The organism is Paenibacillus sp. FSL W8-0919, from assembly GCF_038003785.1.
Classification (GTDB): domain Bacteria; phylum Bacillota; class Bacilli; order Paenibacillales; family Paenibacillaceae; genus Paenibacillus_AQ; species Paenibacillus_AQ lactis.
Genome location: NZ_JBBOPV010000001.1, coordinates 288,357 through 346,027, shown reverse-complemented (window position 1 = coordinate 346,027; position 57,671 = coordinate 288,357). Strand labels below are relative to the sequence as shown.

Annotated in this window: 51 protein-coding genes and 1 pseudogene (2 of these 52 cut by a window edge); 37 read left to right on the top strand and 15 right to left on the bottom strand. The window is 54.0% G+C overall.

Features of this window, described 5'->3' with window-relative positions; all coding sequences use genetic code 11:
• Positions 1–375: the 3' portion of an ABC transporter permease gene (locus NST44_RS01400; protein WP_244152784.1), read on the top strand. 921 nt of this gene lie to the left of the window's left edge; 375 of the gene's 1,296 nt are visible here — the last part of the coding sequence; the start codon falls outside the window, past its left edge; it ends in the stop codon at positions 373–375.
• A 167-nt stretch (positions 376–542) separates the two neighbouring features.
• Here the strand turns inward: NST44_RS01400 and NST44_RS01395 are convergent, their stop codons facing one another.
• Positions 543–1,811, bottom strand: a complete 1,269-nt coding sequence (locus tag NST44_RS01395; RefSeq protein WP_007132429.1) for a BaiN/RdsA family NAD(P)/FAD-dependent oxidoreductase — start codon at positions 1,809–1,811, stop codon at positions 543–545.
• 211 nt (positions 1,812–2,022) lie between these two features.
• Between NST44_RS01395 and NST44_RS01390 the strand changes: the two genes are divergently transcribed.
• The 8 genes from NST44_RS01390 (at position 2,023) to NST44_RS01355 (ending at position 10,665) form a co-directional block, all read left to right on the top strand.
• Positions 2,023–3,750: an ATP-binding protein gene (locus tag NST44_RS01390; RefSeq protein WP_007132428.1), complete on the top strand. Its 1,728-nt coding sequence runs from the start codon at positions 2,023–2,025 to the stop codon at positions 3,748–3,750.
• A 322-nt stretch (positions 3,751–4,072) separates the two neighbouring features.
• A complete protein-coding gene (locus NST44_RS01385; RefSeq protein ID WP_007132426.1) occupies positions 4,073–4,507 on the top strand; it encodes a BrxA/BrxB family bacilliredoxin in 435 nt (144 codons plus the stop codon).
• A 111-nt stretch (positions 4,508–4,618) separates the two neighbouring features.
• Complete coding sequence (gene nadE, locus NST44_RS01380) at positions 4,619–5,428, top strand: ammonia-dependent NAD(+) synthetase (protein ID WP_007132425.1); 810 nt, start codon at positions 4,619–4,621, stop codon at positions 5,426–5,428.
• Positions 5,429–6,098: 670 nt separating this feature from the next.
• Positions 6,099–6,395 carry a transposase gene (locus NST44_RS01375; RefSeq protein WP_007131733.1) on the top strand — a complete coding sequence of 99 codons (297 nt, stop codon included), beginning with the start codon at positions 6,099–6,101 and terminating at the stop codon, positions 6,393–6,395.
• Between the two features lie 11 nt (positions 6,396–6,406).
• On the top strand, positions 6,407–7,267 hold the full coding sequence (locus tag NST44_RS01370; protein WP_244152709.1) for an IS3 family transposase: 861 nt from the start codon (positions 6,407–6,409) through the stop codon (positions 7,265–7,267).
• A 375-nt stretch (positions 7,268–7,642) separates the two neighbouring features.
• Complete coding sequence (acpS, locus tag NST44_RS01365) at positions 7,643–8,044, top strand: holo-ACP synthase (protein ID WP_028406117.1); 402 nt, start codon at positions 7,643–7,645, stop codon at positions 8,042–8,044.
• A 19-nt stretch (positions 8,045–8,063) separates the two neighbouring features.
• Positions 8,064–9,401 (top strand): A/G-specific adenine glycosylase, encoded by a 1,338-nt coding sequence (gene mutY / locus NST44_RS01360; RefSeq protein WP_007133069.1) that lies wholly within the window; start codon positions 8,064–8,066, stop codon positions 9,399–9,401.
• Positions 9,402–9,432: 31 nt separating this feature from the next.
• A complete protein-coding gene (locus tag NST44_RS01355; RefSeq protein WP_007133068.1) occupies positions 9,433–10,665 on the top strand; it encodes an MFS transporter in 1,233 nt (410 codons plus the stop codon).
• Between the two features lie 211 nt (positions 10,666–10,876).
• Here the strand turns inward: NST44_RS01355 and NST44_RS01350 are convergent, their stop codons facing one another.
• The gene (locus tag NST44_RS01350; protein WP_007133067.1) at positions 10,877–11,485 is read right to left on the bottom strand and encodes a superoxide dismutase; all 609 of its coding nucleotides are present in this window, start codon (positions 11,483–11,485) and stop codon (positions 10,877–10,879) included.
• Between the two features lie 284 nt (positions 11,486–11,769).
• Between NST44_RS01350 and NST44_RS01345 the strand changes: the two genes are divergently transcribed.
• From NST44_RS01345 to NST44_RS01330, 4 genes and pseudogenes are all read left to right on the top strand, one after another.
• On the top strand, positions 11,770–14,343 hold the full coding sequence (locus NST44_RS01345) for a hypothetical protein (protein ID WP_007133066.1): 2,574 nt from the start codon (positions 11,770–11,772) through the stop codon (positions 14,341–14,343).
• Between the two features lie 36 nt (positions 14,344–14,379).
• Positions 14,380–15,072 (top strand): annotated as a pseudogene (locus NST44_RS01340) (ABC transporter ATP-binding protein); the annotation flags it as partial.
• Between the two features lie 281 nt (positions 15,073–15,353).
• A complete protein-coding gene (locus NST44_RS01335; RefSeq protein WP_007133064.1) occupies positions 15,354–16,682 on the top strand; it encodes an ABC transporter permease in 1,329 nt (442 codons plus the stop codon).
• 36 nt (positions 16,683–16,718) lie between these two features.
• Positions 16,719–17,804, top strand: a complete 1,086-nt coding sequence (locus NST44_RS01330; RefSeq protein ID WP_340897438.1) for an efflux RND transporter periplasmic adaptor subunit — start codon at positions 16,719–16,721, stop codon at positions 17,802–17,804.
• A gap of 146 nt (positions 17,805–17,950) precedes the next feature.
• On the opposite strand, the gene NST44_RS01325 is transcribed toward NST44_RS01330, so the two are convergent.
• Positions 17,951–18,748 (bottom strand): nucleotidyltransferase domain-containing protein, encoded by a 798-nt coding sequence (locus NST44_RS01325; protein WP_007133061.1) that lies wholly within the window; start codon positions 18,746–18,748, stop codon positions 17,951–17,953.
• A 403-nt stretch (positions 18,749–19,151) separates the two neighbouring features.
• Between NST44_RS01325 and NST44_RS01320 the strand changes: the two genes are divergently transcribed.
• The 5 genes from NST44_RS01320 to folE all read left to right on the top strand — a co-directional run bounded on the left by NST44_RS01320 (position 19,152) and on the right by folE (position 23,652).
• Entirely contained in the window at positions 19,152–19,580 is a 429-nt protein-coding gene (locus NST44_RS01320; RefSeq protein ID WP_007133060.1) for a GNAT family N-acetyltransferase, read from the top strand.
• A gap of 385 nt (positions 19,581–19,965) precedes the next feature.
• Complete coding sequence (gene lepB / locus NST44_RS01315; protein ID WP_007133059.1) at positions 19,966–20,568, top strand: signal peptidase I; 603 nt, start codon at positions 19,966–19,968, stop codon at positions 20,566–20,568.
• A gap of 41 nt (positions 20,569–20,609) precedes the next feature.
• Positions 20,610–22,478 carry a tRNA epoxyqueuosine(34) reductase QueG gene (gene queG, locus NST44_RS01310; protein WP_007133058.1) on the top strand — a complete coding sequence of 623 codons (1,869 nt, stop codon included), beginning with the start codon at positions 20,610–20,612 and terminating at the stop codon, positions 22,476–22,478.
• Positions 22,479–22,625: 147 nt separating this feature from the next.
• Positions 22,626–22,862 (top strand): YneF family protein, encoded by a 237-nt coding sequence (locus NST44_RS01305; protein WP_007133057.1) that lies wholly within the window; start codon positions 22,626–22,628, stop codon positions 22,860–22,862.
• A gap of 196 nt (positions 22,863–23,058) precedes the next feature.
• The gene (gene folE / locus NST44_RS01300; RefSeq protein ID WP_007133056.1) at positions 23,059–23,652 is read left to right on the top strand and encodes a GTP cyclohydrolase I FolE; all 594 of its coding nucleotides are present in this window, start codon (positions 23,059–23,061) and stop codon (positions 23,650–23,652) included.
• A 176-nt stretch (positions 23,653–23,828) separates the two neighbouring features.
• Here the strand turns inward: folE and NST44_RS01295 are convergent, their stop codons facing one another.
• The 5 genes from NST44_RS01295 to NST44_RS01275 all read right to left on the bottom strand — a co-directional run bounded on the left by NST44_RS01295 (position 23,829) and on the right by NST44_RS01275 (position 28,471).
• The gene (locus tag NST44_RS01295; RefSeq protein ID WP_007133055.1) at positions 23,829–24,101 is read right to left on the bottom strand and encodes a hypothetical protein; all 273 of its coding nucleotides are present in this window, start codon (positions 24,099–24,101) and stop codon (positions 23,829–23,831) included.
• Between the two features lie 35 nt (positions 24,102–24,136).
• Positions 24,137–25,411: a lipase family protein gene (locus NST44_RS01290; RefSeq protein ID WP_007133054.1), complete on the bottom strand. Its 1,275-nt coding sequence runs from the start codon at positions 25,409–25,411 to the stop codon at positions 24,137–24,139.
• Positions 25,412–25,434: 23 nt separating this feature from the next.
• Positions 25,435–25,731, bottom strand: a complete 297-nt coding sequence (locus tag NST44_RS01285) for a hypothetical protein (protein WP_007133053.1) — start codon at positions 25,729–25,731, stop codon at positions 25,435–25,437.
• A 377-nt stretch (positions 25,732–26,108) separates the two neighbouring features.
• Positions 26,109–27,332, bottom strand: coding sequence for a Fe-Mn family superoxide dismutase (locus tag NST44_RS01280; protein ID WP_007133052.1), 1,224 nt, complete (start codon positions 27,330–27,332; stop codon positions 26,109–26,111).
• Between the two features lie 137 nt (positions 27,333–27,469).
• Positions 27,470–28,471 carry an alpha/beta fold hydrolase gene (locus NST44_RS01275; protein ID WP_007133051.1) on the bottom strand — a complete coding sequence of 334 codons (1,002 nt, stop codon included), beginning with the start codon at positions 28,469–28,471 and terminating at the stop codon, positions 27,470–27,472.
• 334 nt (positions 28,472–28,805) lie between these two features.
• Between NST44_RS01275 and NST44_RS01270 the strand changes: the two genes are divergently transcribed.
• Positions 28,806–29,546, top strand: a complete 741-nt coding sequence (locus NST44_RS01270; protein WP_007133050.1) for an IclR family transcriptional regulator — start codon at positions 28,806–28,808, stop codon at positions 29,544–29,546.
• A gap of 242 nt (positions 29,547–29,788) precedes the next feature.
• Here NST44_RS01270 and NST44_RS01265 read toward each other — a convergent pair whose 3' ends face one another.
• Together NST44_RS01265 and acnA are read right to left on the bottom strand one after the other, a co-directional pair.
• Entirely contained in the window at positions 29,789–29,950 is a 162-nt protein-coding gene (locus NST44_RS01265; RefSeq protein ID WP_007133049.1) for a hypothetical protein, read from the bottom strand.
• Positions 29,951–30,134: 184 nt separating this feature from the next.
• Entirely contained in the window at positions 30,135–32,852 is a 2,718-nt protein-coding gene (gene acnA, locus NST44_RS01260; RefSeq protein WP_007133048.1) for an aconitate hydratase AcnA, read from the bottom strand.
• Positions 32,853–33,149: 297 nt separating this feature from the next.
• Here acnA and NST44_RS01255 point away from each other — a divergent pair, with 297 nt between their 5' ends.
• The 8 genes from NST44_RS01255 (at position 33,150) to NST44_RS01220 (ending at position 40,254) form a co-directional block, all read left to right on the top strand.
• On the top strand, positions 33,150–34,172 hold the full coding sequence (locus NST44_RS01255; RefSeq protein WP_007133047.1) for an amidase domain-containing protein: 1,023 nt from the start codon (positions 33,150–33,152) through the stop codon (positions 34,170–34,172).
• Between the two features lie 46 nt (positions 34,173–34,218).
• On the top strand, positions 34,219–35,313 hold the full coding sequence (locus tag NST44_RS01250; protein WP_007133046.1) for a D-alanine--D-alanine ligase: 1,095 nt from the start codon (positions 34,219–34,221) through the stop codon (positions 35,311–35,313).
• Positions 35,314–35,410: 97 nt separating this feature from the next.
• Entirely contained in the window at positions 35,411–35,728 is a 318-nt protein-coding gene (locus tag NST44_RS01245; protein WP_007133045.1) for a hypothetical protein, read from the top strand.
• A complete protein-coding gene (gene uvsE / locus NST44_RS01240) occupies positions 35,725–36,726 on the top strand; it encodes a UV DNA damage repair endonuclease UvsE (RefSeq protein ID WP_007133044.1) in 1,002 nt (333 codons plus the stop codon). Before NST44_RS01245 ends, uvsE begins: the two co-directional genes overlap by 4 nt.
• Before the next feature lie 261 nt (positions 36,727–36,987).
• Complete coding sequence (locus NST44_RS01235; RefSeq protein WP_340897432.1) at positions 36,988–37,851, top strand: inositol monophosphatase family protein; 864 nt, start codon at positions 36,988–36,990, stop codon at positions 37,849–37,851.
• 206 nt (positions 37,852–38,057) lie between these two features.
• The gene (locus NST44_RS01230) at positions 38,058–38,351 is read left to right on the top strand and encodes a hypothetical protein (RefSeq protein WP_007133042.1); all 294 of its coding nucleotides are present in this window, start codon (positions 38,058–38,060) and stop codon (positions 38,349–38,351) included.
• 224 nt (positions 38,352–38,575) lie between these two features.
• Positions 38,576–38,908 (top strand): hypothetical protein, encoded by a 333-nt coding sequence (locus NST44_RS01225; RefSeq protein WP_007133041.1) that lies wholly within the window; start codon positions 38,576–38,578, stop codon positions 38,906–38,908.
• Between the two features lie 86 nt (positions 38,909–38,994).
• Positions 38,995–40,254 (top strand): stalk domain-containing protein, encoded by a 1,260-nt coding sequence (locus tag NST44_RS01220; protein ID WP_251535917.1) that lies wholly within the window; start codon positions 38,995–38,997, stop codon positions 40,252–40,254.
• Positions 40,255–40,395: 141 nt separating this feature from the next.
• On the opposite strand, the gene NST44_RS01215 is transcribed toward NST44_RS01220, so the two are convergent.
• The 5 genes from NST44_RS01215 to NST44_RS01195 form a co-directional block, all read right to left on the bottom strand.
• On the bottom strand, positions 40,396–41,253 hold the full coding sequence (locus NST44_RS01215; protein WP_244152808.1) for a DUF4367 domain-containing protein: 858 nt from the start codon (positions 41,251–41,253) through the stop codon (positions 40,396–40,398).
• A 76-nt stretch (positions 41,254–41,329) separates the two neighbouring features.
• The gene (locus NST44_RS01210; protein ID WP_007133038.1) at positions 41,330–41,929 is read right to left on the bottom strand and encodes an RNA polymerase sigma factor; all 600 of its coding nucleotides are present in this window, start codon (positions 41,927–41,929) and stop codon (positions 41,330–41,332) included.
• 329 nt (positions 41,930–42,258) lie between these two features.
• Positions 42,259–43,131 carry an aminoglycoside 6-adenylyltransferase gene (locus tag NST44_RS01205; protein ID WP_007133037.1) on the bottom strand — a complete coding sequence of 291 codons (873 nt, stop codon included), beginning with the start codon at positions 43,129–43,131 and terminating at the stop codon, positions 42,259–42,261.
• Between the two features lie 184 nt (positions 43,132–43,315).
• Positions 43,316–44,632, bottom strand: coding sequence for a glutamate-1-semialdehyde 2,1-aminomutase (locus NST44_RS01200; RefSeq protein WP_007133036.1), 1,317 nt, complete (start codon positions 44,630–44,632; stop codon positions 43,316–43,318).
• 86 nt (positions 44,633–44,718) lie between these two features.
• Positions 44,719–45,795, bottom strand: a complete 1,077-nt coding sequence (locus tag NST44_RS01195; RefSeq protein WP_144867580.1) for an LCP family protein — start codon at positions 45,793–45,795, stop codon at positions 44,719–44,721.
• Between the two features lie 141 nt (positions 45,796–45,936).
• Between NST44_RS01195 and bcp the strand changes: the two genes are divergently transcribed.
• The 10 genes from bcp to NST44_RS01145 all read left to right on the top strand — a co-directional run.
• Positions 45,937–46,407: a thioredoxin-dependent thiol peroxidase gene (bcp, locus tag NST44_RS01190; RefSeq protein ID WP_144867578.1), complete on the top strand. Its 471-nt coding sequence runs from the start codon at positions 45,937–45,939 to the stop codon at positions 46,405–46,407.
• A 183-nt stretch (positions 46,408–46,590) separates the two neighbouring features.
• Entirely contained in the window at positions 46,591–47,943 is a 1,353-nt protein-coding gene (locus tag NST44_RS01185; protein WP_340897426.1) for a polysaccharide deacetylase, read from the top strand.
• Positions 47,944–48,214: 271 nt separating this feature from the next.
• Positions 48,215–48,673 carry a DUF1641 domain-containing protein gene (locus NST44_RS01180; RefSeq protein WP_007133032.1) on the top strand — a complete coding sequence of 153 codons (459 nt, stop codon included), beginning with the start codon at positions 48,215–48,217 and terminating at the stop codon, positions 48,671–48,673.
• 33 nt (positions 48,674–48,706) lie between these two features.
• Positions 48,707–49,885, top strand: a complete 1,179-nt coding sequence (locus NST44_RS01175; RefSeq protein ID WP_007133031.1) for an NAD(P)/FAD-dependent oxidoreductase — start codon at positions 48,707–48,709, stop codon at positions 49,883–49,885.
• A gap of 491 nt (positions 49,886–50,376) precedes the next feature.
• Entirely contained in the window at positions 50,377–52,152 is a 1,776-nt protein-coding gene (locus tag NST44_RS01170; RefSeq protein WP_007133029.1) for a cache domain-containing sensor histidine kinase, read from the top strand.
• Positions 52,130–53,686 carry a response regulator gene (locus tag NST44_RS01165; protein ID WP_340897423.1) on the top strand — a complete coding sequence of 519 codons (1,557 nt, stop codon included), beginning with the start codon at positions 52,130–52,132 and terminating at the stop codon, positions 53,684–53,686. The genes NST44_RS01170 and NST44_RS01165 overlap by 23 nt, the downstream gene beginning before the upstream one ends.
• Before the next feature lie 154 nt (positions 53,687–53,840).
• A complete protein-coding gene (locus NST44_RS01160; RefSeq protein WP_340897422.1) occupies positions 53,841–55,160 on the top strand; it encodes an ABC transporter substrate-binding protein in 1,320 nt (439 codons plus the stop codon).
• A 29-nt stretch (positions 55,161–55,189) separates the two neighbouring features.
• Positions 55,190–56,143: a carbohydrate ABC transporter permease gene (locus NST44_RS01155; RefSeq protein ID WP_007133026.1), complete on the top strand. Its 954-nt coding sequence runs from the start codon at positions 55,190–55,192 to the stop codon at positions 56,141–56,143.
• A 29-nt stretch (positions 56,144–56,172) separates the two neighbouring features.
• Positions 56,173–57,006: a carbohydrate ABC transporter permease gene (locus NST44_RS01150; RefSeq protein WP_007133025.1), complete on the top strand. Its 834-nt coding sequence runs from the start codon at positions 56,173–56,175 to the stop codon at positions 57,004–57,006.
• A 323-nt stretch (positions 57,007–57,329) separates the two neighbouring features.
• Positions 57,330–57,671 carry the start of an AAA family ATPase gene (locus NST44_RS01145; RefSeq protein ID WP_085978431.1) on the top strand. Its footprint extends 666 nt past the window's final position, so the window shows 342 of its 1,008 coding nt (coding positions 1–342); its start codon is at positions 57,330–57,332; its stop codon lies beyond the right edge, outside the window.

Below are 57,671 nucleotides of genomic sequence, written 5' to 3'. Positions count from 1 at the left end.
CCGGCGATCTGGATGCCGCCGCATGTAGTCAAAGTGATCGTCTACATTGCCATGGTCATTCTCATATCGTATTGGCTTCATACCCGTTGGGCGCAGTTTGCCAAAGCGGATTTCATGCATATCCTTCCGTTCAACAACCGCCATTACCGGTCGGCAGGCGTGGTCGTGGTTCGGACCCTGCTGGTATTGCCGGCGTTACTATATTCGTTGGTAGCGGGCCTGACGCTCTTTCCAGGAGCGGCCGGGTGGTTGGCCGGGCTTGCATGTACGGCTGTGGCCGTCATCGTTGCACCGACCCTGACGTCCTTGCCGGTCTACAAGGAGGAACGGACTTTAAGAGAGAACGAGGAAGAAGTCGGCGACGAATCGGCATGAGTGGTTCGATCGGTACCATGAATTGCCGCTTCTTATAATAGTAGGATTTGCATTTGGAGAATGAAAATAAGCGCTGGTCAGTCCTTAAGGAGCTGACCAGCGCTTTTCCATGTTGATGGGGCAGTTAGGGCGTCGGCTTTTAGGATACGCCCGAAGGAGGGCGGTAACTATCCGGAAGCGGCCTCTGCAGCGTGCTTGCCAGCCGTGTATCCGGTGGAGAAGGCTGCCGTGATATTGTATCCCCCGGTGTAGCCGTGGATGTCTAATATTTCACCGCAGAAAAAGAGGCCCGGCATCAGCTTGGACTCCATGGTTTTCGGTTGGATCTCCTTAAGGCTTACGCCGCCTCCCGTTACGAACGCCTCCTTCAGCGATCTCGTTCCGGAAGCCCGGAACATGAATTTCTTAAGGGTGGCGGCCAGTCCGGCTACAGCGGTTTTGGAGATGCCGCTGCAGACCGTATCGCTGTCGATCCCGGCCTTGGACAGCAGCAGGGGAATCATGCGTTCAGGCAGATATCCTTTGAGCGCATTCTTAATGCTTTTCCGCGGCTCCTCCTCAAGGTATATCCTAATTTCACGTTCCATTTCCGGGGCAGATCGGTCCGGGAACATATCGATGGCCATGTCCACATTCACGATATCGAATTTCCGCTGAACCTGGCGGATAAACTGGCTGCATCGGAGGGCGATCGGACCGGATACGCCGAAGTGGGTGAACAGCATGTCGCCGCGGTGGGCAATGATCCGCTTACCCTTCGGGTTCCAGACCGACAGCTCTACATCCCTCAGCGAGAGTCCTTGCAGCTCCTTGGAGGCAATCCATGGCTCCGTAGACACGATCGGCACCTCCGTCGGGTACAGCTCGGTGATGGTATGGCCGGCTGCCTCGGCCCACGGATAGCCATCGCCGGTGGAGCCAGTTTGCGGTACCGATTGGCCGCCGGTCGCAACGATCACGCAAGAGGAGGTTATGGTCCTTCCTGATTTTAATTCTATGCCCGCCGCATGATGGTTCTCGAATAGAACCCGGTGCACGGGGCTGTTCGTCAGGATATCGGTGCCCAGCTCACGGACCTTGCCGATCAAGGCGTTGACAACGCTTGAAGCCTTATCCGTTACCGGGAACATCCGCCCGTTGTCTTCCTCCTTAAGCGGAATGCCGAGCCCTTCGAAGAAGGCCATAATATCCCGGTTATTCCAATGCTGAAAAGCGCTGTACAGAAACCGGCCGTTACCCGGAATATTGGCGATCAGTTCATCCTGTTCTTTCGCGTTGGTCACATTGCATCTGCCGCCGCCCGATATGCCGAGCTTACGGCCAAGCTTGTCCCCTTTATCCACGAGTAAAACGGAGGCTCCTCTCTCTCCGGCCGCCACGCAGGCCATAAGCCCGGACGGTCCGCCCCCGATCACAATTACATCATAATCCGGCATGTTTGCTCTTAGCTCCTTTAAGGGTATATCACTAGTAGATCATCCTTATTATATACGGTAACCGTGAATTATCCTAAGTCCTTCAGCATAGGACGAAAAGCCTTTGTTCTTCGTCATTTCAACATGAACTTACAAGATATTGTAATCTGGTGTCGCCTGTGATTTAATCAAAAATATTAGAGGCGTTGTCGAATTGAGGTGATTTAGCGTTGTGCTGAGCCTATGGAAAGATATTCTGCTGCAAGTTCTGCTGTATGGTACGCTCATCTTTCATCTGCCGCTTCTCCTCGACAGACATGTAAATTGCCTGTACAAGAAGAAACCGGATGTTGTGCTGCGATTCCGCGATCATATCGTCATCGCATGCGGAATCAGCATCATTCTATGTGTCCTGCTCTCGGCAATGAGCGATTATTATGTTCCGATTCATCTTGGAGTCGTTCCCCTGTATTTAGGCATTTTATATGGGAGCCGGTTTTCCGGGTTATGTCTTGCAGTCGTATATATAACAACCCATGGGCTGATTTACGGGTTGCCGTTGGCCTGCCTCTTGTTAAATATGCTAATCATATGCTACTCAATGCTGCCTCGGGTATCGACTCATTTCAAGAAGGGCTCGATCCTTGAAAAGATATGCTGGCTATGGAGCGCCCTTGTTCCATCCATGCTTCTCATTGTGGGCCACGAGGCCGTTGACGGAAAAGTCAATAATCATCACCTGAATCCCGATATGATTCTGGTAGCGGTTCTCTATATGCTGATCGGCATGTTCCACTCCGGATTGATTGTATACTGGATTGAAATGAACGCGGAGCGGCTCGCTTCCAATCGACATAACAGCCCTTTGATGAGCAAGGAATCCGTGAGTCCGTTTCTGGATCTCATCCCGCTGGGCATTATAGCTGTTGACCTGAAGGGCAATATCATAGCAGCCAACCACCATTTGATCACGGACTTGAGCAAAGCTGCTTATCCGCATCTGTCAAGGAGCGATATCGTCGGAAAACCGTTACACGAGGCTTTGGACGGTATGTTTCAGAAGGAGCATTTGCTAACGAGGATCGAGAAGGCCCTTCAAGGTATCGAAACGCCGGGAGAAATTGTCCGTAACGCCTCCCGAGTCTACTCGACAGGGATTTACCCCCTTATACATAATCAAACAGGCAAAATTTCGGGGGCGGTTGGGATTATTGAAGACATAACGGAACTTGATAAGCTGCGCTCCGAGTTTATCAATGTGGAGCGTCTCAGCTTAGTCGGTCAGATGGCGGCCGGCATTACGCATGAAATTCGGAATCCGATGGCAGTTGTGCGCGGATTTTTGCAGCTGATGCAGGAGAAGAGCCCGGATACCCTTGATCATTATTACCGTATTGTGATGGAAGAGCTGGACCGTGCGAACAGCATCATTAACGATTTTCTATCCTTGGCCCAGAATCGTACGGCCGAGAAGGAAGAGTGTCATCTTCACGATATCATTCACGAGCTGAGCCCGCTGTTATGGGCGGACGCCAATTTGCGCGGACAGTCCATCGAGCTCAAGCTGGGATCGATGATGCCGAAGCTTCTTTTGAATCCAAAAGAGATGAAGCAGCTGATCCTGAATTTATGCCGCAACGGAATGGAAGCGATGGGGGAGAAGGGAACGCTGACGATCGAGACCCGCCTGGAAGGCGAACAGGTCAAGCTATTCGTCAAGGATACCGGGATAGGAATTCCGGACGATGTACTGCAGCGGTTGTTCGAGCCCTTTTTTACAACGAAGAATAAAGGCACCGGGCTTGGGCTGGCACTGTGCATGAGCGTGGTCCAGCGGCACAACGGAACGATTGATGTCAAATCCAGTGAAGGACAAGGCACGGTCTTTATCATATCGCTGCCCGTCCGCTCCTCTCCGCAGACGATGATTGAACCCCAAAGCGCAGCTGCATTCGAATAATCGGATGGACGGATTGGCATCATAAGACAGAGCCAACGGTAAAGGAGGGATTCGGATGAGCAAAAACAATTCCAAGGAGCAAGAGCAGCAAAAGCGTGAAAACAAAGAGCGCCGCGGTGAGCCCATCGTGGACAAAAAGCAGGACGGGATTAATTACCCGGCCACCTAGGCTTGCATCACCTCTTTATCGGCGGGCGGCATCCTACCTTGGATGCTGCTCGTTTTGTATTTTCTTGCTTTCACTCTTCGTGATTGTATAATATAGATAGCGATGAGTTGTTATCAATCGAATAATCTTGTTTATATAAGGAGTGAAGCAGTTATGGGTATGTCTTTTGACCGATATATGCGCGACATGGTTCAGCCAATGCGCGATGAGCTCACGGTTCTGGGGATCCGCGAGCTGACAACGCCGGAGGAAGTGGAAGAGCAGTTTGAGGCAGCTAAAGGAACGGCGCTCGTTGTTGTCAATTCCGTTTGCGGCTGTGCGGCTGGTCAAGCGCGTCCAGGCGTTGCACTTGCACTGCAAAACGAGGTGAAGCCGGATCATTTGTTCACGGTATTTGCCGGGCAGGATAAGGAAGCAACGGCGAAGGCCCGTGAATATTTTGCGCCATATCCGCCATCCTCGCCTTCGATTGCTCTTTTGAAGGATGGGGAGCTGGTACATTTCATTGAGCGTCATCAAGTTGAGAACCGCTCCGCCGAGGAGATCGCAGCTGATCTGACAGACGCATTCAATCGCTACTGCCAGTAATCCGGCAGCAACAAAGCCCCCGAAGCGTTCGGCCTATTCCGAAGCCGCGGGGCTTTTGTTGTAAGTGCCGTCATTGGAGAAGAGAGAAGCCATTCTGAAAGGAGTCTTACGATGAGTCTACAGGAACAGATTATTGCCGAACTGGGCGTCAAGCCATCGATCAATGTGGAGGAAGAAGTCCGCAAGCGGGTGGATTTTCTGAAGAGCTATGTTACCAATTCTGGCACGTCGGGGCTGCTTATCGCGATTAGCGGCGGGATCGACAGCGCGGTTGCGGCAGGCCTGTGCAAGCGGGCAACCGATGAGCTTACGGAAGAGACCGGCAAGGAATATAAAACGCTGGGTGTATTTCAGCCATATGGCGAGCAGGCCGACATCTCGGACAGCTATGCGACGGCGAAGGCTTTTAATCTGAAATATACGGTTGAGACCAACATCGAGGAAGCCGTCAACGAGATTGCGCTTGAAGTGGAACATGGTTTGAAAAACATCGGAGTCAACAAGCATATCAGCATCCCCGGCAAAGGCAACGTGAAGGCCAGAGTGCGGATGGTTGTCCAGTACGCGCTTGCGTTCGAACAGAATCTGCTCGTCGTTGGGACGGATCATGCATCCGAAGCGATTACCGGCTTTTACACCAAATGGGGCGACGGCGCGGTGGATATAACGCCGCTTAGCTCCTTGAACAAGCGTCAGGTGCGCCAGCTGGCTTCCTACTTGGGCGTGCCGCAATCGATTCTGGACAAGGCGCCTACGGCAGGCCTATGGGAAGGGCAGACGGACGAGAAGGAGCTCGGCATCAGCTACGAGGATAACAGCGACTATCTGGAGGGCAAGCAGGTAGCTCCGGAGGTCCAGGAGAAGCTGGAGAGCTACTATCGCAGAACGGCGCATAAACGGAATACGATCCCGGGCATTTAATAGCCCGGAGAGAGCGAACAAGTCCCTGTTTGGGACTTGTTTTGCGTCTGGGGCCCTGGAGAGAGCAAACAAGTCCCTTTTGGGGACTTACTGCGCGCCCGTGGGCCCGGAGAGAGCGAACAAGTCCCTTTTGGGGACTTGCTGCGCGGCCTGTGGGCCTGAAAAGCGCGAACAAGTCCCTTTTCGGGACTTGTTTTGCGTCTGGGGCCCTGGAGAGAGCGAACAAGTCCCTTTTGGGGGCTTGCTGTGCGCCTGTGGGCCTGAAAAGCGCGAACAAGTCCCTTTTGGGGACTTGCAGCGCGCCAGTGGGCCTGGAGAGAGCGAACAAGTCCCTTTTGGGGACTTGTTGGGCGATTGTGGGCCCGAAAAGCGCGAACAAGTCCCTTTTGGGGACTTGCTGTGCGCCTGTGGGCCTGAAAAGAGCGAACAAGTCCCTTTTGGGGACTTGCTGCCGCCCGTGGGCCCGGAGAGAGCGAACAAGTCCCTTTTGAGGACTTGCAGCGGGCTTATGGCCCCGAAGAGAGCGAACAAGTCCCTTTTTGGGGCTTGCTGCGCGGCCTGTGGGCCTGAAAAGAGCGAACAAGTCCCTTTTTGCAGCTAGAATAAAAAGTGGACACCCCTTAGTGATAAAACGATAATGAAACAAAGCAGACGAAAGGGTGTCAAAAATATGAGTGGTAACAGGCAGCATTATAACGAGACATTTAAGCGTGAAACCGTAAAGTACGTGCAAGAACAGTCGAAGACGCTGGAGCAGATCGCCGATGAGTTGAACATTAATCCAGGCACATTACGCAACTGGGTCAAAAAGTATCGAACATTCGAGCACGAGCCTGTCAATCATGGGGAAACCTTACGTCAGCAAACCCAACTTATCGAAGATCAGAAACGCGAAATTGATGATTTGAGAGAAGAAATTGCGATCCTAAAAAAGGCCATGCACATCTTCAGCAAAGAAAAGAACTAAGGTTCCAGTTTATCGAAGATCATCGCTCCGAGTTTCGATTGGAGAAGATGTGCGTTCTCTTTCACGTGTCTCGGAGCGGTTATTACAAATGGCGTACCTCTGAAGCTTCTGAACGGGAAAAACGTAAGGCAACGCTGGCTGAACGTGTGAAATGGCACTTCTATGACTCCGATGAAACCTACGGCAGTCCCCGAATACGAAACGAGCTGGTGAAGGAAGGATGGACGGTATCGGAACGTACGGTGGGCCTCATTATGCGCGAACATGGCCTTCGTTCATGCATGGCCCGTAAGTTCCGAGTGGTTACGACCGATTCCAAGCATGATCTCCCGATTGCCCCTAACGTGTTGGAACAAAATTTCAAAGCCACAAAGCCCAACGAAAAGTGGGTCGCTGACATCACGTACATCCCCTGCCGCCAAGGGAAACTCTACCTTGCGAGCATCCTGGATCTGTACACCAAACAAATCGTCGGTTGGAAGCTAAGCGATCGGATGACCACAGACCTTACCCTCGATGCCCTAAAGATGGCGTATGCTGCTAAGAAGCCTCCGAAGGGATTGATTCACCATTCCGACCGCGGTTCGCAATATGCCGCTAAAGAGTACCGTGAACAGTTGAAGCAATTTAACATGAAGCCCAGTATGAGCCGCAAAGGAAACTGCTACGACAACGCCTGTATTGAAGCGTTTCACAGTATCCTAAAGCGAGAATTCATTTACAGCAAACCTAAGTTTAAAACAAAAGAGGAAGCCGGGCAGAAGCTGTACCGGTACCTTGAATTTTTTTACAACCGAAAACGTTCTAACAGTACGATTGGGTATATGTCCCCGGTGCGTTTTGAGCAGTGCTATTACGAGTGTATAGCTTAGCTTAGAGGTGTCTACTTTCTTGACAGAAGAGCATTTGGGGACTTGCAGCGGGCTTGTGGGCCTGAAAAGCCCGAACTAGTCCTTTTTCGGGACTTGCTGCGCAGCCTGGGCCTTTTAGCGCCCAGGGCACTAACTCTCTATTACACTCCCACATTCAATGGGCTGACCCATCAGTAGATGTACTGCTGGGTCAGCCCTGTTTTGTTTACTATCGATCCTAATTTGTGCACCCGGCCTTAAACGCTCGAACGGTAATTTTTTTCAATAAATCATATTGTGCAACGAAAATCTCGCTTTTGGGGTACAAGCACTGATACAATAGTCTGAGGCAGAATAATGGTCGGACTAGAAATCAGAGAAGGGGCGCGAGCGATTGTGATTTATGGTATCGGACATGATGTGCTGGATATGCGGAGAGTGGAAATTTTGATGACCGGCCCGCATAGCGAGAAGTTTGTGGAACGGGTGTTGACCGAAGCAGAGCGGGAGATCGCGCTCCAGAAAGGCGCCAAGCGCACCGAGTTCGTTGCCGGCCGCTTCGCGGCGAAGGAAGCGATATCGAAGTCCTTCGGCTGCGGGATCGGAAGCCTCATCGGCTTCTGGGATATTGAAGTGCTCCCGCATCCGGGCGGGCGGCCGATCGCCAGCCTGTCTCCTGAAGCGTGGAGCCGTCTGTCGATCGGCGATCCAGCCGACTACGCCATCCATTTGACCATTTCCCACCAGCCGGAGCTGGCCTCTGCGTTCGCAGTCGTGGAAAGGATCAGGCAAGGATAACAGAAGGAGATAGACTAGCATGCACACAGAGCGCAATCACGATAGATATTTCAGCAGCGAGCTGCTGGATTGGTATGACGTTAACAAAAGGGATCTGCCTTGGCGAAGATCCCGGGATCCCTATCATATATGGGTATCCGAGATTATGCTGCAGCAGACAAGGGTGGATACGGTGATTCCTTACTTCCACCGGTTTATTGAGCGCTTCCCGACCATCGAGGCGCTGGCGGATGCGCCGGAAGACGACGTGTTGAAATGCTGGGAAGGCCTCGGGTATTATTCTAGAGCCCGCAATCTGCAGAGTGCTGCCAGGCAGATTACGGAGCAGTACGGCGGGGTCATGCCGAGCGGCAAGGAGGAAGTCGCCGGTCTAAAAGGCGTCGGGCCGTATACGGCCGGCGCGATCCGCAGCATTGCGTTCAACATCCCCGCCGCAGCAGTGGACGGGAATGTGATGCGGGTGCTGTCCCGGTATTTTTTAATCGAAGATGACATTATGAAGATAAAAACACGAACCCGGATGGAGGAACTGGTGCTTACGCTCGTTCCGGAGGGGAGGGCTTCGGATTTTACCCAGGCACTAATGGAGCTCGGGGCGCTGATTTGTACGCCGAAATCCCCCAAATGCCTGGTATGTCCGGTAATGGAGCACTGTGCAGGCAGGCTTGAAGGGAAGGAAGAGTCGCTTCCCGTTAAGACGAAGGCAAAGCCTCCGCGTCCCGAGCATCGACTGGCAGCCATCGTGGAAGGAACCGGGGTGCACGAAGGGAAGATCCTGATCCGCAAACGGCCGGCGTCAGGGCTTCTTGCCGGGATGTGGGAGCTTCCGCATATTGAAGTGACTTCCGGTGCGAGCGCGGTATCAACCAAGGGAGCCACGGAGCAGTCCGGTCTGAGCGCGGTATCGACCAAGGGGGGTACGGTGGCATCAGATACGGCTTCCGTTCATTCCAAGGCAGTCGCGGAGCGGTCAGAGGTGACCACGGTGCCTTCGGAGACTGTCATGGTGCCGTCCAATGTAGCGGTGCCTTCTGAGAAGGCCGCGGTCATCCGGCTTACGGATGGCTTGCTTGCGGAAGGGGTTCCGGTACGGCCGATCGGCCATTACATGGATGCCGAGCATACGTTTAGCCATATCCAATGGAAGATGTCCGTCTACCGCTGTGTATGGCAGGAGGAGCCGGAATCACTCAGCGGGCTGCAGGCCGCTGAGAGCGCTGCTGCGTATGAAGCGGGGGAGACGAACGATTTTCGCTGGATCGATGCCGGCGATATGGAGCGATACGCCTTTCCGAACGTGTTCATCCGCATCCTTTCTTCCTATTTCTCCAAGATGGATGGTGCCGGTTCGCGATAGAGGATAAGACGAAATGGAGCTGTGATGCTGCTTGCATAGCTGGAAACATGCATTGTTATATATCGCCGGAATCGGCGTTTCGAACTTGGGGAGTTGGATTTATCTCGTTGCAATCAATTTGCTTGTCTTGAATATGACGGGATCGCCGGCCGCAGTGGCCGGCTTGTTTATCATCCGTCCGCTTGCTACGCTGCTCACCAATTCCTGGGCGGGGAGCATCATCGACCGGGCCAACAAGCGCACGCTGATGATCGTGACGGACGTGATCCGTGGCGGGCTCATCGCCTTGATCCCGTTCATGACGTCGGTGTGGGGGATTTATACGATCATGTTTTTGATCAGTGTGGCGGGCGCCTTCTTCGGGCCAACCTCAATTACGTACGTCACGAAGCTCGTCCCGGCTGAGCAGCGAAAAACCTTTAACGCCTGGTCCAGCTTTGCCTCGTCCGGCGCGGCTCTGCTGGGTCCGGCTATCTCGGGCGTCCTGATCGCATACACGGATATCCGCATCAGCATTATCATTAACGCCGTTTCCTTCTTCCTGTGCGCGCTGGCGATTTATTTCCTGCCGGATGTGGATGCACAAGGGAGCAAGGCCGGCAAACGGGCAGCCATGACCTTGAAGACGCTGGTCCAGGATTGGATTGCCGTGATTGACTTCGGGAAGGCTGCGGCTTATTTTGTGCTCATCTATATCTTGTTCCAATCGGCGATGCTGCTGGGCTTCGCCCTGGACTCGCAGGAAGCGACTTTTATCAAGCAGGTCCTTCAGCTGGGTGACGAGGATTATGGCTTGCTTGTGAGCGTTGCGGGGGCAGGGTACCTCGCAGGCTCCGCCGCGGCATCGTTCACCGTAAAATGGCTTTCGGTCCGCATGCTGATCGGAGCGGGAACGCTGCTGTCGAGTGCCGGCTATTTCGTGTTCTATGCCTCGAACGGATATGCGATGGCGGCAGCGGGATTTGTCATTTTCGGCTTCTTCTCATCGTTTGCGAATGCCGGTTGTATGACGTTTTTTCAAAACCAGGTTCCGATCGATCTCATGGGACGTTTCAGCAGCGTGACACGTTTATTGGAAGGAATCGTGCAGATTTTGCTGACGCTGCTGCTCGGCGTTGCCGCAGATCTTTGGTCCCTGCAGACGGTATGCCTCATCGGTGCCGGTGCGGCATGCGCGGTCTCAATAATCCTGCTTATTGCGGCCTATGTCCCGTCCAAGGCTCTCCACTACGAGTCCCAGCCGTCCGCCGGAGCTTCAAGCTGATCGACCAGGGAGGCAGAGGATCAGCCAATCTGCTTGAACGCACCTCGATAAAAACACTAAAAAAGTGGAGAACAGCTGCTCATTTGTGAGCCCGCCTGTACTCCACTTTTTTTTATATTCAACATAAAGAAGAGCTGCCCCGCAGCAGAATGATCTGCTTGCGAGACAGCTCCTTATTATAATCGGCTTCGCTTAGAGCGAGAACGCTGGATTACTTCGCGCTTTCGTAACGCTTGCCGACTTCTTCCCAGTTTACAACGTTCCAGAATGCGGAGATGTAATCAGGGCGTTTGTTTTGATATTTCAGGTAGTAAGCATGCTCCCAAACGTCAAGGCCGAGGAGAGGCGTTTGACCTTCCATGAGCGGGCTGTCTTGGTTCGGTGTGCTAGTTACGGCCAATTTGCCGTCTTTCACAACGAGCCATGCCCAACCGCTGCCGAAACGGGTTGTAGCTGCTTTCGTGAAGTCTTCCTTGAATTTATCGAAGCCGCCGAGCTCGTTGTTGATCGCTTCAGCCAGAGCGCCGGTAGGCTGTCCGCCGCCGTTTGGTCCGATAACTTCCCAGAACAGGGAGTGGTTAGCATGGCCGCCGCCGTTGTTGCGGACTGCCGTGCGGATGCTTTCAGGAACGGCGTCCAGATTCGAAATCAGCTCTTCAAGGGATTTGTCTTGAAGCTCTGGAGCGCTCTCCAGGGCAGCGTTCAGGTTGGTAACGTACGTGTTATGATGGCGATCGTGATGGATCTCCATCGTTTGTGCGTCGATGTGAGGCTCGAGCGCGTCGTTTGCGTAAGGAAGAGGTGGTAATTGGAATGCCATAAATGAAAACCTCCTGTAAATTAGTTTTTTGGTTATGATCAAGGCCGTCCTTGTTCAGGAAGTCCTTATCATCCGGGCACTGCAGTATGTAACATAGGCTACACTACTTATATTAAACCGTTTGGGGGGATTAAATCAACTTTTATGTTTGAAAAGTCTGAAAGTTCGTTGGAACGGCAGTCCAAACTTTCTCCGCGAATCTATCGTTATTCTAGTATAGCCATCACAATCCGTCGATTGGAATCGATCGGGGGTGCTTGGGCGGAAAGGAGCAGTTTCATAATATGAATAAAAAAAGGTACACAGCGGCAGCCATTCTGCTGGCTGCAACATTGGCGGCCGCGCCGCATGCCGATGCGGCTGCGTCTAAGACGGCGTCATCGCAGGCTGTCGGATCTGCTGCGGCCCAAAGTCCGGCTCTCGACTGGCGTGTGAAGCTTGGCGGCGGCGTCACGGCGACGCTTGAGCAAGCCGACGTATGGCAGCAGAACGGAGACAGCGTGGCCGTATTTACCCTCCAATACAAAAATGGAGGAAAAGCCGCGGCCAGGCTCGTCACGTACTTCCCCAAAGCGGTGCTTCCCGGAGGTTCGGTCAAGGCCGCCAATCCGATATCCAAAGACCTTGCGAAGAAGAAGGTCGAGCCGGGTCAAAGCCTGACCGTAACCTATTACGTCAAGACGGACACCCCTTCCTTGTCTGGCATGAAGCTTGCTATGGACGTATGGAATCCGAAGGTTAAAGGCTATTTGGAGCGTGTCGGGTCATACAGGCTGCCTTCCAATTATTCAGCCGCGGTTGCTTCAGGCGTGAATGCAAAGCTGAGCCTGAGCGGAACTCCGGTTACCGTAAAATCGGAATCGCTGGAGATCATCAAATATGACGGCAAAGTCATCGCCAGGGTAGGCATGTCGATGACGAATAACGGCAGCAGCGCATGGTCGGACCGCGGTTATGACCCGTTCCTGGTCACGAAGAGCGGCAGCTCCTTCCGGCTTCAGCGCGAGGCAGGGCCCGAGGGGACACCGATTCAGCCGAAAGAACGGAAGCTGGTCTATTACATAACAGAAGTTCCAACGTATCTAAAACCGTCGGGCTTGCGTTTTTTATGGACGGAAACCGATGAAGCCTTGAAGCTGAGCCTGCCTGTAGGCTCGTTCCGGCTGCCTGCTGCCACCGCTCCTAAATGGGACGTGCCTGCAGGTGCGGCCAAGTCCCTGACGATTAGCGGCCAGCCTGTCGAAGCGAGAATCCGTCAAGCCACGCTTCGCTCTTCCGGGGACCAGGGGATATGGAATATCGAGATGGCTTTCAAGAACAAGGGGAAGAAAACCGCCAAGATTCCGGCGTATGAGTATGCGATTAAGGCGTCGGAGGGCTCCTATCATCCTTATGCGCCGGGAGATCCGGGGAGCCTGATGCTGACGCTTCGGCCCGGGCAGGAGAAGACCGTAACGATGGAAATCTCCCTGCCGATGGAGCTCAAGCAGGACCGCTTGAAGCTGCAGATGATCGAAGCATCGGGAGATGAGCGCACACCTTCTCCGCCTGCGGGTCAGGAGGAGCCGGGGGGAAGCACAGGCTCGGATGCTCCAAGCAAAGCGAGTCTGCCTTTGGCCTACTTCAGCATACCTTATCAAACGGAACGCCAGTCCTCCATCGGGGTAGAGTATGCGCCCCAGAGTGCCGGCGGGTTTGCTTACACGCTGGAATCCATTCAGCGCCTGCCATGGCAGGATACGGATCTTATTGTAGCCAAACTGCGATTGCGCAATACCCATGAGACGAACGCCCTGCAGCTGCCTGAGCTGAAGGCGGATGTCACCGCGGACGAAAAGACCGTACTCGCAAGTCCCGAGGTCATTGCCGGGGAGCAGGGCTCCTTGATCGCGCCGGGAGCATCCACGGAGGTGTCCGTCCTGGCCAAAATTCCGTACACGAAGGATATCCGCACGCTTCGCTTCAAGCTGTTTGCCCAGCAGGAAAGCGTGAAGACACCTTTCCTTACCCTGACGACGCCGGGACATACGCAGTCGATTGAGCTGCTGGAGAAAGGGAAGCCGTATACCGTCACGACGGCCGGGAAACGGGCAGAAGCGCAGGAGAGACGGACGCTGATTTACGAAGGAGCGGATTCGGATATCATTTATTCCGAACTGACGCTGACCAGCGGGGAGGCGCGCCGGGTACAAGCGGCTTTGCTGAAAGGATATTTCCAAGGTACGGACGGGAAAATTTACGAGGCCGATACCGTGCAGCCGGAAACGCCAATTCAGCCGGGAGGCAAACAATCGGTCGTATTCTGGGCCAGAGTGCCGAAGGGGACGGCCGGAAGCCTGGGACTTGCCTTGGGCACTGCGATGTCCGGGGGCAAGCTTGCCGAGCCGGGCAAAGACGTGAGCGGCGTCCTCGGCGTGAAGAAGATGCAGCTGAATCCGGTTCGTCCGGCCGCAAGCTCCAATCTGACGGGGCTCGACTGGTATCCGTACAGCATTTCCGTGACGAAAGCGATGGGGCATTTGCAGGAGGGCAGCTCGAGCATCTCCATGAATGTGACGGTGGACGTGAAGCGAAGCGACAGCATTACCGCTGCGGATGCCGGCCACAAGCTGATTTTGACGATCAAGGACACCCTGGGACAGACGCAGGAGCGCATCCTTACGCCGGGGACGGATATCCAGGTTCCGGGCACGAGGACGCTTTCGTTTGAAATGACGGATGAGCAGTACAAAAAATTGAAAGGCGGATGGTTTACCCTGACGCTCGCGGACGAATTCCAGAATGAACGGATCACCCTCGGCACTCAAAGCTACAATGTGACGTTCTATCCGAATGTTGTGGAGCCGCCGGAAGAGTAAGAGGGAAACCAAGGACCAGGGAGAGGAAAGGCGAACATGTTGCGTTTGGAAAATGTATCGCACAGCTTCAAAAACGGCAGCGAGGTATTAAAGGTGCTTCATAATATCGAGTTCGAGGTCAAGGAAGGCGAGATGATCGCCCTTCTTGGCAGCTCGGGCTCGGGCAAATCCACGCTGCTGAACCTGATGGCCGGGCTCATGAAGCCGACGGAGGGCCATATTTATATCGCCGGCCAGGATATCGTCAAATATAGCGAGAACAAGCTTGCCGTCTTTCGGCGGAAGCATATCGGATTTATATTTCAAGCCTATGAATTGATCCCTACGCTGACGGTGCGGGAGAATGTAGAGCTTCCGCTCGTCTTTCAATCCGTCCCGAGATCGAAGCGTCGCAAGAAAGCGATGGAGCTTCTGGAGATTACGGGGATCGGCGATAAAGCCGAAATGTATCCTTCCCAGCTCTCGGGAGGGCAGCAGCAGCGGGTCAGCATCGCGCGGTCGCTGATCACGGAGCCTTCCGTTATTTTTGCGGATGAGCCGACCGGCAACCTCGACACCAAGACGGAAGAGGAGATTCTTCGCATCATGATGACGCTCAACCAATCGATGAACACGACGTTCGTTATCGTCACGCATGAAATGGAAGTGGCGGCTCAAATGAAGAAAACGATCATGCTTCGCGACGGCTACCTCGTCACCCCGGGGGAAGGATCGGGACCGGAAGCGCCGCGTCAGCCTGAAGTCATTGCACTGGCTGCTTGCGAGGAGCCAGTTGTGCATAAGCCAGAAGTCGTTGCACCCGCAGCTAGCGAGGAGCCAGCCATGCATTCGCCTGAAGTCATCGCACCCGCGGTTACCGAGGAGCCCGGGGCGCGTCAGCCTGAAGTCGTCGTACCTGCAGCTTCCGAGGAACCCGCAGCTCCCGAGCCGGCAGATGCTGCCCAAGAGCTGCAAGCCGTCCCGTCCGGGCCGGAGAAGGCAGGTGACGAAAGCTGAAATTTGTAGACAGTATGCGGCTTGCCTGGGGCCAGATCAAGCGCCGCAAAGTGGTGACGGCCCTGTGCATGACCGGGATATCGATCGGATGTGCGGCGATCATTGTAGCGATCAGCATCGGAAACGGCGCCCAAAGCTACCTGGAGAAGGAGATCATAGGCGGCTTGAAGCTGGATGAGATTACGGTAACCCCTCAAGGCTCGGGCGGCTCTTCGGATGGAGGCAGCGGGCCTGGCGCGGAGCGGGGGCTATTGACCGATGACAAGGTTCGAGTGATTGAGGGCTTTCATCATGTGAAGTCGGTCATTGCCGCCAAGCAGATGGGGTACTTCCGGTTCCTCTCTTCCGATAATTTGGTTCATGACGGCATCAATATCATGGCCGTTGATTTGACGAAGCTTAAGGAGCAGGGCAACCGTTTCGCGCAGGGCGGGCCGCTGGATCAGATGGGTGCGGTGGTGCTCAACTATGGCGCAACGTCAGGCTGGAAGGATGCCGAGACCAGCGAAAGATTGATGAACATGATGAACAGCGATCCCAACAATCCGAAAATATGGGAAGAGTTATATATGTACGACAGCGCCATTACGGATATGATGGGCAAGAGCATCCAGCCCGAGCGGATGGAAGGCGAACAGAAAGCGCTCGGCCCGCGCCTTTATATCGGGGGCGTGCTCGATGTTCCGAAGGGGCAGAATGCCGAGTTTGCCATCTACGACCGCCAGGCCTATGTATCGTTCGAAACGGCGGATTGGCTGAATGACACCTTGAATTCCAATAATGGAGCCGCCATGAAACAGCGGACGTACGATACGTTAACGGTCAAGGTGGATGATCTTCAGCACATCCAGCAGCTGGAGGAGCTCATATCGAAGCTGGCCTTGAATGCCAGCGACAACTTGGCCGCGCGCGATCAGATCGCTTCCCAGCTGAATACCTTCAAAGCGATTGCGCTCGGCGTCGGCGTCTTCATTCTGCTGCTGGCGTCCATATCGATCATTGTGGCCATGACCATGTCGACGCATCAGCGCCGCCGGCAAATCGGCATCATGAAGGTTCTCGGGGCGAATTCGGGTCAGATCCGCGTCATGTTCATCGTTGAAGCGAGCCTGCTAGGTTTCCTTGGCGGCTTGCTCGGTATCGTATTCGCTTATTTTATCGTTAATGGGCTGAATTCGTTCATTACGGCTTCCGCGGGCATGGCGGGGCTGCAGATTGAGGTGACCCCAAATACGCTGCCGATCGGCATCGCATTCGCTGTGACGACGGGGATTTTTTCAGGGATTTATCCGGCGATCAGCGCCGCCAGAACCAATGCGCTGCTCGCGATCAAGCGGGATTAGGAGACTACCGGATCGGAAAGGACGCTAATATACGGTATGAAAAAAATAATAAAATGGTTGGTTATTGCAGCGGTCATCGGCTTGGTCGGCTATTGGGGATACGGACAGGTAAAGCCTAAGGAAGCGCCGATACCCATGATGGAAGAGCCGCAGGTGATTTCATTTCCTGTCACCGAGGAGACGATCGTGACCACTGTGCAGGTCAAGGGTACCTCGGAATATGGAAAGGAAACGAATGTATACGCCCCTTTTGAGGCGAAGGTGGAATCTTGGAACGTTGCGAACGGGCAGCAGATCAAGAAAGGCGATACGCTGTTCAGTCTAGAGCAGAAGACCATTCACCAGCAGCTACAGCAGAAGGAGGCCGAGCGGAAGAAGCGGAAGCTGGAGCAGGAGCTGAAGGAGTTCACGCTCAATCAGGATTTGGACAATGCCCCGGTTGGAGCGACGGAAGCAGAGCGCCTGAAGCTGCTGGCCGATCAGGAAACCGCCAAGCTGAGCAGTGAGCTGGACGGGGTCAACGAGATGATCGAGGCTCAGACGATCGCAGAATTGAATGAGCGTCTGAAGCAATCGATATACCGGGCGCCGTCGGCGGGCATTTTTCTATTCGACAATTCGCAGAAGCAGCCGCAGTCGGTGACGGCCAATCAATATATCGGCAAAATCGTTGATCTGAACTCGCTTCGGTTCGCTGCCTATGTCGGGGAGAGCGAGGTGTTCAGCATTAAGCCGGGGATGGAGGTTGAAGTGAAAATGCCTTCCATTAAGGACATGAAGCTGAAGGGAAAAGTGGAAGAGGTGGCCAAATTCGCGGAGACGACTTCCCAGGAAAAGCAGACATCCCAGAAGCCGCAATTCAAAGTGATCATCTCCCTGCCAAAAAACGACCGTTTGATCGGCGGACTGACCTTGACCGGAGACATCGTTACCGAACGCAAAGAGAAGGCGGTTGTCGTGCCGAAGCTGGCTGTTATGACCGAAGGCGACATCTCTTATGTGATGGTCGATAAGGGCGGCGGTCATATTGAACGGCAGGATATCGAGACGGGCATGCAGACGCTGGATAAAATCGAGGTGCTGTCCGGACTGAAGCCGGGGGATACCGTGGTTCTTCAATAGGAAGAAAGACCGACTATTCATAGCAGGAAGAGCAGCAGGCGGGCGAAGAGATGATTCGCATGTGCGGCTTCTTCCACACATACCAGGAGGCTGCTCCAGGTCTAATGACCTTTGGGACAGCCTCCTCGCGTTTTTCTATTTATGCATTAACTATTTTTGATTATCGTGTCATAAATATGCTCCAAATAAGAAATAGAGATCTGCTCGGCTTCTGATCTGGCTATGAAGGTATCCGAGGCTGGCCGCAAGCGTTGGTACATGCGGATCGTGGTTTTCAACGCATGGTAGCAGCTGTTGGCGTCATGAACAGGAAGGGTTCGCTTAAGCTCCTCCAGTTCGCTCTCTGCATGCTCCTCCAGCCTTCGGACCCCTCTGGGCAAATGTCCCTCTTGCATTAGGATCAATGGGCCTAATACCGTGCCGCGAATAAAGGTGATCAGGTCGATGGCCTCAAAGATCTCCCCTCTCCCCAGCTTTGCGGCGCCGTAATGGATCCATACCCAGAAGCGATCCTCCATCCATTGCGGATCGGGAGTTGGATACGAGGGGGAGGTCGCTTGAAGGATCGAGCTGATCTCTCCCGTTCGCTCCCATATGATGAGCGGATTCTCAATCCGCGTTGTAAGCTCCGCCGAGGTGATGAATTTGAGATCGACATGGAGCGGCTGCGGGCCATATAAGCAGATAACCAAGCGGGGTTCGCCGACATGCTCTCCAGTAAAGGCCGATAGCAAGTGGCCTAGCCCTTCTGCAATTTGAATCCGTTCCTCCATGATTGAACTAAGGTAAGCAGCGTCATACACGATAACGAGGTCCAAATCGCTGTATTCATCCATCGTTCCCGTCATCATGGACCCGCCAGCAAGCAGACCCAGCAGTCGATGGTCTTGGCTGAGCTTCGCCTTGGCTTGTTCCAGGAATTGTTCGTGTAAAGGCAATTGCATTGAAACCACTCCTTAAAATAAGACCCATTCCTCAAAATGGGTATTACGCCAATCTACCACCCTCCAGGCCGGACTGTCAATTATATCCTTCAAAACAAGGAGATTCAATTCCTTGTCCATAGCATAAATCTTAATATCAAGCTAATCCTTTCCTTTGAATTTTTAACATGCTTTTAACAAATATAAGAAGTTTTATCCAAGTTGTAAAATGTAAACGCTTCAAATGAAGCGCTTTCAGAAGAAAACTCGTGAATTTAGGAGAAAGTTGTGGTTTAATGGACAAGGAAACAGGATTTTCGGGTTTTTTGTAGTAAAACATTAATGTCAGGTTTGCGTAAACGGAATACTTGTTCTTTGTAAACCGGGTAAACCGCATCATGCTAACGAAAAGGGAGATTTTGAAATGCATGTTCGTTCCTTTCAGTTGAGTGACTGTAACCCCGTAACCGAGCTATTACAGATTGCTTTATCGGAAGAATGCTACGAAAACACGATGGAGCCCTTCTCCAGGCAGCTTGCTTGGGACTCCGACCTGATCATGGTTGCGGAGGAAGACGGCGAAATTGTCGGTGTCCTAATCGGGACCATCGAGCGCAATCATGGCTGCTATTATCGCATTGCTATTCATCCTGATTACCGTAGAAGAGGGATCGGCAAAGCCCTGGTATCCGCTATGGAGCAGCGTTTCCAATCACGCAAAGTAAGCCGGATCCTGGTAGCCGGAGACGAGCATAATGCCGCAGCGATGCCGTTTTATGAAGCGATGGGCTACGGAGCCAGCAAGATTCTGCAGTCGTTTCAGAAGCTTAGCATTGTGGTGGGGCCCCGGTAAGAGCCTCTTGGCGTTCTATGCGGGCACACGGCAGCCTAAGACCTCTACAGAGATAAATCATTAAATTTTTCCATAGTGTGTGATTTCAAAAAGCCAACTTTTCAGCGCGAATGAAGGCGAAGGGCCGTCAGAAGCACAGCAGCGGCAATCGCAGGAACGCCGGAGGAGCAGCGATTTTTCGAGCATGCATGCCGGATTCGCTTAGGAATCCGCCGCCTGATCTTCTTCGTGATCAAAAGGGGACTTTTTGAATGACCTCTATATGAAGCATATCTTTCAGCCGTTGCAAATGGAGGGGAGATATGCTTTTCTATTAATGTACCCCAATTTTGAAGGTGCCGCCTGTCGAGGTTCGAAGGTGAAATCGAAGTAAAGTAGGTGTAGTATGGGACAAGTGATTCCTCCGGATTCAGCCGAGAACGGACAAAGCAGCGAGCCGCGCCAGCAGACTGGCGGAAAGAACGGCTGGGCCGCCGAGCTATGGGATTGGGTCAAGACGATCGCAATTGCCTTTGTTATTATGGTGCTTCTTAATATGTTTGTGTTTAATTTGTCGACGGTTAAGGGCGAATCCATGCAGCCAACGCTGACCGCATCGGAGCGGCTGTTTATCAATAAAGTGGTCTACCGCTTTGCAGAGCCCAAGCATGGTGATGTCATCGTGCTGAAGGACCCGAGCGACGGTCCGGATAAGAAAGAGTTTCTTGTTAAACGTATTGTCGGCGTGCCCGGGGATACAATTGAGGTGAAGAATCAGAAGCTGTATGTGAACGGTGTCCCGCAGGACGAGGAGTATACGGACGTCCCCATTGAGGATCCGGGCTTTAAACCGGTGAAGCTGGAAGAGGGACGGTATTTCGTGATGGGCGACAACCGCCACCTCGGAAAGAGCAAGGACAGCCGCATGTTCGGAAGCGTTAAGGAATCGGATATTGTGGGCAGAGCCGAATTCATATTCTGGCCGCTGTCGGAAATTAAAAAGCTGTAGCCAAAAATAAAGCTTCAACCTAACGAAAGGAGGCGCTGGAGATGACCTACACACTTGGCTCGTATGCTCCTCCGCCTTCGGTATGGGAGGAGCTCAAGCAGGAGCTTAAGACTGCTGCACCGGAGCTGGGCATCGATGATATCGGGTTCGCTTCGGCGGAGCCGTTCGTATCGTTGCGAGGCATATTACAGAACCATCGCGACAAGGGCTACGAATCGGGATTCGAGGAGCCGGATCTGGATAAGCGGGTCACGCCCGCCTTGCCGGGAACCGAGCCTGCTTCGCTAATCGCTATTGCGGTGGCGTACCCCTCCAAGATGGAAAATCCGCCGAAATCCGAACCCGGCAAGTACCGGGGGATAATGGCCCGTTCTGCTTGGGGAAGAGACTACCACCATGTGCTTCGGGAGGCGATGAGCCGGCTGGAAGCTTTTATACGGGAGCGGGTGCCGGATGCGGTGCTGGAAAGCATGGTCGACACGGGTGCGCTGGTCGACAGGGCGGTTGCGGAGCGGGCCGGAATCGGCTTCAGCGCCAAGAACTGCGCGATCATCTCTCCCAAGTTCGGGTCATGGATCTATCTTGGCGAAATGGTCACGAATATTCCGTTTCCGCCGGATCAGCCGGTTACGGAAGACTGCGGCGAATGCACCAAATGCATCGACGCCTGTCCAACGGGCGCGCTGGTCGGACCCGGACAGCTGAATGCCCAGCGGTGTGTCTCTTTCCTGACGCAGACCAAAGGGTTTCTGAGCGAAGAAGTGATGCGGAAGATCGGCAACCGTCTGTACGGCTGCGATACTTGTCAAATCGTTTGTCCGAAGAATCGGGGGAAGAACTGGACGCATCATGAGGAGCTCCAGCCCGATCCGGAAAAAGCCAAGCCGCTGCTCCTGCCGATTCTGGATATGAGCAACCGCGAATTCAAGGAGACGTTCGGCGATACGGCTGCGGCCTGGAGAGGCAGAAAGCCGATCCAGCGCAATGCCGTCATTGCCCTTGGCAATTTTAAAGACATTTCGGCAGTACCGAAGCTGAGCGAGGTGCTGCTGAAGGATCCGCGCCCTGAGCTGCGGGGAACCGCCGCATGGGCTCTGGGCCGCATTGGAGGCGAAGAAGCGTTGAACAACTTAGAGAAAAGCATGAAAACCGAAGGGGATCCCCAAGTACGGGACATGCTGCAGCAAGCCTTAGCGAAACTCAATGCCGATGCAGCGACATCGGAGAATACACGGAGCGAATCGGCTGCCCCGGTGCCGGAGGCAGCGGAGGAACAAGGCTCTGCCGGAGCGGCGGCAGGGAAAGCTTCAGCCGGGAATGCAGCCGCCGAGCCGGAGCAGCCGCGGCCTGCTATCCAGGGGGTTGAGCCGATGGCCGTTCCCGAGGGAGGGCCGGAGGTATTGTATTATGATGAGCTCCAATCCCCGATCGGTACGCTGACCGTCTGCGCGACGGAGAAGGGACTGTGCCTTATCGAATTCGGGAGCTTCCATGTGAAGGAAGCGGTCATTCAGCAGTGGTGCCGCACCTGGTCCGGCAACGGTGGCTATGAGCGGGATGAAGCCCGCCTGGCTCCGGTAACGGATCAGCTGAAGCGGTATTTTGCAGGAGAGCTGAAGGAATTCACCCTTCCGCTGGATATGCGGGGAACCTCGTTCCAGCTCCAGGTATGGGAGGCGTTGAAATCCATTCCTTATGGAACCGTATGTTCTTATAAGGACATCGCGGAATCGATCGGACGTCCGAAGGCGGTTCGGGCGGTCGGCGGGGCCAACAACAAAAATCCGGTGCCAATCGTCGTGCCGTGCCACCGCGTCGTTGGAGCGGACGGTGCGCTGATCGGCTACGCCGGCGGACCGGAAATCAAACGGACCTTGCTGGCGATCGAGGGCATTACGCTGGGCCGGTAAACGCGCGTCATTCTTCTTGGAATGCCTCGTATGGCCGCCCGCGCATATCCGGATTTTTCATTTGCTGTCCTTCATGGGACATGCTATGATAAGTTCGTGTATGTGCCATGAAATGGTAAATATTAGCATGATTAAAGGTGGTCAAGCATGAATATCGTCATTCCGATTGTTACGTTGATCGTGGGTCTGGTTGCGGGCTTCTTTATCGGGGCATTCTATCTGCGTAAGCAGCTGGAGAAGATGCAGAACGATCCGGAAATGCTGCAAAAAATGGCAAAGCAAATGGGCTACAACCTGAACAGCAAGCAGATGCAGCGCGCTCAGCAAATGATGAAAAACCAGCCGATGCCCGGCAAAGGGCAAGGCCGCAAACGCAAAGGCTAATGAATAGGAGGGCCGCCTTCGTTTATCCATTTGACGGAGGGGGCGCTTCTATTTAGTGAAGACTGCTAACAGCGGTTATATGTGGCTGTTCATTCGATCGCTTTCGGGTGCTGCCCGGCAGCGTAAGCATACGGATTGAACAAGCATAAAATACGGATACCGTTTACCTGGTTGTAGGCGGAAAGGGGGATGTACTGTGGCAGGTGTAAAGGATTATGTTAACGATAAAGTTGTAGAAAACCGGGAGCAGATCGAATACCATATCGAGCAAATTTTGAAGCTGATCGGTGAAGATCCGCAGCGTGAAGGGCTGCTGGAGACACCGGCCCGTGTCACCCGGATGTATGAGGAGATTTTCGCGGGATATTCCGTGGATCCGAAGGATGTACTGGGAGTAACCTTCGATGAACAGCATGAAGAGCTTGTCATCGTGAAGGATATCGTATATTACAGCCAGTGCGAGCATCATATGGCTCCATTCTTCGGCAAGGTTCATATCGGCTATGTGCCGAGCGGGAAGATCGCGGGACTGAGCAAGCTGGCTCGTCTGGTTGAGGCGGTTACGCGCCGTCTTCAGGTTCAGGAACGCATCACGTCGCAAATTGCGAACATTATTGTGGAGGAGCTCCAACCGAGCGGCGTAATGGTCGTTGTGGAAGGGGAGCATCTGTGCATGTGCGCCCGCGGCGTGAAGAAACCGGGAAGCAAGACGGTGACCTCTGCCGTACGGGGAACGTTCCAAAGCGATGCTGCACAGCGTTCGGAGTTTCTGTCATTAATCAAGGAATAAACCATAGTGCAGTGAACAACGGCTGGACCCGTAGATGGTCCAGCCGTTGTTGTTATTCCACCGTTTCAGGAAACGAAAGGATTATGGGGGATGCTCCGTTCTTTTAGATTCGGCAGATCCATGATTGCTCTATAGGGGATGTCTTGGCGCTTAAGGTTAAACAGCATCACGGCCGGCTATCTTGAGCCATCCACCTGCTTCATATGCTGGACGTAACGGATCAGCTCCGCTTTCTGCAGCTCCAGCTCATGAATCCGCCTGGACATCTCACTGAAGAAGAGCTCGATCTGATCGCGCAGCACATTGGCCGATTGCCCCCTCCAATCCGAGAGGCGGGCGTACATCGCCCTTGCTTCCTGTTCATCCTGCCGAAAGAGGGCAAGCAGCCTGGACAGCTCGCGTTCAGCCTGAAGCAAGTCATCCAGCTCTAGCAATATTTCCTGACTCATCAATTGATCCCTCCAGAAGACTTGTAAATGGGCTGTTATCCGCTGCGATCCGTCTGTTCGAACAGATCCGCCTTGTACTTAATGTACTGGACCATGTCGGTCGTATGCTGTATATGCCACTGGCTCAACGACATAATCGAAGCATCCAGCTGCTGCACAATCGGCTGGAGCCGTCTGCTGTGGCTGGAATACATCGTTCTGGCAAGCCGCTGACGGATCCCCTCCAGCTCGCTCTGGCTCTGCTGGGCATTGGCCCTCCACGTTTCCGCAACGCTGCGCAGCTCCGCGGGGGTCACCTCAATGGTGCCGGCTCCTGCCGATTGGCCCGCCATTGCGGCTGCTCCGGCTGCGCCCAGAAGCGAGCCGTGGATACCAGCCATCATTCCGTTCATCATCCCATGAAGCGATTGGAAGAGCCCGCTGTCCGAAGGAACTCGGGGTGAATCGACAGGCTTACCGGTTTCACCGTCATAGAGCGGGTTGGATATGTAACCATTCTCGAATTTATAGCGATCGAGCTGGTGGTAATTGGGCCCGCCGAAGGTGTTGCCGATCTTGTCCCACAGGCTGACCCCGTCGTTGGCATCCTCATAGTTGGAGTCGATGTAATAAGTCGATCCCACATGACCCTCATACCCGCCGAAGGTGCCGCTGGCAACGATATCGCCCGGGTGGGCAAAGTTAATGATCTGGGAATCAAACTCGCCGTTCTCGGCCATTCTCCGGGCTTCCGGGGAAAGGCTCCCAATGACGGAGGGGGCACTGAAGGTGACGGCGGGCAGGCCGGTATAAGCTGCCGCATACTGGGCGTTGGCGCCGCCAAGCGAGTGGCCGGTCAGCGTGAAGTTTAAGTCCGGGTGCTTCTCCTGCATTTCCCTGGCATAGTCTTCAGCCTGAAACATTTGGTTTGTGCCGAGGACATCGGCTTTTTTCATAAGGTTTCTGGATTGTTCACCGACCCAATCGTTCAGGCCTGTGATTCCCACAGCGTCCTCGAATTTGGTGATCTGCTCATCGAACGGCCTTTCGATTTCTACCTTTCTTCCAAGCTCTCCAAGGCCGATCCCAACATCATTTAGCAGGTCAGGACCGGAGGTGGATAACTCGGCTTCTCCCTCGGTTCCGCGGTAAGCGATGACAGCCTCACCGGTCTGCCGGTTCACGAACGTAACGGCATCGAATCCCGAAACGGCATGGCTCTTCGTATCCTCCAGCACTTCCCAATCGGGCAGATCCTCGATCTGTGCGCCTTCCTTTAAGTCCTTATAAGCTAACCGTGATAACGTGTTATACGTTTCATCATCGACCATGACGCTTCCTCCATAATTGAAGTTTACTTCTTCTTATTGGCTTCAATGACTTCTTTCAGCTCCGGGCTCATGACAAAGTTCTTGGTTTCAAACGTCTTGTAGTTCACCGAAATGTTGAACGTCTGATCTTTATGCCCTTTGACGTGGCCCTCGACATCGATCTCATCCGCTACATAGGAAGGCATCTTCTTCTGACCTGTAACTTCGACCTCCAGGCCGTATTGCTCCTTGAAAAATTGAATGGCGGTCTCCTTCGTCTGGGCCATGAGCTGATCCTCGCTCGCCGCAACCTCCGGATCGCCGGATTTACCGGATTTCATGCTTTGGCATCCTCCTATCATGAACGTGGCTAAAATAAAACAAATGAACAGGATCTTCCATCCGGAACGCATATCCATCCTCGTTTCATCCCTTCAGTAGACTCTTTGATCCTCATACCCATGCTAAGTTCCAGTAAAATGCTTACTGTATTATCATAGACTGGGGGACTGCAGCAAACAACGTATTAAATAACCAGAAACATGGTAATAAAGTCCTGTCGAGCCCGCGCGGCAATACCTATTTTTGAGCTTTCCAGATTAGGTAGAAGGAAGATAAAAGCCCTCCCTAAGCCTCGGTTACGAAGCAAGGAGGGCGGACTCTGATAGCAGTCTCAATTCTTACGGGGTGCCATGAAGCGGTTAGGATCGGTTCATCATTAAAACGGCTTCCATTTCAGCTTGCTTGCATGCTTGAACCGCTCGGCCACTTCGGGCCAGTACACGACGTTCCACCAATCCCTGATGTAGTCTTTACGCTTGCTTTGATGCTTCAAGTAATAGGCATGCTCCCATACATCGAGAGCGAGGAGAGGAACCACATCCCACTGGGAGAGGTTCTGATGCTTCTCGGCCTGTAATATTTCCAGACGATGGCTGCGCGGGCTCCAGACAAGGATGGCCCAGCCGCCGCCTTCCACCTTCTCAGCCGCCTCGCTAAAATGCTTCTTGAACCGTTCAAAGCTGCCAAAATCCTTCTTGATCTGCTGGGCAAGCTCTCCCTCTGGCATGCCGCCGCCCTTCGGGTTCATGATGCTCCAGAACAGGGTATGCAGGTAATGCCCGGCCCCGTGGAAGGCGAGCTCACGCTCCCAATGCTTCACAAGCTCGAAGTTGCCGCTCTTGCGCGCTTCCTCAAGCTTTTTCTCGGCTTTGTTCAACCCGTCCACATAGCTCTGGTGGTGAACATCGTGATGGACCCGCATCGTCGCTTCATCGATATGCGGCTCGAGGGCGTTGTACGGGTACGGAAGCGGAGGGAGGCGGTGGCCGCCGATCGGGACCGGCTTGCTGCCCGAATCCGCTAAGCCGTGGATCGCGGCCTCGGGCCCAGCGGAGGCTGATGAAGCCGATGAAGCTGGTTCTTCCCGATCTTCCCGTTCTTCCTGTTTTTCTCGAGGCTCCCTATTTTCCGCGGGTGGAGGGGGCGCTGCCGCTTCTTCCATGAACCGTTCCACCGCTCCTGGAGAATTCAAAGTGTCCAGAACGCCAAGGAAGTACTCCGATTCGCGGATGATATGAAGCAATACCGTCTCCGCAAGCGGCACGGTTCGAACGGCAGGGCTGTTATCCTTCATGCCTTCCAGCTGGCGGATGAATTCCCTGGACTGCTCGAAGGAGACGCGCAGCAGATGCTCGACCTGTGCGATGACCTCGGGCGATGGCGGCCCCGGATGGCGGAGAACATATTGCAGCAGGACATCGGCGGCTTTTTGCGTATGATCGAATACGACGGCCCACTGGTCCAAAACGTTCACGTAGGGCTCCTCAAGCCCCGGAACAATCGCTTTAATGACATCCGTATGCTCCATCTCCTGGAGCTTCCAGAAGGCGATCTCCTCCAGAATACGGGCCGGCAGCTTCGCGCCGTAAATATATAACATCGATTTCCCTCCCCATATAGCATTCACCATAGTCACTATATTCCGGGACGGGCTTGTATTATGTAAGGCAATATAAAAACCCCCGCTGCCGGTTCCGGCAGCAGGGGAGAAGGTCATCCACTTAAAAGGTACAGCACTTATTGGGCTTGCAGCCCTTCCCGGCCCTCGAGCTTGCCAAGGAAGGTGGAGACTCTGCGCAGATACTCTTTCGGATGCTCTCGGAAGATAAGCTCGTGGTGCGCATCCTTCACAATCCATGAATCGGAATCTTCATGGGTCTGGTTTGCGGCGATTTTCTCGGCGATCGGGTAAGGCGCCTTATCGTCCCTTGTTCCGTGGATGAACAGGATCGGGAACGGATAATCATGCTTTTTTACCTCGTTATAAGGGATTTGATCGAGACTCGTTCCATTCAGCACCGGGAAGAGCAGCTCCAGAATTTCCAAGGAAGGATGCCTTGGAAGATCAATTTGGTTGTGAATATTGTGATAAAGCGTGTCCGGCTCCAGCAAAAAGGTGCTGTCCAGAATCATCGCGTCAACATCCTTCGTCTCGAGCCCCGCCTGTAATGCGGTGCCCGCGCCCATCGAGAACCCCCAGACGACAATCTGCTTCGCGCCGCGGTGCTTCACATGTTCAATCGCGCCTAGCAGCTGACGCTTCTCCTCCTTACCGCCGGTAGCTACCTCCTTGCTGGTTTGGGATGCAAAGCCATAGTCGAACATCAGCACATTATAATTCATGCTGTGCGCGTAATGAGCGATATCATACATCGGCACCCAGGTCTCCTCACGATTGGCTCCATATCCATGGCTGAGCACAATCGTCTTATCGGAATGATCCGCAGGGATATACCAGCCGTTCATATTTCGTTTGCCGTCAATGGAATGGAAGGTGACGCTCTCGTAATCCATTTCCTTGGCAAGCTTCGGATTGGAGTAAAGGGGAGCCACCGTCGGATTCGACAGCACCCAGGCAATATAGGCGTGCAGCGCTATAAAGCAGAAGATAAGGAAAAAGACGACGGATAAAATCAAAGCTAGCAAAATATGCTTGAACCGTACCAAGCCTGTAGAAAGCTCGGCCGGGGCGTCATTGACTTGGGAGAGTGGGGCATTACGACCAGTTACCATGCTCATGGATGGCCCCTCCTTACCATAGTTTTATTGCGCGAAAGTGAAAAACGCTGATTTTTTATAATAATCGTATGCCGGGATGCCTATTATGTCAATGTAAATCGAAAGTTTGTTAGATGAGGATTTGGCAAAAATCCAAAGGGCGACCCTCAATCAGCAATAGATAGCAAAACCGTTTTATTCATCTATATATTGTACCCGGGAGCCGATGGAACCGAATTTTACAAAATCCCGCGATAATTGTAAAGCTGGCAAATGGTTTACTTCTGCCTTAATTTTTCATATAATTCTTGTAACCAGGTTTCATGTGATGAAACAGGAGAGGAGCAGGTCGGGGATGGAAGACCGCAAATTAACTGTACGTGCCGTTGAAAGGGCTCTTGATATATTAATATGCTTTACGAAGAACAGTGAGCTCGCTCTAACCGAGATTTCTTCGCTGATCGGGCTGCATAAGAGCACGGTTCACCGCCTGCTGGCAACGCTGGAAGACAAGGGATTCGTGGTGCGGAATCCGGAGACGGAGAAATACAGGCTGGGTCTGAAAATATGGGAGCTGTCCATGCACTTGTCACAGAGCGATGACCCGGCCATTCGGCTGCTGCCGGCAATGGAGGCGCTGCGGGATCGGCTTGGCGAAACTGTAAGCCTGTATCTGCGGGACGGTGCGGAGCGTTTGCGCATTCAGGCGGTACAGAGCAACCAGGCCATCCGGCGGGTCGCCCAGGTAGGCGTGAGGCTGCCGCTGTCCGTCGGCGCTTCCAGCAAGGTTCTGGTTGCGTTTGCGCCGCCGGAGGATCAGGAGGAGCTGCTGAATGCACCGGATTGGCCCGAGTCGGTAGACCGTGAGACGTATCGGAAGCAGCTGGCCGAAATATTGCAGAAGGGCTATGCGATCAGTATCGAGGAGCGCGAGCCGGGGGCGGCAGCGGTATCGGTGCCGATCTTCGACCGTTACGGCAAGGCGGCAGCGGCGCTTTCGATGTCGGGGCCGGTCACCCGCTTGTCAGCCGAGAAGCTGCGCGAGTATGCGCCTGTGCTGAAGGAAGCGGCTCGGGAGATGGGAATGATGATGTGATGGCTGCCCAGGAATCTTAAGCCGTACGCATATCGTTCAAGGGACGAAGGATTCGTCCCAAGTGTGAAAGTGGACAGGGAAACAGTACCGCCTGTACGCTAAAAAAGGAGATGACCCGGACTAGATCCGGTGCATCTCCTTTTTTAGTTCCAAGCTCCAAGCGATGGATATTCATGTTTGCGGTTTCTATTATGTAGACGTTGGCAGTATACGTTCATGGACGCACAAATCAGGCCTGGTGATCATCGTTTCGCTTGGTGTCCTTTCGTCGCCTCTCTCATTTTCTGATTCAAGATCTCTTGAAAGGTAGCCGTCTTGGCATTCGTTGTTGCTTTAGGCGCAACCATTGGCTGCGGGCGTTGATATTGATGGTGGAACGGGGTCATCGTATGGATTTTGATCATCGGTACAAACCTCCTGGATCACTCGAGTATCCGCAATGTTTGTACCCATTAACCTTCCCGGCTCTATTTGAAACGGGACTTCCAATAAACAGGAATATGGTACTGCAAATATGAAAATCCCCATCTTCCGAGACCGAAAGATGGGGATTTGTTCCTGAGACTTAAGTGCCTTTAGAGAGAGGTGTTACTGGTTCGATGCGATCATTTGACGAAGCACCGTTTGGAGGATACCGCCGTTATGGTAGTAGTCCACGTCGACCATGCTGTCAAGACGAGCGATTACCGGGAACTCGAACTTGGTCCCGTCTTCGCGAGTAGCGACAACGGTCAATTCCTGACCCGGCTTCACATCATTGCTAAGGCCGATAATATCGAACGTCTCGCGTCCGTTCAGACCAAGGCTCTTCCAGCCGTGTCCTTCTTGGAACTGGAGCGGAAGTACGCCCATGCCCACAAGATTGGAGCGGTGGATCCGTTCAAAGCTTTCGGCCAGAACGGCTTTGACGCCGAGGAGGTAGGTACCTTTAGCCGCCCAGTCGCGGGAGCTTCCCGTACCGTATTCCTTACCGGCGATAACGATCAGGTTCTGTCCGCCGGCTTGATAGTTCATCGAAGCGTCATAGATGGACATGACTTCGTCCGTAGGCAGGTACGTGGTCACGCCGCCCTCGGTGCCAGGAGCTACCTGGTTGCGGATGCGGATGTTGGCGAACGTTCCGCGCATCATGACTTCATGGTTACCGCGGCGGGAGCCGTAGGAGTTGAAGTCTTTGCGCTCAACGCCACGCTCGCTCAGGTATTTGCCTGCCGGGCTGTTCGTTGCAATGTTGCCCGCCGGCGAAATATGGTCCGTCGTAACGGAGTCGCCCAAGAGAGCAAGCACGCGCGCTTCCTTGATGTCCTGAATGTCGCTCAGGCCATTGCCCAGGCCTTCGAAGAACGGCGGATTTTGAATGTACGTCGATTGATCGTCCCACTCATACAGCTCGCCTTCCGGCACAGGGATCTTGTTCCAGCGCTCGTTGGCTGTAAATACGTTCTCGTATTTCTTGCGGAAAGCATCCGCGCTGACGGACAAGCCGATCGCTTCACGAATTTCGGCGCTCGTTGGCCAGATATCCTTCAAATATACCGGCTCGTTGTTTGGATCGTAGCCGATCGGATCGTTCTGAAGGTCGATATTAACCGTTCCTGCAAGCGCGTAAGCCACAACAAGCGGCGGAGAAGCCAGGTAGTTGGCTTTAACCTGAGCGTGCACGCGGCCTTCGAAGTTCCGGTTACCGGACAGTACGGCCGCAACCGTCATGTCATTGTCGGCGATCGCTTCGCTGACTTCGTCAGGCAACGGACCGGAGTTACCGATACATGTTGCACAGCCGTAGCCTGCTACATAGAAGCCGAGGGATTCCAAGTAGTGCAGGAGACCGGCTTTCTCCAGATAGTCGGTTACGACCAGGGAGCCTGGAGTCAAGCTGCTCTTCACATAGCCAGGCTTCTTGAGGCCGCGTTCCACGGCTTTCTTCGCCAGCAGGCCTGCGCCGAGCATAACGCTTGGGTTGGAGGTGTTCGTACAGCTTGTGATAGCCGCGATGACAACCGCACCGGTTCCCATTTCGCTTGTGGAGCCGTCTTTATGCTTAACGGTAACGGTCTGCTCGATCTTCTCGTCGCTGAGGCCGTATCCGCCCTTGTCGATCGGCGTACGGATAATATCGTTGAAGTTCTGCTTCATTGCAGTCAGCTCGATACGGTCTTGCGGACGCTTCGGACCGGCAAGGCTCGGCACGACGGAAGCGAGGTCGAGCTCGATCACGTCGGAGAACTCAGGGTCCGGCGTATCGGCCGTACGGAACATGTTCTGCGCTTTGTAGTAGCTCTCAACGAGTGCAACCTGCTCATCGGTACGACCGGTGTTGCGGAGATAAGCAAGCGTCTCGTCGTCAACAGGGAAGAAGCCGATGGTTGCGCCGTATTCCGGAGCCATGTTGGCTACGGTTGCACGGTCAGCCAAGCTGATGTTGGCGAGGCCAGGGCCGTAGAACTCCACGAATTTGCCGACAACGCCTTTTTTACGGAGAAGCTCGGTGACGGTAAGGGCAAGGTCGGTTGCCGTTGCGCCTTCGGCCAGGCTGCCCGTCAATTTGAAGCCGATAACTTCAGGCGTTACGAAATAGAGCGGCTGGCCGAGCATGCCGGCTTCCGCCTCGATGCCGCCGACGCCCCAGCCTACGACGCCAAGACCGTTGATCATGGTCGTATGGGAGTCGGTGCCGACGAGGGAATCCGGGAATACGAGCGTTTCGCCGTCTACCGTCTTCGTGGCCGCTACGGAAGCCAGGTATTCCAGGTTAACCTGGTGAACGATACCTGTTCCAGGAGGAACCGCACGGAAGTTATTGAAAGCGGTTTGAGCCCAGCGGAGGAAGCGGTAGCGCTCTTCGTTGCGCTCAAACTCGACTTTCATGTTATATTCAAGAGCTTGGTCCGTACCGAAAGCATCAACCATAACGGAGTGGTCGATAACGAGGTCAACCGGTACGAGCGGGTTGATCTGCTTCGGATCTCCGCCGGCTTTCTTAACGGTGTCGCGCATAGCTGCAAGATCGACGACAACCGGTACTCCGGTGAAGTCCTGCAGTACGATGCGTGCAGGGATGAACGGAATTTCCTTGTTGTTGTCACGTCCTTCGTTCCATTTGGACAACAGCTTTACATGATCTTCTGTAATGGCGCGTCCGTCGAATTGGCGAACGGCGGCCTCAAGCAGCACCCGAATCGAGAACGGAAGCTTGGACACGCTGCCGTATCCTTGCTCTTCGAGCGCCTGCAGGCTGAAATAACGATAGTTTTTACCGCCCACCTCGAGGTTGCGCGAGATGGAGAATTGATCCTTTACTGGCATACCTGAACCTCCTTGAGTCATTTCTGAGTTCAACTGTCAGTTGTTTCACTAGATGAAACCCAATTTCATAATTCACACACTCTAAGTATAACGATTTCAAGCCGCTACGTAAAGCATTTTTTATAGAAGAAAAGTATTTCAAAACGGTGAAAATCCGCCTGTTTTCAGCGTCCCTGCAAGCGTCTGCCGAAGCGGTCATGGAGGGCTGTTCTTGGAGCGGGTTCATAGCCCGCTTCCTTGCTTCATATAGTTGTGATAGGAACCGTGCGTTAGGCCAGGTTAGAGGAGGAGAGAGGTATGAGCAGTCTGCAGCAAGCGGAGAAGCCTTGGAAGCAAAGCTTATATATTTATGTCAATCAATACAACCAAAACCGGGTCGACTATTCTTCAGGCCTGAAAGAGCAAATTGTAGCGGATTTGAATTACTTGGTAGAGAGAGGCGAGAGGCAGTTCCGGCTCCAAGCATGGTACGAAGAACGGGAGGTTGTGCCGCTCAAGAGCGAAACCCGGGCCCGGCTTCAGCGCATCCTAAGGGAGACGGAGGATGACGTCGTTGCCGACGTCAGGCTCAGCAGCGTCTTTTATTATGAAAAAAGAGGGATGACGCATCGGGAGGATATCGTTACGCGCGAGCGCCTTACCCTGATCCGCGACGGCGACGCCTGGCTGATCGTCGGCATCGAGCGGCTGGAGGACGAACGCCATCCGCTGCAGCAGGCTGGGAACCTGAGTGCAGACCCGTCTGCGGCCGGGCGCGAGCCTTCGCTTCCGTTCATGAACGGACGTGTGTATGCGGCGGGAATGAGCCCGAGATCGGGCCGCTACGAGCGGGAGGCAGCCGCAGCTTATGCGGACCGCTGGTGGGATTCGGGAAATCCAGAGTTCGCCGAATTCGATGTGGATTGCACGAATTATATATCCCAGTGCCTCTTTGCAGGCAAAGCCCCAATCCACTATACTGGTAAAAGAGAATCGGGATGGTGGTACAAGGGATATGTGGGCGGCCGAGAATGGTGGAGCTACAGCTGGGCGGTTTCGAACAGCTTTGCGAATTACTTGTACACCAGCACGACGGGTCTGCGGGGCGAATTGGTCGAACGGCCGGAGCAGCTTATGCTCGGCGATGTGATCGTGTACGACTGGGACGGCGACGGCGCCTTCCAGCACAGCACGATCGTCACGGCGTTTGACGCAGGCGGCATGCCGCTGGTGAATGCCCATACGGTGTCCAGTCGCCACCGGTACTGGGACTATCGCGATTCGTATGCGTGGAATGACAAGACCAAGTACCGGTTCTATCATATCCCCGATTATTTTTAAGGCGTGCGCGCATCATGCTGCAAAACGTACAAGAGAGAGGTTATTCATGGGACAGGATAAATTAACGGTCGGCTTGGTATACGGAGGGAAATCGGGGGAGCATGAGGTGTCGCTGTCGACAGCCTTCGCCGTCATGAACGCTTTTGATTTCGACAAATATGATATCATGCCATTTTATATTTCGAAGCAGGGAGCATGGAGGATCGGCACGAAGCTGACGGCGCCGTTCTCCGATCAGGAGGAGCTCAAGCTCGCCGAGGGGGAAGGCACCCGTACCGCGCTGAATGCGGTGTTCAGCAGACTGTACGGAAGTGAAGAGCCGGTAGTTGACATCATGTTTCCGCTGCTGCACGGAACGTTCGGTGAGGACGGAACGATTCAGGGACTGTTCGAAATGGCGGATATTCCTTATGTCGGAACCGGGGTGCTTGCCTCTGCTGCAGGCATGGATAAAGTCGTCATGAAAAAGCTGTTCGCCCAGGCGGGACTGCCGCAATGCGAATACTGCAGCTTCACCAGATCCCAGTGGGAGCGCAATCAGCATGAGCTGCTTCAAGGGATTGAGGACAAACTGGGCTTCCCGAGCTTCGTCAAGCCGGCCAATCTGGGCTCCAGCGTCGGCATATCCAAAGCGAAGGACCGGGAGCAGCTGAAAGCCGCGATTGAAACCGCGCTTCGCTTCGACAACAAGATCATTGTTGAAGAATTCGTGGATGCCCGCGAGGTGGAGGTCAGCGTACTCGGTAACGATGAGCCGATGGCTTCGGTCCCGGGTGAAATCGTCTCTTCGAGTGAATACTATGATTACGCGGCAAAATATATCAGCGGACAGTCCAAGATGCAGATCCCTGCCGATATCGATCCGGATACGGCCGACCGGCTGCGCGAGCTGGCCATATCGGCCTTCAAGGCGATCGAGGGCAGCGGCATCACCCGCGCGGACTTCTTCCTCCGCCGATCGGACGGCGCGATTCTGATCAATGAGGTCAATACGATGCCGGGCTTTACGCCGTTCAGCATGTATCCGCTCTTGTGGCGGGAGACAGGCATGTCTTACCGCGAGCTGCTTGACCGGATGATTGAGCTCGGCCTGGAGCGCTACAACCGCAAACAGGCGTTGATTTACGAGAATCAGGCTTAAGACTTACAATCGGATATGAATAGCCAGGGGGAGTCCGCGAACAACTGATCACGGCTCCCCTTGAGTCTAATATTTAAGCAGGAAAGGAAGAGGTCTTATGGGATTTCAAACCGAGTTTAACTCCGTCTGCAAGTTTAAGAGCGAGCAAGAGCTCTACGAGCTGCTGGAATACGGACGAGGCAAAATGCTGAAGGACGGCCTTCGTGTGTTTCCGACAGGACAGAAGGTGATTGCCTACACGCCGGATAACCGAGCGGTAGCCATCGTGCTGATTACGGCATGCGTATCCGAGATCAATTTCCAAGGACGCGAAGTCACTTCGGTCGAGCTGCAGCTGATCCGCAAGCTGACGGATGAGGAATCCCGCGTCCAGACGGCGCTGGCTCACGAAATGTTCTTCGGGGACCATGCATGATCGTAAGATTCGGATATGTAGCCATGTCCACGGTCGTTCAGAATGCTTCTCCCTCCAAGACCATGACGATGAAGAGTTTTCTGAAGCTGAATGACCGCGAGGCCGGCATACATAAGCTGGAGCGGATCGCGAATGAAAATCTTCATAATACGCTTCGCCTGTTGAAGCACAACGCAGCGCATGATATTATGGTGTACCGCTTTTCCTCCAAGCTGATTCCGCTGGCAACCCATAACGATATGCGGGACTGGGATCCGTTCCCTGCCTTGCAGGAAGGTTTTCGGGCGATCGGAGACTACGTGAAAAAGCACGGCATGAGGGTATCCTTCCATCCGGACCATTTTACGGTGCTCAGTACGCCCAGGCCTGAGGTGCTCGCTAGTTCCATACGCGACTTGAACGCACATGTCGATATGCTTGAAGCGATGGGGCTGCCGGCAGCGATGAAAAACAACATCCATATCGGAGGCGCTTATGGGGACAAGCCATCGGCGGCCTCCCGGTTCATCGAGCACTTTCATGAACTTGACCAGCGTATCAAGGAGCGTCTGACGCTGGAGAACGACGATAAGACCTTTACGGCACAGGAGACGCTGGCGGTATCCAAAGCGACGGGGGTTCCGATGGTGCTCGACATTCACCACCAATGGGTGAACAATGACGGCGAAGCGCCATGGGAGCTGTGGCCTGAGATCTTTCGCACTTGGGAGACGCCGCTCGCCCAGGCCGGGTCGGATCCCGGGCAGCCGCTGCCCCCGAAGATCCATGTATCCAGTCCGAAAAGCCCGGCGGACATCCGCAGCCATGCCGATGGGGTGGACGTGGTGCCGCTGCTGGCCTTTTTACGGAACATTGCAGGAGAAACGCCGCGGGTGGATGTCATGATCGAGGCGAAGATGAAGGACGGCGCTCTGTTCGGGCTCATGAAGGAGCTGGCAGAGTATAAGAATGAGGGCGTCACGATCTTGGACGGGGCCTCTGTGGAGATCCATCCATAGAACGAGTAGAACGAGCGGACGGTCCTCTTGCATCCGGAGGGATTTTAAGGTACGGTGAAAGTGGAAGATAGAGGATGATTCCCATGACATACACGCAGAAAAGTTCGTTCTCGCCAAGCATTCACTGCTCCGCAAGGAACGGACTTTTGTTGAAATAGGCGAAATTTTGAGAAACGCTGCCCGCTCCTGTTTCGTAATACCGGAATAGGATAAAGGGATGTTAACAATCAATAGATTGATATAGAAAGTAGAGTGAGCGCTTTGAACGAGAATGACAAGACTCCTTATGTAGTCAGCAGTAAGAGTTACACTGCCGTTGCGATTAATTGTGCCGCGAAGGCGGGGGAGTGGATTAAGAGCAGACTCGGATCCGTGAAACAGCTCAGCACCAAAACATCGCCTCAAGATATTGTCACGGAAGTGGACAAAGGGGCCGAGCAGATGATCCGGAAGCTGATTCTCACTCACTTCCCGGACCACGTGATTCTAGGAGAGGAAGGGGTTGAGCCTGGGGCCGAAGCTGCCGCACGGGCGCTGAAGGCGGCCCAGGAAGAGGAGTATCTCTGGATTATCGACCCGGTTGACGGGACGACGAATTACGTCCATGGTTTCCCGTTCTATTCCGTCTCCATCGCGCTAGCCCATCGCGGGGAAGTGATCGTCGGGGTGATTTACGATCCTTCGCGGGACGAATTGTTTGTGGCCGAGAAGGGAAAAGGGGCCTATGTGCACGGCAATCCTACGTATGTATCCAAGGAGAGCCAGCTGTCGGAGAGCTTGCTTGCGACCGGATTCCCGATTGACAGCAAGGTTAATCTGCCGCTGAACATGGCCGAGCTTCACGCCCTCTTGCCGAAGGTGCGCAATGTAAGAGCCGGGGGCTCCGCCGCCCTTCATCTGGCGTATGTTGCCGCCGGACGCTTAAGCGGATACTGGGAGCACGGGCTGAGCGCCTGGGATATCGCCGCAGGGGCCCTGCTGGTTCAGGAATCCGGCGGAGCGGTGACGGACACCGATGGCCGTCCGTTCGATCTGTCCGTACGGAATATAGCGGCGACCAACGGCTTGATCCACCAAGGCTTGCTGGATACGCTGAAGGAAGCGGGCGAGGGCTCCGTTCGTTAAGACTGACTTGGCCTAAGCAATATGCAGAAGGTCAGATGGAAATCACGAAAGGCCGGATAAGATACCGGCGGTTGAGGGTAATGTAAGATAGAAGGTATCAAGGATGAAGGTGGCAGCGTCTACAACAGCTTGAGTAAAGTGCGAGTTCAAAAAGTCGGTTTTTCAGGCGAATTTTTGAACAACCTCTTAAAGGAGTTATGCGTGAGATGAATGAGAAATCAGATCAGGATTTGGAACGCCGGCTTAGCGAGATGTTGACTGAAGGCGAGATGGAGAGGAAGGATCGGGAGCAGGAGGAGCGCCGTCAGGTCTCTCCGAAATACGAGATCCGGATTCAGACCCAGCTCGACCCCATCGTTGAAGAAACACTGAAATACCGTAGCATCGCGAAGGAAATCGATGGCCGTTACGACAAATACATGGAGCAGGCAGGCAAAAGCAACGAGCCGAAGGCCGAGCTGGAGAAGGGCCGCAAGGAGCAAGGGGATGCGTCCTCTTGATGAATGGAGTCAGGCTCTGCCCGGTTAGAGGCCGTGAATACGGCAAGCAACTGCATAAGCATTACAGGAATGGACAGCGCGATTAAGGAGGCTGTCCATTTTCTTTTTTTTGTATACCGTTCTTAGTAGCGGAACTTCGGAGGGCATAAAGCACACGCGTTTTCTGCAGGAGCAAAAAAGCAGATATGTATTCAAGGACAGGATTATAGTGAGGAGGCATGAAGATGAGAGGGCTGCGGACGTTTCATATTGCGGGTGCCGTATCGGGCATCGGCTCCATGCTGTTGTGGTGCATCCTTATATTTTTCAATCCGTATACGGATACGGTAAATGCAGATGCGGCACGGAACACCTTTCTCATGCTCTTTCTACCTGGTGTGATCGCACTGATCTCGCTGTTCGGACCGTGGAAACCGTTAATGCTGATTGCCTTCTTATGGTCGGTGCTGCCGAGTCTGTACTTGGCTGGAACTCCGGGCATCTTCGCGTTGTTCGGCGTAACGTCCGCAGGTTATTTAATTGCTTACCTGCTCATGAAAAGAAATGGGAAGGGATAGTTCTGCAAGGGAGGGCTTTGTACCCAATCAGGGACGCAGGTGGTAAAATAAGGAGGGTATCGAATAAATCTAGGGAGAGTGAAGGCATGTTCAAACAATGGAAGAAGAGGCTGGCAGCGGTAACAGGATTTCTGATGCTGGCCGTAACGCTGCTTGGCCCGGGTGCAGCCACGGTGTTTGCCGATGGGGGCAGCGTAAAGGAGGATACTACATACCGAATTGTAGCGCTGGGAGACTCGCTCACGGTCGGTTATGAGCCGGGAGTGGATTTGAACAAGCTGTATGGTTTCGTCGAACGTTTATATGAACAAGGGCTTTTCTACGGAAGAACCGAAGTGACGAATCTAGGGATAGCCGGATTGAAGACGGACGGACTGGACCATTACCTCCAGGCCATCGTTGATGGACGTTCTCTAACAGCCGAGGAGCTGCAGCCTGGGCTGGCGGACCCGCGCGCGAAGCAGATCGGAGCGGACGCACCCAAAGCGAAAGCCGCAATCGCCGAAGCGGATCTGATTACCATTACCATCGGCGGCAATGATATGATGAGCCTGGTCGGCACGATCGATAAGCTGAGTGAGGAGCAGCTCGCAGCCAAGCTGCAGGAGCTGTTTGCACAGTACACCGAGAACGTCACCGCCGTCATCGGTAATCTGCGGCTGCTGAATCCGGATGCGACCATCGTCATCGCGGACCAGTATAATCCGATCCCTAAACTGGCGGGCGAGGCTGCTTATGCGAAGCTGCTGGAAGCGGCCGGCCATTTCACCAAGCTCGTGGATGACATCGCTGCGAGCTTCGCGAACCAAGGCGCGGATATCAAGGTAGCGCATGTAGCGGAAGCCTTCGTGGGATCTGAGATTACGATGACGCATATCCTTAAGGATGATATCCATCCGAACCAATACGGTTACGAGACGATGGCAACCGTATTTGCGGAGACGATCTGGGGCAGCTATAAGCAGCCGCCGGTGCAGGAGCAGGGTCAGCCGATGCGAATCGTCGTCAAGGGACAGGAGCTCAATACGCCGTACAAACCGATTCTTCGCGACAATATGAACTACGTGGCGATTCAAGATATCGTTAATGCGGTGGGGGCAACGACGAAATGGGAGAATAAAACCTCAAGCGCCACCATCACATATGGAGATAAAACGGTTGTAGTCACGATCGGTAAGAAGTTTGTGAAAGTAAACGGCACGAACGTTCCGATCGATACGCCCGCGTTTCTGCATAAGGTAGGCAAGGAAGACAAGACCTATGTTCCGCTTGCCGTCATTGCATCGGGTCTTGGCTTCGATGTTCAGTACAGCGCCAAACAGCGTACCGCATTCATTAATTTATAAATGCATCCGCCCTAAGATAAGGTTGATCATAGCTGCGGAACCAAAGAGAGACGCCGATTTGGCGCCTCTCTTTTCCTTTTTCATATTCTCCGTTTAATTGTCTATGATTTTAAAGCGTCAAGTGATATATGAGCCGGCTGCTCACTTGGAAGCCGCCTTCGGAATGATCGTTTCGGCGATACGGATCAGTTCCTCGGCTGGGACATCTCCCTCCATGGAGCTGAGCGTATACAAGTAGTGGTGTCCGGTACTTGGATCCTCATAAGCCCAGTCCAGCTGCGTCGTGCTTCCATCGTTCCATGTTTTTTGCAGGACGTCCTGCCCGTTGATCTCGATCTTCCGGTTGATCATGTCCATATTCTCGTCCCAGTAAGAGGTCACGCTGCCGTGGTCTCCGTTATTCAGAATCGTCAGGGCGATCTCCTTGCTGCCGCTGGTGTAATAAACCGTCGACAGCCAGAAATTGTCCGTAAACTGTATCGGCATCAGGGCGTAATCCTTGCCCGAAGACTTGGCTTTCGTAAGCAGTTTCTTCGCGATGTCGGCCTTTTCCTGCTCGGTCAGCGGCTTTGCGTCAGTCTCGCGCTCCATGTGCACGCTGGCATTATTGAACATATATTTGTCCGAGGCGGAAGCGGAGATCTCCTTGGCCAGCGGTACGCCGGGCACGTTCACCATGCTTGTCAGCTTATCGAAATCCTTGACGGCATGCGGAGTGGATTTGATATCGATGACGTGGTTCGGATTATTCGGCACAATATAAATGGCGGCGGCTTCGCCCGGCTTGATTTGCTCATCCCAGACGGTATTCATAAGATGGATGCGATCCAGTTCCTCTTTGGAATAATCCTTAAGCGGAGGAGACACTGCGCTCGATTTCTCCTCATAGACGACTTCTCCCTTGCCGTTGGTTAAAGAATGGTACTTGACAGCTGCGAAGCCGGTCGATGCGGTAAGCAGCATGCCGGCGATCAAGAGAATGCTTACTTTGTTTTTCACGAACAATCGCTCCTTTTGAATATGTTCTTCCCGAATTTGGCGCATAACGCGTTTCTGGAGGGCGGCTCCGGGCGGCTCAACCCTTTGAAAGAGTGGTTTCAGGTCTTTGTCGCTGTCCATGCTCATTCGTTTCCTCCCCCTCTGCCATGGCGTAATGTTTGCGGAACTTGGCGGCGGCCCGCTCGAACTTTTTCCTGAGATAGGTCGTGCTTTGTTGCAAAATAAGGCTGATCTCGTGATAGCTCTTGTCCTCGACGCAGCGCAGGATGAGCAGGCTTCGTTCCTCGGCGGTCAGCCTGGCCAGCGCCCGGAGCACGGACGGATTGTAGTACTTGTGCTCGATGACCTGATCGACATGCCGGTTATCCTGGTCTTTCTGGTATAGAAAGGGGAGGTACCGATACAGCTTGCGTTTCCGCAGCAAGTCGATGCATTGGTTGCAGGCGATGCGGTAAAGCCAGGCCTCGAAGGGCTTGTCCGTTTCATATTTGGACAAGTGGCGGTACGCCTTCAAGAAAACCTCCTGGGTGCAATCCTCGGCTTCGGCATAATCGCCAAGCATGTGGTAGCAGTAATTGAAGATGGCTTTGTTGCAGCGGTTCATGATCAGCTCGTATTGGTCGATCTCTCCCTTCAAAACATCAGCAACGATCTGATGGAATGCTGGTTCATCCAAGTGGTTTCACCCCTTTACAATCTGTATTACGTATCAGCATGGTGCTAATGTGACAAACAGGCTCTCTCAGAACTTCCCGAGTTTTCATTTGCAGGAGAACGGCTTGGATCAATATGAGGCCCCGGCAGATGGAGCGAAGGTCTGAAGTGAGGCTAGGGGGAAAACAGGGAGCGTACAAAATAAAAGAGAGACGCCGCGAATGGCGTCTCTCTTTGCTGCTTCCCATAGCCTTGGGAGCGGGGTTAAACGGGTCCCCGGTCTGCCCTGGCCGAGAGCGGCTGCCTTATCCTATTACCCGAATTACGGGCATAGCAGCTTCCCGCATGATTTTAATAGATTTCCTTCGCATCCCGCGGCAGCTGGCGGACATGGTGCAGGAAGCCGGTAACGCGCCCGTCCTGTCCCATGTCATACGTGTAGCCCAGCTGCTCGCCGACGTACAGCGCCGTCTTCCGGAAAAGTGCTCCGGCGGCGAAGAGGGCATCCCAGACCTCGTCATAGGTTCCCCCGGCGTAGGTATCCATCAGCTCGTTCCAGCTGTCCTCGGGCAAGTATCGCTTCAGATACTTGGCATTCTTGCCAACGCTAAGCGAGAAGCCGGTCAGAACCCCGGCCTGCCATTCCAGCATTTTGATCAGCATCGGCCGAACAATATTGTTCAGGTGATCCTGGGCATACAGAATTTCCTCTCTCCACAAGCCCTTGGCTACATAAGTGGTGACCCACCAGAATTCGTTGCTGCAGTCCGCAAAGAATTCGGCGGACGGACGTTTGACGCGATAGTCCTCATCCGACGGCTCCGGTATTTCGGGAAACGTCCCGTCTTTGTCCATAAGCACCTTGATCAGCTTGTCATGCTGGCTGTAGGATTCCTTTTCCTCGATGGGAATCAGGGTCATGTCAATCCGGTTCCCGTCCGTAAACAGCATCAGATAGGAGAACCAGTTCCCCAGATCAGGAGGGAACATCGCCATATCTTCGGGCGTTTGCAAAATGATGCGTTCCCCGAAGACGTCAATCCAGCCCGGGTCTTGAATGAAGCTGTCCATGTCGGTGACGTGGAAGCTGATATCATAGTCCTGAAATACATCCTTCGGCACATTAGGGTTCGTTCTTGAGCCTTCCAGGGTCACGGCGCGAACACGTTCATCGCGCTTAGCCACACCCAGAATCAAATCCATCATTTCTTGCTCGCTTCTCATCGTTGTTCCCGCCTTTCGTTTTCATTGGAATGGGTCAATCTTATGAACCGTTAAGGCAGGAGGTCCGCGGATGCGAACCGTGGAAGCGGGATATGGACACGCAGCATGTTATAACTTGTTCAGCAGCTTCTTCATATTCCGGTTCCCCTTTCCAGGATTTACCCTACATGAAATATCAATGCCATTAACCTTTCATGGCTTGAAATGAAGCCTCTGCGGCTTCCAATGTTGCATCGATGTCCGCTTCCGTATGGGCAGTCGTCATAAACCAGGCCTCGTATTTAGAAGGGGCCAGATTAATGCCGCGGTCCAGCATATGGCGGAAGAAGGAAGCGAAGGCCTCGCCGTCCGTATCCTGGGCTTCATCATAGTTGGTCACCGGATGATCGCAGAAATGAGTGGAGAAGGAGCCGCGAATCCGGTTGATCGTGAGCGGAATGCCATGGCGGTCCGCCGAGCTCTTCAGCCCTTCGGTCAGCTTGATCGTCAGACGCTCCATTTCCTCATACACGCCTTCGCCTTGCAGCACCTCCAAACAGGCGATCCCTGCGGCGATCGACGCCGGATTGCCAGCCATCGTTCCTGCTTGATATGCAGGTCCGAGCGGGGCAACCTGCTCCATAACGTGCTTCCGGCCGCCGTAAGCGCCGATCGGAAGACCGCCGCCAATGATTTTGCCGAGCGCGGTCAGATCCGGCTGAATGGCTTCGTGATTCGCCAGACCTGCGTATGTCTGGGAAGAGCCGTAGTGGAAGCGGAAGGCGCTGATGACCTCGTCATAGATGACGAGCGAGCCGTTATCATGGGCCAACCGGCACAGTCCTTCCAGGAAGCCTGGCTTTGGCATTACCATGCCGAAATTGCCGACAATCGGTTCGACCATCACCGCGGCCACGTCATCACCCCATTGCTCCAAGGCGTCACGCAGGCTGTCAAGATCGTTAAACGGAACCGTAATGACCTCGTGGGCAATGCTTGTCGGAATTCCGGCGCTGTCCGGAATGCCGAGCGTGGAAGGTCCTGATCCTGCGGCGACAAGCACGAGGTCGGAGTGGCCGTGGTAGCAGCCGGCGAACTTGATGATTTTATTGCGCTTCGTATATGCGCGTGCAACGCGGATCGTCGTCATGACGGCCTCAGTGCCGGAATTGACGAAGCGCACCTTGTCCAAGGAAGGGATGGCATCCTTCAGCATTTTGGCAAGCTTGATTTCAAGCTCGGTCGGCGTCCCGTACAGCGTGCCGTTCTGGGCTGCCGCCGTAATGGCGGCCGTAATGTGCGGATGGGCATGGCCGGTAATAATCGGTCCATAGGCCGCCAAGTAATCGATGTAGCGATTGCCGTCTTCATCCCAGAAATAGGCGCCGCTTGCGCGTTTCATGAAGACGGGGGCGCCGCCGCCGACCGCTTTGAATGAGCGGGAGGGGCTGTTGACGCCGCCGACGATATGCTGAAGAGCTTCCTGGTATAAGGCTTCGGAACGGGTTCTGGATGTGTTCATCGTGTAAAAACTTCCTTTCTTCATGAAGCAGGACAGGCCGCCAAGATTCCAAGCTGCCTGTCCTGCATGCTGTATAGTGTGCTAAGTTAGTTGCGGTCTGTCTCTGTGGATGTAGACGTGGACGTCGATGCAGAAGGATTGCTTTCTTTGCCGGCAGGATCGCTCTCCTTGCCTTCGCTTTGGCCTTCCTCGGTCTCCGGGTCAGGATCCGGCGGGCTCATGATATCCTGAATGTACTGCTTTAAGGTGTCCGGATTGCCGACCGTCAAGACGGCTGCACCGCCGATCGTTTCTTCCTTCAGCAGCTTCATCGGAGGGACCTGCTCGCTGCCGCTCATGCTGCTCTTGTATGCGACGGTGGCCAGCTTCCACATGTCTTCGACCTCGAGATTCGTGTCGATGTAAGGGCTGACGGATTTCAAAATATCCGGCAGCTTCATAATGGACGTGGTCGTCTGCATTTTCTTCGCGACCGCCTTAATCAGCTCGCGCTGCCGCTCGGTACGGGTAAAGTCGCCCATAGCGTCGTAACGGAAACGGACGTATTGGAGCGCGGCGTTGCCGTCCAGATGCTGCATGCCTTCCTTCAGATTGATGTCATATTCATTCTTGTCCGCTTTGCTGGAATAATTCATATCCTTCTCAACGTAAAAATCAACGCCGCCGACGGAATCCACCAGCTTGATAAATCCTTGGAAGTCGGTGTAGACATAGTATTGGATCGGGATGCCGAGCAGATCGCCGACCGCCTTCATCGCGGTATTGGGACCATGGGTGATCGCCGTGTTGATCCGGTTCCGGTCATGTCCGGGTATGTCCGTGTACGTATCGCGCAGAATAGAGAACAGGTACATTTTTTTCTTAACCGGGTCGATGGAGGCTACCATCATGCTGTCCGAGCGGGGGATTTCCCCTTCCTCGAAGCCGCGGGCATCGACGCCCATCAGCAGGATATTCACCGGCTCGGTGCCTTCCCATTCCGGAGGCGCAGGGACTTTGGCATCCACCTTCTCAATTTCATGGAACGGAGAGGATTCACCGCTTTTGTTCAAGCTTTGCAGGCCGTCATAGAATGAAACTGCATAATAAGTGCCGTAGGCGATGACAGCCGCAAGTACGATACATATGCTCCATATAATCGTCTTCTTTGTTTTCTTGGTCATTGTGTTCTTCCTTTCGGATGGCGCTGGTGAATAAAATCGATAGAACATTTGAACATTCGACATTCACTCTATTATAATTTTTTTCGAAAAGACAATCAATTTTACGGGTCTAAGGTCCCGTTCAGCAGGAGGAGCTTAATCGTGAAACCATCACATGTTGAAGTAGGGAGCCCGGTCCCTGATTTTACCCTCCCGGCTTCAAGCGGAGAGAATGTATCCTTGAGCGACTTTCGCGGACGCAAGGTCGTGCTGTTTTTTTATCCGAAAAATATGACGCCCACGTGCACTGAGGAGGCCTGCAGCTTCCGCGATCACTACGGCGCACTGAAGGAAGCGGGGGCGGTCGTCATCGGCATCAGTCCCGATCCGCTGAAATCCCATGCCAAATTTATCGATAAGCATAGCCTGCCCTATTTGCTTCTTGCTGATGAAGAGCATAAGGTAAGCGAGCTGTTCGGGGTGTGGCAGTTGAAGAAGATGTTTGGCCGCGAGTACATGGGGATCGTGCGCTCCACCTTCCTGATCGACGAGAAGGGGAGGCTCGCCCGCGAATGGCGCAAGGTCAAGGTGAAGGGCCATGTGGAAGCGGTCCTCGAAGCTGTGCTGTCATAAGCTATATGAAGATTTGCCCCTCCGCATGCCTGGACAGGCTTGCCGCGAGGGGCTATTTTTGTTCACCCGTCCTTCTCTCGCAATTCTCGCTAAAATATATATCGGCTGATAGTCTTTTTTCGAAAATACCTCCATATAATCTAGCAGAAAGCCGAACTCATAGAAATGATGGAGGTAGAAATCATGAATATTGTAGCGAGAGTTGCATCCATTGCCTTGTTTTTTGGTGTGTTGGCGTTACTGATAACGGTCTGGGCCGGATTTCCCGGGGGAGAAACGAAGCCGGACGATATGAAGGTATATATGGAGCAGGCGCTGCTGGTTCCGGCATCCGCCACGGGGGTTCAGACGAAGGCGCTGTTAGGCCAAAGCGGTGAAACGCAAATCAAGCAAGCGGTTTACACAGCGGCAGCAGGCAAGCAAGCCGCATCCGCTGCAGCAGCGCAAGCGCAGATCCCGAAAGCTGACCCGAAAGCTGACCCGAAAGCTGAGAAGAAGGTCTATCTTACCTTTGACGACGGTCCTTCGGATTTGACGCTGGAGGTGCTGGACATATTGCATAAGGAAGGCATTAAGGGAACGTTCTTTGTGCTTGGGGAGCAGGCTGAAGCCCGTCCGGAAATTATCAACCGCATATATGAGGAAGGACACACGATCGGCAATCATACATATGATCATCGTTATGACAAGCTTTACGGTCATTTTCAAGATTTCTGGGCGCAGATCAAGAAGACGGAGGAGCTGATCCGCTTGATTACAGGCGAACGTCCGCAGCTCGTCAGGGCGCCGGGCGGGACAGCCGGACACTTTGACCAGTCGTACTTCGACCTGATGGAGCAGGGGGGATATCGCGTATTCGATTGGAATGTCGACAGCGGGGATTCGAAACGCCGGGGGGTTCCGGCCAAGGATATCGTAAAAGGCGCAACGGCAAAGGTCAGCGGCAGCGAGGCGATCGTGCTGCTGCATGACAGCAAGGGCCATGAGGAGAGCGTGAAGGCACTGCCGGAGATCATCGGTTATTACAAAAAGCAGGGCTATGCGTTCGATGTGCTTACGCCGGAGATGCAGCCGGTCCAGTTCAAGGCGCAGCAAGGCGCGGTTAAGGCCTCGCAGCCTTCCCGGCAATGGATCAAGGATCATGTTCTGGCCAATGCCAAACTATTCGAAACGGGCCGAACGCTTGCGGTCGAGTTTGGGGCCATGGAGACTGCATTCGAGCCGGGCGAGTATAAAATGGAGGACGGGCGCTTGATGGTTCCTCTGCGCGCCTTGTCCGAGCGGCTCGGGGGGACGGTCTCCTGGAAGGCTCACAGCAAGACCGTCAGCGTGGCCCTCGGAGGGAAACGCTGGGAAGCGGACCCGCTGAGACGCTCGATAAGTCCGGCTGAAACTTGGGGGAGGCCGCTGCCCTCCGATGTGCGCCTGATCGGCGGCACGGCCTGGATTCCGCTCCGTGACGCCCTTGCTGCATCCGGGCACCCTGTTACAAGAGTGACATATGAAGATGGCGAGATTCGAGTCATAACTTTGTAGTCGGAATTTGTATTTTATGTTTGTAATTATGCTGCACAAGTTATAGACTAGTACTTAGAGATAATAATCACAATCCCTGAGAACGTTATTCGTAAAGGAGGGGGGAGCCATCCCCCTGCCTTTATTTTGGCGCGAGTGAGTCACCTTGAAGTTCACACTTTATGTCAGTGATGCATAATAGATACCGGTTATCCCGAAATTAAAGCTAACCGGTTCGATCGTCGCCAAGTTCATCTTGGGAGTTCACTTAAAGAAAAGGAGGCAATTCTCTATGACAGAAACATCTAACCCGCAACCGTCCGAAACGCCGGATAACGTTGCAGGAAACCAGGCCAGCCGTCCTGATGTGCTGCTCGAACAATTGCTAAAGCCTGAGGTACAGGAATCGCTGACTACGCTCGTGGATAACCTGCCTAAGCTTACGGAAATGCTCACATTCTTCACGAAGGCTTATGATTTCGGCAAGTCCGTAGCTACTGATCCGGTGCTGGCGGAAGACACCATGGCTTCTCTCGCTGGATTCACGAAGCCTGTTACCGACAAGGCAAAAGCAATTGCGTCTGCCGCAATCGAAGCCGGCGACCGTATTCATGCCCAGGGTGATCATGCGCAAATCGGCGTATTCGGTCTGATGAAAATGCTGAAGGATCCTCAAGTTCAAAAGGGTCTTCGCTATGCTCAGGCTTTTCTTGACGTTCTGAACGAGCGCGACCAACAGAACAAGCGTTAATTCCATATATCTTAAGAAGAACGGAGGATGGTCATGTCTAAACATATTTTAATTTTGGGCGGGGGCTACGGCGGCTTGCTGAGCGCACTTTCTGCGCGCGAGCATTTTGGCGTCAACGACGCTAAAATTACGCTGGTCAACCGTTTCCCAACTCACCAGATCATTACAGAACTGCATCGATTGGCAGCAGGCAACATCGCAGAAAAAGCAGTGGCCCTGCCGCTGGATAAATTGCTTCGCAACGCCAACGTGGATCTTCGCATTGGCAACGTCAAGGAGATCAAGCCGGATGAGCGCTCGGTATCCTTGGATGACGGCGGAAACTTTACTTATGATATTCTCGTTATCGCACTGGGCAGTGAAACTGCATTCTTCGGCATTCCGGGACTTCAAGAAAACAGCTTCATTCTGAAGTCGGTGAACGATGCGAATCGTCTGCGTGCCCATGTGGAATCCCGCATCGCGGAATATGCTAAAACGAAGAACAAGGCCGATGCAACGATCGTTGTCGGCGGCGGCGGCTTGACCGGCGTCGAGCTTGTCGGCGAGTATGCGGATATGCGCAGCGAGCTTGCACGCAAGCACGGGCTCGATCCACAGGAAATTACGCTCTACTGCGTAGAAGCGGCTCCTTCCATTCTGCCAGGCTTCCCTGCAGAGCTGGTTGACCGTGCTACAACAAGCCTGCAGAAGCGCGGCGTGAACTTCCTCACCGGCTTGCCGATCACGAAGATGGACGGTACAACCGTTGAGCTGAAAGACGGCAGCACCATCGAAACAAGCACGCTGGTATGGACCGGCGGCGTACAGGGTAACTCCGTTGTAGCGAACTGCGGTATCGAAGTGAACCGCGGTCGTGCGGTCGTTAACGAGTACCTGCAATCCGCTTCCCATCCTGACGTGTATGTCGCTGGCGACAGCGCGGTTGTTATGGGACCGGAAGGCCGTCCATACCCGCCGACAGCACAGCTGGCATGGCAGATGGGCGAGCTGATCGGCTACAACATCTTCGCGAATCTGAACGGCGGCGCACAAGCTTCCTTCGAGCCGGTATTCTCCGGTACGCTGGGCAGCTTGGGACGCAAGGATGCCATCGGAACGATCGGCGCGAACAAAACGCAATTGAAAGGTTTGCCTGCGACGCTGATGAAGGAAGCGAGCAACATGCGTTACCTCTCTCACATCAATGGATTGTTTACGCTGGCATACTAAGCCGAAGGCTTGCATGAATATGAATTTAAATCAAGAGATGGGCCCTGATATTGGGGTCCGTCTCTTTTTTGCGTTTGCGGTGAGGGAAGGCAAAAAACATAAGAAGATGGACATAGGGACAATCTTTGTCAAACATATTACGATGAATACACTCCGGACGGACCTTACTTGAAGTTGAGGTTTCGCGGGGGGCCAGAAGGAGACTGGAGCGGGAAGAGGATGGGCGGAAAGGAAAGGGGAGCAGAGCAGCCAGAAGCGAACGCGCGGAAGGAAAGGTAGCAAGGGAAGGGGAGCAGTAGCAGCCGGAAGCTAACGGACGCGGAAGGAAAGGTTGGAAGGGAAGTAAGGAAAGGAGGGGCCGGAGGGAACCGACACAAGGTACAGATATGCCTGGAAGCTTGTCGACATATGTACAAGAATACAAAAGCCTCTTATTTGAAAGCGCTGTCAAAAAATTCATGTTCTGATCTGGTAGAGGAGGGAGTTTGCATATGCGGGGATACCGCCGTCTTCATTCGATCGTAACGCAGCTGTTTTTATTCTTTTTCATTGGTACGACATTGCCGGTTCTAATGATGGGCTTCCTATCCTTCCACAAGTCGGCATCCATCGTGGAGGAGCAGGTGGGCAAGGTGGCATCGCTGACGATTACGCAGGTCAGCGACAAGCTGAATATGTTCTTCAAGAAGCTGGACGATTCCTCGATGATGGTGCTGAACAGCAAAGTCGTCCACGGCATTTTGGAGGATCCGGATCTCAGTCAATATGACCTGAATCTCAAGGTTAAAGAGGGCAAGGATCTGCTGACCTCCATTATGATCAACTCGCCGGAAATCATCGACGTGTACGTCTTTGATATCAAGCGGAACAATTCCGTCCTCAGCGCGGACTCACTGATGTCTATTCCGAGTCAATGGGAATCGGCGTGGTTTCAGTCGATTTTGGAGGCTCGCGGGCAAACGGTGTGGTTCGGTCTGTCCGACACCTCCTATCTGAAGCAGACAAGCATGGGGTTTCCGGTATTTGGGCTTGGAAGGGCGATCCGCAGCTGGGATACGGGGGAGATCGTCGGCGTCATGTTCTTCGAAATTATGGGGGATGTGCTTATTGACGAGCTGAACCACGTCCAGTTCGGGGATACGGGTTACATGTATGTCGCCAACGACGAGAACCGCTTCTTCTATCATCCAGATCCGGCCATGTACGGGAAGCGCTCCCCTGTGGAGCTGCCGACAGGGCCGACGGAATACGAGTGGAACGACAAGAAAACGCTCATGATCCCTTCCCGGCTGAATAACGGCTGGCATGTCGTAGGAATGGTTCCGCTTAAGGAGCTGACGGCCGATTCGGCCAGCATCCGCAGCTTTACCGTATGGATCGTGCTCGGCTCGATGCTGGCGGCCATCGGGATCGGATACTACATGACGCGGAAAATCGGCAATCCGCTCGTTCATTTAAGCCGGCTGATGCGCCGCAGCGAAGCCGGGGACTTGAGCGTCCGGTGCCGCAATGTCGGTCCAAGCGAGATCGGGCAGCTCGGCAGAAGCTTCAACAAGATGATCGAGCAGATTGACCTGTTGATCCAGCGGATTGCCGCAGAGGAATCGGAGAAGAAGAAAGCTGAAATCCGGGCTCTTCGCTATCAGATCAATCCGCATTTTCTATATAACACGCTGAACTCCATCCGGTGGATGGCCAAGCTGAACCGCACCAATGATGTCGACAAGGCCGTAGCGGCGCTCGTGCATCTTCTTGAAGGCAGCCTGGGGCGCAGCGGGGTATTTATACGCCTTGGCGATGAGCTGGAGCTTCTTCGCCAATATATGATCATCCAGAAATACCGCTACGACCATCCGATTGAGCTGGTCGTCGACTGTCCGGCTGGCATGGATGACGTGCAAATTCCCCGCATGCTGCTTCAGCCGATTGTGGAAAATGCGATTTTCCACGGGATTGCGCCCCTGGACGACAAGGGGGTCATCCGGGTTGTCATCCGGCGGCAGCAGGAGGATGCCATGATCCACATCGAGGACAACGGCATCGGAATCGAGCCGGAGAAGCTTGCCGGGCTGCTGGATTATGAGCGCAACCGCTCCAAGCAGGGAATGACCCACATCGGACTGTCGCATGTCCATCAAACCGTGAGGCTGTATTACGGCAGTCGTTACGGCTTGAACGTCGAGCGGAAGGAAGAGGGAGGCACGCGGGTGACCATCTTGATTCCGGCGAACGGAGGGGATATTCATGTACAAAGTGCTGCTCGTTGATGACGAAGCGATTGCCCGCACAGGGCTCCGGACCACTTTTGACTGGGAGGGATACGGCTATCGGTTGGTCGGGGAGGCATCGAACGGTCAAAAGGCTTTGAAGTGGATCGAGGCGGGAGAGGTCGACATTCTGATTACGGACATCGCGATGCCGGTCATGGACGGGCTTGAGCTTACCCGCCGGACAAGGCAGCTATGCCCATGGGTGAAAGTGCTGCTGCTCAGCTGCCACAGCGATTTTGAATACGTCCGGGAAGGCATTCGGCTCGGCGCGGCCGATTACATTCTGAAGCCGACGCTCGATTCAGCATCGCTGAAGGATGTGCTGGAGCGGATGCGGCAGAAGCTGGAGGAAGAGAAGCGCCTTGAGCGTATCGTAACCGAGCATGAGCGGCAGCAGCGGGAACAGCGGAAACGGGCCGATGAGAAGACGCTGTATATGGCATTGCACGGCGAAGCTGCCGCCATGGAGAACTTGGCCGGGTTCCGGAGTGACGGCCAATTCGTCGTGGCAGTCTGCCGACTGGACGGAGGGCCGAGATCGGACGGCTTCGGAGCAGCCCCGTTGGACGGAGAAGAAGAAATGGAACGATTCAAGAGCTGCTTATATGAGCAGCTGCCGGATGCGCTTGCGGTCCGAACGGGACCGGATTTACTTGCGGCCTGGGTGCCCGTTGACGGCATGGAGCGTTCAGAGGATCCTCGCTGCGATCATCTCCTCCGTCCGCTTGCCGCCTTCGCCACCATCGGGCTCAGCCGCCGGTATGCCGGGCCCCAGCGGCTCGCCGAGGCCTACGTAGAGGCGAGTGCAAGCCTGGAAGCCTCTTTCTTTTACCGGGAGGGGCGCATCTTTCACGCGGAGGATATTGGTGCCTTGGGCGACCGTGGCGGACCGGAGCAGGCAAAGCCCGAGCTGCAGGCCTTGAGGGCTGCGCTGGCCGTCGGAAACCTGCCGAGGTGCGAAGTGCTTCTGCAGTCGGTAATGGAGCGATGGATGCCGTCCCGAATGGGGAAGCAGGAGGTGCTCGTTGAAGCGGAGGAGCTTCTTGGCATGCTGTCCACGTACAGCCTGTCCGCCCTGCCGATTGTATCCCCGGCGTTTGAGTTAACCCGGCTTCGGTCTGTCGAAGAGGTGCGGAGCGTCATGCTGGACGCGTTTCAGGCGGTTCGGGACGAGCCGAATCGCGGTCCGTTTCCGGAAGCCACGCTGCACGAGCGGATCGTCCTTCAGGCCATTTCCTATATTAACGCCCATTACACGGAGCCGATCTCCCTTCAGGAGGTCGCCGATGAAGTCGCAGTAAGCCGGAATTACTTCAGCGAGCTGTTCAAGCGGGTGACGGGGAGCAATTTTATCGACTACGTGATCGATCTTCGGGTAAAGCGTGCCAAAGAGCTGCTGGCTGCAACCTCGCTCAGGGTGTATGAGGTGGCGGAGCTTTCAGGATTTAACGATGTGAAGTATTTCAGCAAGCTGTTCAAGAAGCTGGTCGGGATGACGCCGGCCGAGTATCAGGGATTGAACCGCAAATGACAAGGCGGCAGCAGGTTTCTTGCAGGATCGGAAAAGAAGCCACTTATTCGGAACATAATCCGTTCCAAAGCTTTTTGCCAAAATTTTATAATTAAAGCGTTTACAAGAGTCTTTTCAGGTTAGTCCAAATCGGTCGGAAACGGAGGAAATGAAAATGACAAGAACGCGTAAAAGAGGGGCATTGCTTGCTGTCATTCTAATGCTGTCCATGCTGCTTCAAGCATGCGGTGGCGGTGAATCGGATGGGGGCGGCTCGGCAAGCGGCGAGAAGGTCAAGATCAAATGGGCGACATGGGGCAACCCCGGGGAGCTCACCCGATTTCAGGAGATGACGAAGGACTTCAACAAGCGGCATCCGGAGATCGAAGTGGAGTTTATTCCGATTCCCGGCGAGTATGACCAGAAGATTTTGACGCAGCTGACAGGCGGAACGGCTCCGGATATTTTCTATGCCGGCGACGGCCTGATCGTTAAGCTGATCGAAAACCAGAGCATCGAGAACCTGACCCCGCATATGGAGGCTCCGGACAGCCTTATCAAGAAAGAGGACTACTTCGAAGGACTATGGGGGGCGGCGGTCCGGGACGGACAGACGTACGGGGTTCCGGTGGATTGCAACCCGATGGTGCTTTGGTACAACAAGAAAGTACTCAAAGAAGCGGGAATTACCGAGATGCCGGCGGAGCTGCAGGCAAGCGGGCAATGGACCTGGGACAAGTTCAAGGAGATGACCGATAAGATCCGGGCGAGCAATAAGTACGGCTACGTGCTGGATAACTCCTGGAACAGCTACCACAGCTGGGTTACCTCCAACGGCGGCCGGGTGTATGACGAGAACGGAAATTTCGTCGCGGCCGACGATCCGAAGGCGAAGGAAGCGTTCCAGTTCCTGTATGACAACGTAAAGTCGAAGAATATCACGTTCTCCGGCACGCTGCCGAAAGGACAGGGCGGGGATGCCATGTTCATGTCCAATCAAGTAGGCTTCGTGGGTGCCGGGCGCTGGTATCTCCCATTGTTCAAGAAAAATGAGAGCCTTGAATACGACGTCGTTACCTGGCCGACCAATACGGGCAACAAAATCGAGCCGGCCGGCATTCCTACGGCATACCTGGTGATGAATAAAGCCTCGAAGAATAAAGAGGCCGCGTATACGTTCTTCTCCGAATATTTGAATAAAGACGGCCAGCGTTTCCGCCTGCAGGGCGGCGGCAATGCGGTTCCGTCCGTCGCAGGCACCGATGAAGTCGTGCTCGAGGGCAATCTGCCGGAGCATGCCCAGCTGTTCCTCGACGCGCGCGAGGTCGGTTATGCGCTGACGCCGTTCGAGGCCGGCATCCCTGGGCTGAGCCAGGATATTACTTCGAAGTTCGAAGCGTTATGGCTGAAGAATCAGGAGCTTGATAGCTCGCTTAAGGATATACAGACTATGGCCAACCAGAAGATCCAGGATTACAAGAACAGCAAAAAATAATCCAGCTCCGAGAGGAAGGGTGAGTAGACATGAACGTGCAGCCTGCAGGAAGCCCGGGAGCCGCCCCTTCTCCGGAGCGGCTCCCGGAGAGAAGGGGCTCTTCCCTGAGCAGCAAAACATCCGAAGGATTGTGGGGCTATTTATTCATATTCCCGCAACTGCTAGGACTGGTCGCTTTTTCATTAATTCCGCTCGTCTCGGCCTTCGTGATCAGCATGATGAATTGGGACGGGATGGGGACGAAGCAGTTCGTCGGCTTTCAGAACTTCATCGGCCAGCTTCGGGACGAGGAGTTTCGCATCGCGCTCGTCAATACGGTATACTACACCATTCTGTCCGTGCCGACAGGGATCGTGCTGGCGATGCTCGTTGCCGTCGGCTTGAATCGGGTTCGCGGAAAAATCCTTTACCGGCTGATCTATTTCATGCCGAACATCACGATGTCGGTAGCGGTCGCCGTCGTATTCATGTGGCTGTTCAACGCCGACTTCGGCCTTATCAACATGTATCTGAAGCAGTGGTTCGGCATTACGGGGCCGTCATGGCTGACCGATTCGAGATACGTCATGCCTTCGATCGCCATGCTAAGCGTGTGGATGGGGCTTGGAGGCAACATGGTGCTGTTCCTGGCCGGGCTACAGGGTATCTCTAGAAGCTATTATGAAGCGGCTGAAATCGACGGGGCCGGCAAATGGCAGCAGCTCATCCACATTACGATTCCGCTGCTGTCGCCGACCACCTTTTTCGTGACCATTATGTCGATTATCGGCTCCTTCCAGGTGTTCGACCAATCCTTCGTCATGACGTCCGGCGGTCCGGCGAAAGCCAGCTATACCCTTGTCTATCACATTTATGAAACGGCCTTTGCGGACTTCACTTTCGGCAAGAGCACGGCGGCGGCGGTCATCCTGTTCTTGATGATTCTGTCCCTGACCCTGTTCCAGATGAAGATGTCTAGGCGCTGGGTTCATTACGAGGATTAATGGACGTAAGAGGAAGGAGGAGAAGCTACATGCCGTACCGAGGATTGCGGGCGTCGACCGTCCTGCTGCACACCGTCCTGATCATCGGCGCCTGCATCATGGCCTTGCCGTTCGTATGGATGGTGCTCAGCTCACTCAAGGATTTATCCCAGGTGTTCGTCGTGCCGCCAAAATGGATTCCGGACCCGTTCGTCTGGTCCAACTACAAGGACTCCCTGACGGCGCTGCCCTTCGGGAGAGCTTATCTGAACAGCTTTTATATCAACGTCATCGTGGTGGTATCGCAGCTCGTAACCTGTTCGATGGCCGCCTATGCTTTTGCCAAAATATCGTTTCCGTTCCGGGAGCCGCTGTTTATCCTGTTCCTGGCCACGATGATGGTGCCGGGGCAAGTCACGATCATCCCTCTGTACCTCATCATGAAAAATATCGGTTGGCTGGATACGCATCTGGCAATCATCGTTCCCTCCGCCCTGCTCAACGCCTTCGGCGTGTTTCTGCTCAGGCAGTTCTTCAGAGGCATACCGAAGGAGATGGAGGAGGCGGCCATCGTGGATGGTGCGAACCGGTGGACCATCTATGCGCGAATCATGCTGCCGCTTATTAAGCCAGCCTTGTCGGCGCTTGGAATCTTCACCTTTCTCGGGATGTGGAACAATTTCTTCAACCCGCTGATTTTTCTCAGCAGCACGGACAAATTTACCGTGCCGATGATGCTGAACCTGTACCGGGGCATGTATTCCACGGACTGGACGCTGATGATGGCGGGTGCTTCCATCGCGCTGATTCCGGTGTTGATCGTATATATCATCGGGCAGAAATATATCATCGAAGGCGTGACCCTGTCTGGAATTAAGGGGTAGATTACAGCAAGGGGTTCATAAAGGAAACGAACGCACGAGCCGGAGCAGGCCCGTAAGAGGAAGCGATAGCCGCTTTCTTCTTGCGGGCTTTCTTCTGTCCGCTATCCACAAAATAAAGCCGAGCTATGCTCCGATGCTGATGCACTATCGATGCTTCTCATAGCGGCAGACCGGATTTGAACCTTACGGAATTTCCTGCTAACACCGCTATTCGCCTCATTGCCGATGTCTATCTTGGAGTCATCTTGGAAAACCTATTCATAGATTCATAACTAAGGCTATCAACTATGTTTTGTTCTATGAATATGGAAGGTTGGAGGGTGATGTTCTTGCTGCGTTCATCCATGATGGAAGAGGAGCGAATGGATCCCGAGTGGGCTCCGGACCTGCTCGGTAAAGTTAGAAGCCGGATCGGCAGCGTCATTGTCGGGCATGAGGAACAGATTTCGCTCACTATGATCGCACTGCTGGCCGGTGGGCATGTGCTGCTGGAGGATGTGCCGGGCGTTGGGAAGACGATGCTGGTCAAAACGGTAGCCGCGTTGATCGGCTGCGATTTCAATCGGATTCAGTTTACGTACGATTTGATGCCGGGGGATATTACCGGTGCCTCCGTTTATTATCCCCATTCGGGAGAGTTTGTCTTTCGCCCCGGACCTCTCATG

Bases quoted from the DNA above. Each gene is read 5' to 3' on its own strand.
- NST44_RS01395 (WP_007132429.1), bottom strand. From the start codon at position 1,811: ATGCCGGATTATGATGTAATTGTGATCGGGGGCGGACCGTCCGGGCTT.
- NST44_RS01385 (WP_007132426.1), top strand. From the start codon at position 4,073: ATGGGTATGTCTTTTGACCGATATATGCGCGACATGGTTCAGCCAATG.
- nadE (WP_007132425.1), top strand. From the start codon at position 4,619: ATGAGTCTACAGGAACAGATTATTGCCGAACTGGGCGTCAAGCCATCG.
- NST44_RS01375 (WP_007131733.1), top strand. From the start codon at position 6,099: ATGAGTGGTAACAGGCAGCATTATAACGAGACATTTAAGCGTGAAACC.
- mutY (WP_007133069.1), top strand. From the start codon at position 8,064: ATGCACACAGAGCGCAATCACGATAGATATTTCAGCAGCGAGCTGCTG.
- NST44_RS01350 (WP_007133067.1), bottom strand. From the start codon at position 11,485: ATGGCATTCCAATTACCACCTCTTCCTTACGCAAACGACGCGCTCGAG.
- NST44_RS01345 (WP_007133066.1), top strand. From the start codon at position 11,770: ATGAATAAAAAAAGGTACACAGCGGCAGCCATTCTGCTGGCTGCAACA.
- NST44_RS01335 (WP_007133064.1), top strand. From the start codon at position 15,354: ATGCGGCTTGCCTGGGGCCAGATCAAGCGCCGCAAAGTGGTGACGGCC.
- NST44_RS01330 (WP_340897438.1), top strand. From the start codon at position 16,719: ATGAAAAAAATAATAAAATGGTTGGTTATTGCAGCGGTCATCGGCTTG.
- NST44_RS01325 (WP_007133061.1), bottom strand. From the start codon at position 18,748: ATGCAATTGCCTTTACACGAACAATTCCTGGAACAAGCCAAGGCGAAG.
- NST44_RS01320 (WP_007133060.1), top strand. From the start codon at position 19,152: ATGCATGTTCGTTCCTTTCAGTTGAGTGACTGTAACCCCGTAACCGAG.
- lepB (WP_007133059.1), top strand. From the start codon at position 19,966: ATGGGACAAGTGATTCCTCCGGATTCAGCCGAGAACGGACAAAGCAGC.
- queG (WP_007133058.1), top strand. From the start codon at position 20,610: ATGACCTACACACTTGGCTCGTATGCTCCTCCGCCTTCGGTATGGGAG.
- NST44_RS01305 (WP_007133057.1), top strand. From the start codon at position 22,626: ATGAATATCGTCATTCCGATTGTTACGTTGATCGTGGGTCTGGTTGCG.
- NST44_RS01295 (WP_007133055.1), bottom strand. From the start codon at position 24,101: ATGAGTCAGGAAATATTGCTAGAGCTGGATGACTTGCTTCAGGCTGAA.
- NST44_RS01290 (WP_007133054.1), bottom strand. From the start codon at position 25,411: ATGGTCGATGATGAAACGTATAACACGTTATCACGGTTAGCTTATAAG.
- NST44_RS01285 (WP_007133053.1), bottom strand. From the start codon at position 25,731: ATGAAATCCGGTAAATCCGGCGATCCGGAGGTTGCGGCGAGCGAGGAT.
- NST44_RS01280 (WP_007133052.1), bottom strand. From the start codon at position 27,332: ATGTTATATATTTACGGCGCGAAGCTGCCGGCCCGTATTCTGGAGGAG.
- NST44_RS01275 (WP_007133051.1), bottom strand. From the start codon at position 28,471: ATGAGCATGGTAACTGGTCGTAATGCCCCACTCTCCCAAGTCAATGAC.
- NST44_RS01270 (WP_007133050.1), top strand. From the start codon at position 28,806: ATGGAAGACCGCAAATTAACTGTACGTGCCGTTGAAAGGGCTCTTGAT.
- NST44_RS01265 (WP_007133049.1), bottom strand. From the start codon at position 29,950: ATGATCAAAATCCATACGATGACCCCGTTCCACCATCAATATCAACGC.
- acnA (WP_007133048.1), bottom strand. From the start codon at position 32,852: ATGCCAGTAAAGGATCAATTCTCCATCTCGCGCAACCTCGAGGTGGGC.
- NST44_RS01255 (WP_007133047.1), top strand. From the start codon at position 33,150: ATGAGCAGTCTGCAGCAAGCGGAGAAGCCTTGGAAGCAAAGCTTATAT.
- NST44_RS01250 (WP_007133046.1), top strand. From the start codon at position 34,219: ATGGGACAGGATAAATTAACGGTCGGCTTGGTATACGGAGGGAAATCG.
- NST44_RS01245 (WP_007133045.1), top strand. From the start codon at position 35,411: ATGGGATTTCAAACCGAGTTTAACTCCGTCTGCAAGTTTAAGAGCGAG.
- uvsE (WP_007133044.1), top strand. From the start codon at position 35,725: ATGATCGTAAGATTCGGATATGTAGCCATGTCCACGGTCGTTCAGAAT.
- NST44_RS01230 (WP_007133042.1), top strand. From the start codon at position 38,058: ATGAATGAGAAATCAGATCAGGATTTGGAACGCCGGCTTAGCGAGATG.
- NST44_RS01225 (WP_007133041.1), top strand. From the start codon at position 38,576: ATGAGAGGGCTGCGGACGTTTCATATTGCGGGTGCCGTATCGGGCATC.
- NST44_RS01220 (WP_251535917.1), top strand. From the start codon at position 38,995: ATGTTCAAACAATGGAAGAAGAGGCTGGCAGCGGTAACAGGATTTCTG.
- NST44_RS01205 (WP_007133037.1), bottom strand. From the start codon at position 43,131: ATGAGAAGCGAGCAAGAAATGATGGATTTGATTCTGGGTGTGGCTAAG.
- NST44_RS01200 (WP_007133036.1), bottom strand. From the start codon at position 44,632: ATGAACACATCCAGAACCCGTTCCGAAGCCTTATACCAGGAAGCTCTT.
- NST44_RS01195 (WP_144867580.1), bottom strand. From the start codon at position 45,795: ATGACCAAGAAAACAAAGAAGACGATTATATGGAGCATATGTATCGTA.
- NST44_RS01185 (WP_340897426.1), top strand. From the start codon at position 46,591: ATGAATATTGTAGCGAGAGTTGCATCCATTGCCTTGTTTTTTGGTGTG.
- NST44_RS01180 (WP_007133032.1), top strand. From the start codon at position 48,215: ATGACAGAAACATCTAACCCGCAACCGTCCGAAACGCCGGATAACGTT.
- NST44_RS01175 (WP_007133031.1), top strand. From the start codon at position 48,707: ATGTCTAAACATATTTTAATTTTGGGCGGGGGCTACGGCGGCTTGCTG.
- NST44_RS01170 (WP_007133029.1), top strand. From the start codon at position 50,377: ATGCGGGGATACCGCCGTCTTCATTCGATCGTAACGCAGCTGTTTTTA.
- NST44_RS01165 (WP_340897423.1), top strand. From the start codon at position 52,130: ATGTACAAAGTGCTGCTCGTTGATGACGAAGCGATTGCCCGCACAGGG.
- NST44_RS01160 (WP_340897422.1), top strand. From the start codon at position 53,841: ATGACAAGAACGCGTAAAAGAGGGGCATTGCTTGCTGTCATTCTAATG.
- NST44_RS01155 (WP_007133026.1), top strand. From the start codon at position 55,190: ATGAACGTGCAGCCTGCAGGAAGCCCGGGAGCCGCCCCTTCTCCGGAG.
- NST44_RS01150 (WP_007133025.1), top strand. From the start codon at position 56,173: ATGCCGTACCGAGGATTGCGGGCGTCGACCGTCCTGCTGCACACCGTC.